This window comes from Desulfovibrionales bacterium, from assembly GCA_028715605.1.
Taxonomy (GTDB): Bacteria; Desulfobacterota; QYQD01; order QYQD01; family QYQD01; genus QYQD01.
Map to the genome: position 1 here is coordinate 115,343 of JAQURM010000005.1, position 48,786 is coordinate 164,128.

Sequence of the window (48,786 nt, forward strand, 5' to 3'; positions counted from 1 at the left end):
GCTATACCCCTGGAGGCAGTAGTCAACATGGGTCTGATAGAACAAACCCGAAAGGTTCTGTCCACACTCACTCCACGAGAAGAAAAGGTCTTACGTATGCGTTTTGGGATTGGAGAGCAGACCGACCACACCTTAGAGGAAGTGGGGCAGGATTTTACTGTAACCCGGGAACGTATCCGTCAGATTGAAGCCAAGGCATTGCGCAAATTACGTCACCCTAGCCGGAGCAAACAATTGAAGGGATTTATTGAAAATTAGACCATTTTTTCTTGACAAGGGGTGATTAACCTTTTAATTAGAAGACACTTTGGGGGGCCCATAGCTCAGCTGGAAGAGCCACCGGCTCATAACCGGTAGGTCCCTGGTTCGAACCCAGGTGGGCCCATTATTTTGTTTCATGCTAAAAAATCCCTATGTAACACCTGAAAAGATATCTTTATGTCCGTATGAACCTTAAAAAAGTTCATAGAAAGGGTGCATCATCGGCAGGATGCACCTTTTTTATTGATGAACTCGTAAAATAGACGGCACAGTAAAAAGCTTCCGTTGCAAGGCGCGCAACACAGCAAATGGACTTTTTACGAAGCCGTCTTTATTGAAACGTTGCCTATGGCCTTAATACAAGACATAATAAATATCATTGAGGAAATTGCTCCCTCCGCCTGGGCTGAGGAGTGGGACAATGCCGGCCTGCAGATAGGGTCATTGAGACAGACGGTCAGCGCGATCTTTACGGCGGTTGATCCGACCGCCTCGGTCCTGGAACGGGCCATCAAGGCCAATGCCCAGCTCATAATAACCCACCATCCTCTTTTCTTTCACCCGCTCCGTCAGCTATCTCTTGAAACTTCAACCGGTAAGATCATAACCCGGGCTATACGTAAAAATATCTCTATATATTCCGCTCACACCAACCTGGACATGGCCCCGGATGGGGTCAGCACCGCCTTGATAGAAAGGTTGGCCTTAAAAGATATACATATCCTTAAGGAAGAGGAAACGCCGCCCCCGGCCCATAACAAACTCGTCCCTCTAGGTTACGGCTGCATCGGCACATTTAAGACATCCATAACCTTCAAGCAATTTATTACCAAAATAAAGACCGACTTACAGTTACCATATCTACAGATGGCCGGTAAGGCCCCGGCCATGGTACGCAAGGTAGCCGTATGCGGCGGAAGTGGTTCTCAATTTATAGAAAAGGCCTACAAATCAGGCGCAGACCTGTATATAACCGCCGAACTAAAGCATAGCCATGCCCGTATGGCGGAAGAACTCGACTTCTGTGCCCTGGACATTGGCCATTTCCATTCTGAAAAATTTGGTATGATGGCCCTGGCCCGATTAATACGCAAGAGGCTGGAAAAACAGGGCCTAAAAGTTGACATAATAGAAGACCGAGCAGAAAAAAGTCCTTTACAGTTAATAAAATGATTGGAGGAAACCACATTGCAACAAGAGGTAAAATTGCTCATCAAGCTCCAGGCCGTTGATCTGGAAGTAAAACACATTCAGGACAAAAAGGAGGAAGGCCCAAAAGGGTTGCGCCATATCGAAAAAAAGGCAAAAGAACAAGAAGAAGACTTAAAAGCTGTCCTGGGAACACAAGAGGAATTAAAACAAAAGAAAAAAGGAAAGGAAACAGAGTTAGAAGACGAAATAGCTCATCTCAAAAAATGCCAGGGCAAGTTAATGGCGATAAAGACAAACAGGGAATACCAGGCCCTCTTAAAAGAAATAGAGGAAATTAAAAAGGCGAATCGCAAACGGGAAGATGAAATCGTAGCCGTCATGGAAGATATAGAACGGCTGGAAAAGGAAATCAAAGAAAAACAAGAAGAGCTAAGCAAAATCAGGGAAGAGCTAACCATCGAAAAAGGGAAATTGGATTCGCTTTTTCATAAATATGACAAAGAATTGGCTAAATTTGAAGTAAACAGGAAAACAATGGTCAAAGACATACCGGAGGAGCTCCTCAAACGCTATGATTTTTTGAGAAGCAAGAGAAACGGCCTGGCCGTAGTGGGTGTCCTAAATGCCGTGTGTCTGGGATGTCACATGAATATCCCGCCACAATTGTATAATGAGCTGCTTAAGGAAAAAAAGATGATATACTGCCCAAGCTGCCAACGCATAATTTACTACCAGGATGTCCCTAAGGCAGCAAACGAAAAAGGATAGTTTCTTCGTATCCGTTCACCGTTATCAGTTCACCGTTGTCAGTAAGAACCTGAAAAGCTTTTTTTCGGTGAATAGTCAATGGGAACCGTATGTTCCGACAACCGTCGCCCCTCAAAAAACGTGAAAAACTCCGCATGGTAACGGTGAAGTATTTTCCGTTATTCGGCCACCGTTGTCTGTGAAAAGCACGAAAACGTCTTTTTCGGTGAACGATGAACGGACAACGGTGAACGGTTACGTCTCTTCTCTCCAACTCTAACGCACATCCGGCAATGGATCTTATTGAATAAATTGGTTAACTGTGCTATTTTTATAGTGACATAGTTAGAGTAGGCAGGGTGGTCGCTCGTCCTCTCCTGCAAAGCGAGGGGATAAGAGGAAAGTCCGAGCTCCAGAGGGCAAGGTGGTCCGTAACGCGGACTGGGGGTGACCTCAAGGAAAGTGCCACAGAAAATATACCGTCCGCCTCTGGCGTGATAAGGGTGAAAAGGCGAGGTAAGAGCTCACCGTCCCGGTGGTGACACCGGGAGCTAGGCAAACCCCACCTGGAGCAAAACCAAATAGGGGGACGTTTGAGGGCGGCCCGTCCGAGGTTCCCGGGTTGGTTGCTAGAGGCGTCAAGCAATTGACGTCGTAGAGGAATGACCATCGTCCACCTCAGGTGGATAACAGAACTCGGCTTACAGCCTACTCTAACTTGTTTTTCCATAACACCTTAGCTTTTGAAAAATATGCCTAGACAAGGCACTATAAGATCCAAAATCCTCCTCAATCCCCTTTCCCAAAGGAGGAAGTGTTTCTCCTCCCTTTGTGAAAAATGAGCGCCATAGCTATAATAACTGCAGCAGGCAAAGGAGTGCGGATAGGCGCAACCGTCGCCAAACAATTTTTGCCTGTCCTTGGGAAATCTCTTCTCTGGCATACAATCAAGGTCTTTGAAAACTGTCCGGGTATTGATAATATCATCTTAGTGCTCCCCCCGGATATGGTTAAAATCGGCCGGGAACTATTCCAGACTAAGGGTGAATTTAAAAAACTATGGAAAGTGGTGGCCGGTGGAAAAACCAGACAACAGTCTGTAAGTAACGGGCTGCGGGCTATACCTGAAAAATACAAAATAGTCGTTGTGCATGACGGGGTGCGGCCGCTGGTCAATGAGGATACTATTAAAGAAGTCATAGAATTGGCCAAAGAAAAAGGGGCAGCCATTGCCGCTATGCCGGCGAATGATACGTTGAAGCAGGTTTCGGCCGACGGGCGCATTCTAAGAACGGTAGAAAGAAGTCTTATATGGCAGGCGCAGACGCCGCAGGCCTTCCGTGTTGAACTCTTAAGAAGGGCGTTTACAGAGGCCCAAAAAGATAATTTCTATGGTACGGATGAGGCCTCGCTCGTAGAAAGGCTGGAAGCGCCGGTCTATATAATCAAGGGGGCTTCCACCAATATAAAGGTAACCACGCCTGCCGATCTAAAATTAGTGGAGATATTGCTGAGATACAGATATGGAGACAGCACATAGGGTAGGTTTTGGCTACGACGTACACCGCTTGGTAGAGGGCCGAAGACTGGTGATCGGTGGTGTGGAAATACCCTTTGAAAAGGGGTTGTTGGGCCACTCTGACGCTGATGTCCTTATCCATGCCCTGTGTGATGCCTTACTGGGCGCCGCCTGCGAGGGTGATATCGGACGTCACTTTCCGGATGACGACCTGCGTTATAAAGATAGTTCCAGTATGTACTTATTAGAAGAAGTCATGCGTATTATCGAACGCAAGTGCCTTTGTGTGCTCAATGCAGACTTGACCCTCGTGGCAGAAAGGCCAAGGATTCAAAAAGTTATCCCGCAAATGGTACAGAATATCAGCTCAGTCTTGAAAATATCCCCTCTTTGCGTAAACATAAAGGCCACCACCACTGAAGGACTGGGGTTTACAGGGCAGGGAGAGGGTATGGCTGCTTTTGCCGTGGTTCTCCTTGGACAAAACCCCGCGAGCGCCTGAAAAAGAGAGATAATATGACGCTTAGATTATACAACTCATTTAGCAGTCAAAAGGAAGTCTTTAAGCCTCTGCGGGATAACCAGGTCGGTATCTACGTCTGCGGTATTACTGCTTATGATGATTGCCATTTGGGCCATGCCCGCGCGGCCGTAGTTTTTGATGTCATCATTCGCTACCTGCGCCACCGTGGATTTAAGGTGACTCACGTACAAAACATTACCGATATAGATGATAAGATCATCAACCGGGCCAGAGAAAAGGGAGTCTCCTGTAAGGAGCTTTCCGAACACTATACCGGGGAATTCCACCGGGATATGGAGAGCCTGGGCGTGGCCCGGCCGGACGTGGAACCAAAGGCCACCGAGCATATCCAGGATATCATCCGTTTGATTGAGACCCTGGTAAGCAAAGGGTATGCGTATGCGGCTGAAGGTAATGTCTTCTTCTCTGTGGAAAAGTTCCCTGGTTACGGACGGCTTTCCCATCGCAGCCCGGAAGAGATGCAGGCCGGCGCCAGAGTAGAAATTGACCCCCGAAAACACCATCCCATGGACTTTGCCCTCTGGAAAGCCGGCAAGCCGGGCGAACCCGCCTGGGAAAGCCCCTGGGGGCCGGGCCGGCCCGGATGGCACATAGAATGCTCGGCCATGAGTATCCGCTACCTGGGGGAGACCTTCGATATTCATGGAGGGGGACAGGACCTCATCTTTCCGCATCATGAAAATGAGGTAGCTCAGTCCGTGGCCGCCACTGGAAAACCATTTGTACACTATTTTGTGCACAACGGATTTGTGACCATAAATGGTGAAAAGATGTCCAAATCCCTTGGCAACTTCTTGACTATAAAAGAGATACTGTCCGGTTACCATCCTGAGGCCCTGCGCCTGTTTTTACTCTCCAAACATTACCGCAGCCCCCTGGATTACTCCGAAGACTTTATCCGGGAGAAACAGGTCAGCCTGGATCGAATATACGCTACATTAGGTGAGGCCCTGGAAATCACCGCCGCCCCTCCGGCTATACGCCCCGGCGCATCTGCGACAGGAGTTTCGCTGCCGCCTGAGGCAGAAGCCGCCTGTGCCCGGATCAAAGACCTTAAAAAACTATTTTACCAGGCCATGGACGATGACTTTAATACGGCCCAGGGCCTGGGCCATATCTTTGATGCGGCAAAAGGGATAAACACCCTCTTGCAGATCAGCAAAAAGGAGCCAGCCCGGGCCTGTCTGGACGCTATCGGGTCCGCCGCCTCGGCCATCAGGGAAGTGGGGCAGGTACTGGATCTCTTCGCTACCGAGCCCAGGGTCTATCTGGAGAAACGACGGACAGAAAAACTGAGAAAAATCCCCCTCCCGGAAAAAGAGATCAGCGATCTCATACGCCAAAGGGAAGAGGCCCGCACAAAGAAAGACTGGGCTGCCGCCGATACTATCCGCAAAAAGTTGGCCGGGGCCAATATAATTCTCAAAGACAACCCACAGGGAACAACCTGGGAGATAAAGGAGTAAGTGTCCTTATTTAATCTGGTTTCAGACTTCAAGCCGCTAGGCGACCAGCCTAAGGCCATTGAGGCCCTCACCCGTTCCCTGCAGAAAGGCCACAAGCACCAGGTACTCCTCGGTGTTACCGGTTCCGGCAAGACCTTTACCATGGCCCACGTCATTGCCCGGACAGAGCGGCCCGCCCTTGTTATAGCCCCAAATAAGACCCTGGCCGCCCAACTCTTCAATGAATTCAAACAGCTTTTTCCCGAAAACGCTGTGGAGTACTTCGTCAGCTATTATGACTATTATCAGCCGGAGGCCTATATACCGCAGACCGATACCTATATCGCCAAAGACGCCTCTATAAACGACGCCATAGACCGCCTGCGCCATTCCGCAACCAGTTCCCTCCTGCAGAGGCGGGACATAATCATCGTGGCCAGTGTATCCTGTATATATGGCCTCGGCTCTCCCGATGAATATCGCAGCATGCACCTGGCCCTCGTTGAAGGACAGGAACTTGGCCGGGAAGAACTCCTGCGGGCTCTGGTCGCCATGCTTTATGAGCGAAATGACATAGATTTTCACCGGGGGACCTTTCGTGTACGCGGCGACATCGTGGAGATATTCCCTTCCTGTGAAGAGGACCGTGCCATCCGCGTCGAATACTTTGGCGATACCATCGAGGCCATTAAGGAAATAGACCCGTTACGTGGGGTAGTCAGAAGGACTATGAAAGAGGCGCTCATATACCCTGGCAGCCACTATGTGACCACACGCCCCCGCTTGCTGCAGGCCATCGAGAGCATAAAGGCAGAATTAACGGAAAGGATCAATTTTCTCAGGGATCAAGGAAGTCTGGTAGAGGCCCAGCGCATTGAGGAGCGCGCCAATTTTGACCTGGAGATGCTGCAGGAGCTTGGTTACTGCCACGGCATAGAAAATTATTCACGCCACCTGACCGGCCGAAGACCCGGAGAATCTCCACCCACCCTCCTGTCTTATTTCCCGGAAGATTTTCTCCTATTTATCGACGAAAGTCACATCACCATCCCTCAGCTTCAGGCCATGTACCGGGGAGACCGCTCCCGCAAAGAAACCCTGGTGGGATACGGCTTTCGTCTGCCCTCGGCCCTGGATAATCGGCCACTGAACTTCGCCGAGTTTGAACAACACATAAGGCAGGTAATTTACGTCTCCGCCACACCCGGCCCCCACGAACTTAAAAAGGCGGACGGCCATATAGCCGAACAGGTCATCCGGCCTACCGGTCTGGTTGATCCCAAAGTTACAGTGAAACCGGCAGTAAGCCAGGTCGATGATCTCCTGGAGGAAATAAGAAAACGCCTTAAACGAAAGGAACGGGTCCTCGTAACTACACTTACCAAACGTATGGCCGAAGACCTGGCCGAATATTATGCAGAGCTGGGGCTCAGGGTAAAGTATCTCCATTCCGATATTGCCACCTTGGAAAGAACAAAAATTATACGGGACCTGCGCCTCGGAGTCTTTGATATCCTCATTGGCATTAACCTCCTCAGGGAGGGTCTGGATATACCGGAGGTCTCGCTGGTAGCCATCCTGGACGCGGACAAAGAAGGCTTTTTACGTTCGGAGCGTTCCCTGATTCAGACCTGTGGCCGGGCCGCCCGGAACATACACGGCGAGGTTATTTTCTACGCCGATCATATGACCACGGCTATTATGCGGGCGTTAGAAGAGACCGAACGCAGGCGGAAGCTGCAGGCCGGATATAACCGCCGGCACCATATCACCCCGACCACTATCAAGAAATCCATAAGGGATGTCCTTACCTCGGTTTATGAGGCTGACTACTACACGGTGCCCGTGGCCGCAGAAGAAACAGAGGCGTTTTTAACCGTTGAAGACATCGTCCGGCGCATAGAATCCCTGGAGAAAGAGATGAAGCACGCCGCCAGGGACCTGGAATTCGAGCGGGCTACAGAACTGCGTGACCGCGTACGCGCCCTCAGACAACAGGAATTGACATGGCGTTAAGTGAGGATATTCTTTCTACTATTTCCCACGGAACAGGCGTGTATCTGTTCAAGGATACGAAAGACCACGTCCTTTATGTGGGAAAGGCCAAAGACTTAAGAAAAAGGCTCGCTTCATATTTTCAAAAAAGACGGGAACAGGAGACCAGGACGGAGGCCCTGTTCACCCGGACCGCCTCTATCGAGATTATCCTGACGGAGAACGAGAAAGAGGCCCTCATCCTGGAATGCAACCTGATTAAAAAACACCGGCCTCGATACAATGTAGTTTTACGCGATGACAAAAACTATCTTTCGCTGCGTCTCGACCCTTGTCAGAAGTTCCCCCGCATTACCGTTGTCCGGCGCCTGGCCGATGATGGCGCTATGTACTTTGGCCCGTTTTCCTCCGCCGCGTCCGTGCGTGAGACACTGCGCTCCCTGCAGCATATCTTCCCGCTGCGCCGTTGTGGTGACATCGTATTTAAATCACGTACCCGCCCCTGTCTCAATTACCAGATCAAACGCTGCGCGGCCCCTTGCGTTGGTCTGATTTCGGGAGAAGAATATCGAAAACTGGTTGACCAGGTCGTTTTGTTCTTTCGCGGGCAACTCCAGGACCTCGTAAAAATCTTCGAAAAAGAGATGCAGGCCCTCGCCGACCGCCTGGAATATGAAAAGGCCGCCCTTTATCGGGATCGCTTATCAGCCATAAAACGGACTTTAGAAAAGCAATCCGTGACCTCCACACGCCTTGTTGACCAGGATGTCATCGGGCTATATCGGCAGGACAGGTCTGTCCAGATATCCATCCTTTTCGTCCGTAACGGGGCCGTGATTGGCCATAAAACCTTTCCTTTCCGGGAAGCGCCAGCGACAAACGAAGAGATATTATCCCATTTTCTAAGGCAGTTTTATGGTGAGGGAAAATACATACCCGGGGAAATTCTTATACCGCTGGACATGGAAGACCAAGCGGTGATCGCCTCCTGGCTCGGGGAAAAGACGGGAAAAAAGGTATCGATCCTGATACCCCAAAGAGGAGACAGGCATCGACTCTTGCTGCTGGCCATGAAAAACGCCGAGGGTTCCCTCCGCCAAAAACTAAAGGAGGAAGGGGATATCCATAATCTCCTGACACTGTTGCAGGAAAAACTGGGCCTCAGGTATTACCCCGAACGCATCGAGGGCCTCGATATATCCAATATCGGCGGAAAAATGGCCGTGGGTTCACTGGTAGCATTTGTCAATGGCTCCCCTGATCGGAACTTCTACCGCCGGTATAAAATAAAACTATCGGAACAGCCGGATGATTACGCCATGATGCGCGAGGTGGTTTCACGACGTCTGATCCGGGCCAAAGAGGAAGATTCATGGCCGAATATGCTGCTCATAGATGGCGGGAAAGGCCAGCTTAACGTGGCCAGGCAGGCATCGAAAGACTTGGGCTGTAGTGGCCGCGTGGACCTGGTCGCTCTGGCCAAGGGGAAAAAGGACGAAACAGACAAAGTATATCTCCCGGAACGTAAGAATCCCGTTCTATGGGGAAAAAGCTCCCCGCTCCTCCTTTACCTGCAACGCATTCGGGATGAGGCCCACCGGTTCGCCATAGAATACCACCACAAGTTGCGCAAAAGGGGTTTAACCCGGTCGCTTTTGGATGAGATCCCGGGGGTCGGCAGTGTGCTCAGAAAAAGATTACTTATACATTTCGGCAGCGTAGAAAAACTGAAAGGGGCTTCAGTTGAAGAAATCGCCTCGGTCAAGGGGATAAATCCCTCTTTAGCGGCTAATATAAAGGCTTTTCTGGAAAATTATAAAAGGGCTCATTCCATAACAGAATGAGCCCTCACTAACCCACCTTAAACTATATGAACTTTACCTAAAAAGTTTCTAAGCTATCTCTTTCTTGACCGAGACAGCCACCTTCCAGAGAACAGTTAATATCAGCGCGCCGGTCGCATACACCATCATAGAAACCGCCAGTTCCGGGATCGTCGGTGCATACTCTGTCACCCTTTCAAACATATTCGGAACAAACCCGGCCACCAGCAAGGCCAGTCCTTTGTCAATCCAGCTCGCGCCAACCAGCATAAGAAGAGCCGGGATCAATATATTCTCGTTGTTCCGGAAGGCAGGCGGAATCAGTAAGACCAAGGAACCAAAGGCCATCACTACAGCAGCCCACATAAAGGGGACCAAGAGATTGTGCCCTTCCAGGCCGTGGAAAAGGTATTCAAATGAATGCATATGCCCCGGGATATTGCTGTAGAAGGCAGTGAATAGTTCAAGTCCAAAAAAGAAGACGTTAACACACATGGCATAGGTGATAATCTTTGCCAATGATTGGATCGCCTCTTTCCCGGGATCGTACTTTGTCAACCTTCTCAGCAGCAGGGACAGCAGAAGAAGTATCGCAGGCCCGGAACAAAACGCCGAGGCCAGGAACCGTGCAGCCATAATAGCGGTAAGCCAGTAGTGTCTGCCTGGGATACCGGCGTAGAGGAAGGCCGTCACGGTGTGGATGCTGAAGGCCCAGATTACAGAAAGATACACAAGGGGCTTTATCCACGAGGCCGGCGCTACGCCTTTGCGTTCCGCCTGGAGTGTAGTCCAACCTATGATGATATTCAGAAAGAGATACCCATTCAAAACAACCATATCCCAGAACAGGATTGAATTGGGTGTGGGGTGCAGGATGACATTCAAAAGACGCTGCGGCTGGCCAAGGTCCACGACGATGAAAAGCATACACATGCTCACCGCGGAAATGGCCATAAACTCGCCTAAAATAATCATCTTGCTAAACGCCTTGTAGTGATGGAAGTAGTAAGGCAAAACCAACATCACTGCCGAGGCGGCCACGCCAACCAGATAGGTAAACTGGGCGATATAAAAACCCCACGAGACATCCCGGCTCATACCGGTTATCTTCAGCCCCTGCGTGAGCTGTGTGTAGTAGGCAATAGAGCCCAACCCAATGAGACCAAGCAGCAACAATATCCATACATAATAGCCTTTACTTCCGTATAGTGCCTTCTCAAGCATAGCCCTTACCTCATACTATGTAATAAACGCAAGGTTGCGTACCTAGGTTTGGTTTACGCCGGATGCTGTAATTTGAACGAAGCACCTGCCTGACCTCTGAGTTCGGGTCATCCAGATCGCCAAAGATCAGCCCCCCATTGGAGACTTCCACACAGGCCGGCATCAGCCCTTCTTCCAATCTCTCCGTGCAGAAGGTACACTTTTCCACAACTCCACGCATCCGCGTCGGATATTTTCGACTTTCCTCTTTGATATACGGCCGTGGGTCTCCGAAGTTAAAGCTCCTGGCGCCAAAGGGACAGGCGGCCATACAGAAACGGCACCCTATACATCGGTGCATATCCATCATGACGATACCGTCTGCCCTCTTATATGTGGCCTTGGTGGGGCATACCCGCACACAGGCCGGCTCATCGCAGTGGTTGCAGAGCAACAGAAACGGCTTATGCTTAACCTCATCCGAAACAAATTTGTTCATATCATCCGGGAAGGCGTGTTCATATTCCTCGGTCCAGATCCATTTCACATCTTGTTTCGTTCCGATGTCCGGGACATTGTGAATGCGATGGCAGGCCTCAATCATCCTCTTGCAATCGGCCTCCGTAAGCTTCCGCGTATCAATGACCATGGCCCATCTCTTCGCCGTTAACGCCTTTGGATTGGGTGAAACCTGCGAAGCCTCCACCGGAGCCCTTCGAAGCAACTCAACAGCGGACGTGCCCCCAAGCCCGGCTACAGCGGAGATTCCGACTATCTTTAGGAATTCTCTTCTATTGATGCCCATGCCACCTTCTCCTTCTCTTTCGGTTCGATATGGCAAGTCCAGCAGTACGGTGTTACGTCCGTGTAATTATGACATTCGTCACAGAACTGCTTTTTATTCGAATGGCAGTTCATGCATTCGTTCTGAAGGCTCATATTAAACGTCTTACCGCTGCTGCTCACATACAACCTGCTACCATCACGGACCACGGAATCACGCCAGTCGTTAAGGATCTTCATATGCTCGGCCTGCATAACGGCCTTAGGTTCTATACACTTCTTCTCCGCCAACTGCTGGATTACAGGGGTGTCAATTTTGGGGTCTGGCTTCTTAGCGGCCTTGCCCACATTGCTCCAAAGCGGGAAGGTTACCAGGCCAACGAAAACGACCAGTCCGGTTATGATCTTGCCTCCGTCATACATCAGCTTCTTCCTCCATTCCCTTCAGGGGTCGGCCACGCAAATCTGTTGTTCTCTTCTGCTCCCCATCCAAGATCAAGGCATTGCCCACCATCTCATGAACGCCAGTGACCGTCACCTGAGGAGCCCAGTAATTACACAGCGTCACCAGAGTAGCCCGGTCAATAGCACAGATACAGGCCAGATGGTTCACCCCGTGCTTCTCGTGGACATACTGTACCGCGTTTCCTCTGGGCAACCCACCCCGCAGTCTCATCTCCATCATCTCGTCCGTACCCAGTCCGGCCCCCCCTGCGCAGCAGAAGGTCTGCTCCCGGATAGTATTCTCAGGCATATCATAGAACTTATTACATACGCTCTGGATGACGTAGCGCGGCTCCTCAAAGAATCCCATAGCCCGGGCCGGATTACAGGAGTCATGGAAGGTTGCCGTTATGTGATCGTTTCGGCTCGGATCCAGTTTTAATTTATTGTGTTTGATAAGGTCGGCGGTAAATTCACAGATGTGTACCATCTTGGTGGAATTGGCATTTTCAAATTTAGTGCCGGTAATGGGAGAGACCGGTTCCTCCAGGAAATCGGCCGGGCCGTTCATGGTGTCCATGTACTGGTTAATTACCCGCCACATGTGGCCGCACTCCCCACCCAGGATCCATTTCACCCCCAGCCTTTTGGCCTCGGCATACATCTTGGCATTAAGCCTCTTTATCATCTCATGTGAGGTAAATAGGCCGAAGTTCCCGCCCTCAGAGGCATAAGTGCTCCAGGTAAGGTCCAAACCCATACTCTTAAGGTAATGAAACAGGATATGGTACCCCATGAAGGTATAAGTACCGGGATCGCCGAAGATGTCGCCCGAAGGGGTTATAAAGAGGATTTCTGCGCCCTTCCGGTTAAAGTCCGGCTCTATCTTGACACCGGTTATGGCTTCTGCATCTTCGAGGAGGAATTCGGTCATCTCCTTGTAGGCATGGGGCTGAATGCCCATATGGTTTCCCGTCCGGTAACAATTCGCCACGGGCTCGAGTATCCAGTTGACGTTAAGTCCGATCAGGTTAAGGAGTTCCCGGCCGATCATGGTGATCTCTGCCGTATCAATGCCGTAGGGGCAAAATACCGAACAGCGCCGACATTCCGTACACTGAAAAAAGTAAAAGAACCACTCTTTTACTACGTCATAGGTGAGGTCTCTGGCCCCGGCCAGCCTCCCCAGGATCTTTCCGGCAGTAGTAAAATTCTTTCTGTATACCGAACGGAGAAGCTCCGCCCTCAGAACCGGCATATTCTTGGGGTCTCCGCCGCCTATGAAGAAATGACACTTGTCCGCACAGGCGCCGCATCTTACGCAGATATCCATAAAGAGCCGGAAGGAACGATACTTTTCCAGCCGCTCGGCCATCCCTTCGAGGAGAATCTCTTTCCAATTGGGAGGCAGCTTCCAGTCCTCATCCATCGGTGCCCATTCCCGCGGGTTCGGGAGGCCGACATACTTCAGATTCTTTGGCTTTGCCGGATAGATAAAATTGCCGATCTTGAACTCCGGCTTGGTATCCATCCAGTCTTCTCGAGGCGGTTTATAATTGACCCTCGGTAACTCCTCGCGGTCGTAATAACCCATCTGATCTGGTCGGAATTTTTTCGCAGGACCTGCCATGGTTACTCCTTTTCCACTGGTAATCCAGCTTCTTTCATCTTTTCTCTGAATTCGTCTTCATATTCTTCGTAGGTATGAACCTTGACCGGGTAATTCCAGGGATTGATGTGTCTTACGGCCCGGTTGTTGTTAGCCAGATTTCTGGTAGGGCTGAGGAAGACCCCGCCCATGTGCATGAGTTTGCTGAAGGGGAAATAAGCAAACAGGATGCTGACCAGAAATAGGTGGATGTAAAAAATAACCCCGATCCCCTCCGGGATCTTGGGGCTGAAAGTGACCAAGCCCATGGTCAGCTCTTTCACGCCCACGACATTTGTCTTGAAGAAATAACGCATCAGGATGCCGCTCACAGCTATGGCCAGAATCAAAAAGAGCGGAAAGTAGTCATTCGCCAGCGAGATGTACCGTAGCTGGGGGACAAAGACCCTTCTCAAGAAAAGGTACGCCACGGCCGCCAAAATGACCATATCCGTCTGATAGAGCGTAGGAACACCTACCTGTAAAATTCCGTCCAGCGTCTCAGCCCATTTTACGAAGAAAGGTATCGGCTCAGTAAAAAATCTAAGGTGTCTAACTAAAATAGTCAGGAAGGAGTAATGAAAGGCTAAAGCGCCCAGCCAGAGCCACTTCGCCGAACCGTATCGGAGTATCGGCCCTTCTCTCAAATCAACCTTTGTGTTTCTGAACAGTGAACGGAAGAGAAAGACCTCCAACAACATCCTTATGATAACTTCACCGGTAGTAAACGGGTTATCGAACCTATTCCGTTTGACCCATGTCTGACTTTTTTGCTGGCCGCAGGTGGCGGGTATCCGAAATGGAACCGGCGAACGTCCCCACTGCACAACGCGACGAATGAACCCTATCAGAAATATAAGAAAGGCGGCATAGGGGATAAAAACACCGAAAAGGTAGTTCATTCCAGCGCCACTCACTCCCGCGTAAGCAATTAAGGTGAGCGCCAGGACTGCGATGAGGGGAAGCAAAAGTCTCATTTACCGTTACCTCACTTCGTTTAGGCTATCAATATTAGTATCTTTGGGATCCGGCTGTTCCTCCGGGATCTCGCCTATCATATTTGTTTTTTGCAACAATCTAAAGAGCCTGTTTTTCCACTCAGTTGCCCTGATTTCATAGACCTGCTCACGGCATTTCATATAGATGTCAAAAGAGAGGAGGGCCAGGTCATCTATTCTGGACTCGATAAACAACAGCTCGCCAGAAAGCTGGTGCTTTTGGATATCAGACCCCAGCTCTTCCCGAATCAGTCTCTTGAGCACGAAGACAAAGGCGACAGCCTGTGTGGGAGTAAGGTCCTGAACCGCCCTGATTCGAATAACCTTGTCGAGAAAGGGAGAAACTTTCTCAGGATTCACCCCATTGAGAAGCTCTTCGAACAGGCCGTCTATCCCTTCAGAGATCATAGCGCCTACAGGATTAGCGAACTGGTTCTTTTGTGACTTCAAGAACTTGGCCGTGTCAGCCGGGTAGGTCTCCAGGATCGCGTCGAACCACTTTCTCACAATAGCGGATTTCTTTTGTGATAAGAGACCTTCCAAGGTTATAGCTTGAACTTGTTGGGGCGAAGACATGCTGTTAAATCCACCTGAATTAGATACGGCTACCCTTGTAGCACGTTATTTCTTTCACTGTCAATAAAAAATATTCTATGAATGGCGGCTCACTCAGTTTAGAATTCTATAGACAAATTCCGTTTGCGTGTCAAGAATAAAACGCATGTCTGACTGTGACATTTTTCACTATGCCCCAAGACTTAGAGGCCTTAAATTAAGTTAGCTTAGTCAGGCCGTCAGAGTCACTGTACTAATTTTTATCAAAAAGGCTAAGTTGCGCATCTTGAATTCTTGCCAACGGTTTTCTGGAAAAAGGGGGTTCGTACTTTTTGAGCTCCTGCCCTATATCCTGCAGAAAAGGAGAGATTTTTTGTGATGACCTTGTGCCGAAAAGCAGGCGTTTCCCGGCGTAGCTCAGAAAGAGCTTTTCCTGCGTCCGAGTCAACCCCACATAAAACAGTCTCCTCTCCTCTGAAATATCCGACTGTGTCTCTTTATTATAGTGGTAGTAGGGGATCAGGCCCTCTTCGCAGCCGGTAATGAATACCACCGGGAACTCCAGGCCCTTAGCGGCATGGAGGGTCATCAGGGTTACCTTTTCTGCCCTAGGGTCATAGAGGTCTGCTTCACCCTGAAGGGCCAGCTGGGTGAGAAAATCCGAAACATTGTCTCCAAACCGTTCAGAAAAAGATAGGAGATAGCATATATCTTCCTGGAATTCTGCCTCTTTTGACAGATTACGAAAGAGATCAACGTCTTCGTAAATCCGCTTCAATTTTTCTCGAACGGTCTTTCCTTTTAATGTTATTTCCAGCGGGTTCAACCCATCTTTAAGGCCCTGTATCCGCTTTCTATTGAAAAACTCCAACCTGTCCAGACCGCACCCGAAAGGCTCCAGCGTCCTTAAACAAAAAAGGAGTTGAGCTGTCCCCTTCCGGTCCACGATCTTTTCTTTCCCCACTCTCTGGAATGGAATCCCTGAACGGATGAACGCCTCTTCCAGGGCCTTTCCCTGCTCGTTAATCCGGTAAAGTACGGCAAAATCGGAAAAACTCCGTTCGCCGCCCTCTTCTGAAGTATCGATTTTTCTGCTTTCCATAGAAAAGTGGCTGATCCCTCTGACCTCTGTCTCGATGCTCTTAACCACAAACTCGGCCTCAGCCTTCTCCGTAGGCAACTGCGCAATAGTTAGCCAGCGTGTCCCCTGGATACCGGACCAGAGGCCTTCCCGGACATCACCTCCCCCGATCACCTGCCTCGACGCCCGCAGTATCGTCTCTGTAGAGCGATAATTCTGCTCCAGGCGGAGGAACTTGGCCGTTGGATAATCCTCCTGAAACTTATGAAAATATCGAACTGATGATCCTCTGAAACCATAAATCGCCTGATCCGGGTCGCCGATAACACAAAGGTCGTGGGTTGAAGGGGCCATGAGCCGGATGAGCCGGTACTGGGCATAATTGATGTCCTGATACTCGTCCACGGAAATAAAACGAAATCTCTTCTGATACTTCGCCCGGGTAGCCTCGTGACCCTCAAGGAGTCGCACCACCTTAAAAATCAGATCCTCAAAATCGAGGAGATGGGCCTCATCGAGCGCCCGCTGATAAGCCTCATAAATCCGGCCAAACAAATCCCGTGGGATATCTACAGCTATGTCCTCCCAGTCGTCTCCTGGAGAGAGGAGATTCTGTTTCGCTTTAGAAATGGCCTCGCCTACCTTTCTCAGGCTGCAATCAGAAGGCAAAAGACCCTTGATCAGATAGTCTTGATCCGCCCCGGTCAGGATGGTAAAAGGTTTATTTACCCCGACCGGCCCGCCATCCCTCCTTAGGATATCAAGGCATAAGGCGTGAAAGGTCTTGATGGTTAACTCTTTTAGGACATTTGAATCCTTAATGAGTGAGGTCAGGCGATCCCTCATCTCTTCCGCGGCCTTGTTGGTAAAGGTAACCGCCAGTATCTGTTCCGGCTGCGCGATATGGTGTGAGAGTAAATAGGCTATGCGATGGGTGATGGTACGCGTCTTTCCTGTCCCGGGTCCGGCCACAATCAAAAGAGGTCTGCCTGCATGCCGTACCGCTTCGCGCTGAATTGAATTTAGGATGTTCAAAAAGGGGCCTTCAGTCCGCGAGGTATCTTGAGTAGAAAATAATACGTTTTCTTGTGTTGGTGGCAGTGATGGAAGAGGGGGAGGAGGCGGTTCAGATAAAAAGTATTTATCATTATCCCTTACCTCTTTTTGAGACATGGGCGTCTCCCCAGGCGCTTGAAACAGAGACTGCTGCCGGGATAGCCGGGTCAGTTCTTCATCCGTAAATAGACGAACCTTACCGTACTCGCCATCATACCCGGGATCGATATGCACCTCCCGGCCCCTCATCTTCCGGATCGCTTCAGCCAAGGTTGGCGAGCCTTCACTCTCAATATCGCTCAGAGGACACTTCCTGAGGATGTCAAGCTCCGGCCCAAGCGTCCTTAAAAGTTGATGGTAGGACGTTTGCACTTTTTTGCTTTTTGGCCCGCATCTCAATACCTCCGACAGAATGTCTGTCAATGGAATCAGACTGGTGAATGGATGCGTTTTCTCCGGCTTTTGCCCTGCATTGCGGTCGGCCAGCTCCTCCACGCGATACATTACCCCTATGGTTACCGGCTTACCGCAGACCGGGCAGAGTCCCTTGCAGCCCATGGTTTCTCGTGGAGAAAGCCGGGTTGCACATTTTCGGTGGCCGTCAAAATGGTACTTCCCTTCTTCAGGAAAGAACTCAATGGTCCCCAAAAACCGGCCGGGGTCGCCGGTCTTTAAGGCATCCCTCATAGCAAAGTAAGAAAGTCCCGTGTCAAAAAGGTTCGCTTCACGTCCCAGATTTGCCGGAGAATGGGCGTCAGAATTGGATACCAGGGTCACCCCGTCCAGTTTAGATACCCTCCAGTTCATGGCCGGGTCAGAGGAAAGGCCGGTTTCCGCCGCAAAGATATGGGGCGTAAGCTCTTCAAAGCACTCTTCAAGGGAATCAAACCCGGATTTGGAACCGAGCGCCGAAAACCAGGGGGTCCAGATATGGGCCGGAATTACAAAGGCATCTTCTGAGATATCCAGGACCGTCTCCAGAAGCGCCTTGGAGTCAAGCCCCAGGATGGGCCTTCCGTCAGAACGGATATTCCCAATCCGGGCCAGGCGGGCATTAATCTTCTCGGCGACGGAGAGATCCGGGGAAAAGACGATATTATGAACCTTTCGTACCTTGCCGTTCTTCTTATAAATATTGCTGATCTCGACACTCAGGAGAAAGCGCACCGGCATCTTGCAGGTCGAGGGAACCTGTTCTTCCGCCTTACTCGCCAGTTCACGCTTTAGTTTTAAAAGCCCCGGCTCCGCCGGTTCCAGTTTTTCCCGGATCTCAGAGAACCATTGAGGATGTGTAAAATCCCCCGTCCCGACCACGGTAATCCCCTTAAGCTGCGCCCAAAGGTGTAAGTTCTCCAAGTTAAGATTCCTGGCCGTAGCGCGGGAAAGGTAAGAATGGATATGAAGGTCGGCAATAAATTCCATGTCTGTCTTTCCAATCATCTTTCTCCGTCTGTATATACGCCAGAATAGGGTAAGATGTAAATTACTAAGGTAAGATAAACGTGTCCTCCCCCCATATTGTTATGGAAGCCGTTGTTCCTGAGCGAAACTTGCTGGAGCAGTGGGGCGCCCTTCGAGGACGAGCAGGAAGGGGAAAGCCAGCCCTTTAGTGGCTGGAAGGGGCAAGCCTTCCCCACCTGCGAGACCCGAAAGGGTCACTGCGCAAGCCGTGAAGCAAAGGAATGATGGCTTCCATTTCTAGTATGTGAAGATTGGATAAAGATTAACACGTTGACATAATCTCCTGAGATTTTTTTGGGGGGGGAACCCTAGAAATAAATTCGTTGACTATAAGAAAGGCTGGTAGTATACAAAAAAAGAGTTATGTCTCAGGCGTAAGCCACCCAGACTCGGGTGACTTTTTCTTTTTGGAGATAGTAGTGAAACTGGTCCTTATCGATAATTACGACTCCTTCACTTACAACTTAGTCCAGCTCTTCAGCCAATTCCCGGTAGAGATTGTCGTGTGGCGCAATGATGTCATAAGCCTATCCGACATCGAGAAGGCAACCCCAGACGGCGTTATTATCTCTCCAGGGCCAAAGACCCCGACTGAATCCGGGATCTGCAAGGATTTGGTCCGGCGATTTAAAGATACTTGCCCTATCTTGGGTGTCTGCCTGGGTATGCAGATTATAAATGAGGTCTTTGGAGGTCAGACAATTCTATCGCCTCGCCCGGTACATGGAGAAAAGGACAGAATTTTTCACAATGGAGAAGGCATCTTTGCTGCTCTGCCTAATCCCTTTTGGGCGGCACGCTACCATTCGCTAACAATCAGAAAGGGATCAGATGACATACGGGTAACCGCCTGGAATGAGGAAAACCTGATCATGGGTGTTGAGCATCGATATTTTCCTGTCTTTGGAGTCCAATTTCATCCGGAATCTTTTATGACAGAGCATGGCCATAAAATGGCCGGGAATTTTGTGCGGTTAGTTAAACAATCACATGCGTAAGCTAAAACAGGCCATAGGAAAAATTATAAGTGTAGAATCTCAACCGGTTGACTTCATCCGGGGAGATGAAAAAATAGAGGACATTTACGCCCCTCTAAGCAGCGATGCAAATGCCTTCCTCCTTCTAAGCAGCGGCCAGGGAGATTGTTCAAGGTATTCGTTTCTTGCCTGTGACCCATTCCTGGTAGTACGGGCCTGGGGCAACAAATTAGAGATAAACAACGGGCGCACCGCTATCGAACTTGTTGGCAACCCGTTTGACATATTGCAAGGGGTCCTGGACGGTCTCGAGATGCCTCCTGTTGACATCCAACTCCCATTTTATGCCGGCGCCGTAGGCTATTTTGGTTATGATCTCCGCTATCACCTGGAAAAGCTGCCGGACATAGCAGAAAATGATCTTCCCCTCCCTGATCTGTATCTGATATTTCCGGGCATTATCCTTGTCCATGACCGTATAGAACAAAATTACCGGCTCGTCATTATTGAGCATCAGTTGCATAGGGAGGAATCGGAAAAAGGCCATCAAAAGATAGAAAAACTTCGGACTAAAATCCGCACGGCGCGCCCGGATCCCCCCCCACCCCCCTTTGAAAAAGGGGGGCAAGGGGGGATTTTGAAGACTTCCAATTTCACCCATGATGCCTACGTCTCCGCTATCAAACGGGTGCGTGAATACATTCGCCAGGGAGACATATATCAGGTCAACTTATCCCAGCGCTTTACTTTTGAATTTGGCGGGTCTCCTTACGCACTTTTCCGCTCCCTTTTTAATGATAATCCGGCTCCGTTCTATGCCTACCTTACCTGTGGGGATTTCTGCGTGCTTTCTACCTCTCCGGAACGCTTTATCCGGCGGGAAGGGAGTTATATCGAGACCCGGCCCATCAAAGGGACAAGGCCCCGAGGCAAAGACCCGGCAGAAGATGAAAAGATGAAAAATGACCTCCTTGAGAGTCCCAAAGAAGATGCGGAACTCTCCATGATCGTGGACCTTTTACGAAATGACCTGGGAAAGGAGTGTCTCCCCGGAACCGTTAAGGTAAAAGAACACAGGCGGGTAGAAGCCTATCAGAACGTCTTTCACCTTGTCTCCATTGTCACCGGTATGCTAAGAAGAGGTTGTACCCAGAAGGACATCCTAATGGCCGTTTTTCCGGGCGGCTCTATCACCGGGTGTCCCAAGATACGGGCTATGGAGATTATTGAGGAACTGGAACCGGTAAAAAGAGGCATCTATACGGGCTCTATAGGCTATGTAAGTCTCCATGATACCATGAACCTCAGCGTAGCTATACGCACCGCTGTGTATAAAGACCGGCGAATCTACCTGTCCGTCGGAGGAGGAATCGTGTACAATTCCGATCCCGAGACGGAATATCAGGAGACACTACACAAAGGGGAGACATTTTTTAAGCTGCTGCATCACGCAGCACGGTGACGCTAAAATCCCTCCTGACCTCCCTTTTCCAAAGGGAGGATTTGAAAGGTCCCCCTTTAGCAAAGGGGGATGTAGGGGGATTTTCACTACTACGCTGCGATTTACTTTAACGTGGCCCTAGACCATGCAGTTAAAACGAGTGAAGAATATGACCAAGGAATACGTACTTCTCAACGGTGACATTATAGACGGCCGTAAGGCCTGTTTATCGGCCTTTGATAGAGGCTTTCTATACGGAGACGGTTTTTTTGAAACCATGCGCGCCGAAAAGGGACGTGTGCTTTCCCTGGAAGCCCATCTGGAAAGGCTCTATCAGTCGTGCAAGTTTTTCAACATCGGTCTTCAAGCTATGGAACAAAGCGAGTGGACAGATAAGATCAACCTGCTGATCGAGAAAAACAATCTCAGGGAAACCGTTGCCGCCGTAAAAATCGTGGTGACGCGTGGACCTGATAAGCCTCAGCTTGGGCTTCCAAAAGAAAAGGCGTCCACAGTCATCATCTATGCCCGCGAGTATGTGCCACCGGCCCCCGAAAAGTATAACAAGGGGCTATTAGTCAATGTCTTCCCCTGTCCTCGCCATTATTTTCTGGCCGATCATAAGAGTCTAAATTACTTGTTTTACCTGGCCGCGAGGGAGTGGGCGCAAAAAAAGGGCGCAGATGAAGCCATCGTCTTAAACGTCGATGGCACGGTCTCGGAAGGAGCGACAACTAACATCTTCTATGTCAAAGAAGGTTCTATTATCCGGCCCGAATCCCCGCATTACCTGCGTGGGGTAATGGAAGGCCAGGTAATAAACTTTTTAAAGAAACGGCGTCGGGAGATAATCACCATGCCGACCACGGTTTCCATGTTGCTGGAGGCCGAGGAAGTCTTCTTAACTAATTCGCTTATAGGGATAATCCCTGTAGCCAAAATTGGGGAAACCGCCCTTCCACTAGAAAAACCTTTATCTGTTCTCTTACAAGGTGTAAAATAGCTTTAATAAGCAGTCCACAGCAGCCGGGAGCCAGAAATGAAGGTTAAAAGCTGATAGTCATCAGTAGTAAACCGGACACAGAGAAAAAATGGATTAAAAAGACAAAATATACTCTCTGCGTGCTTTGCGTCCTTTGCGGTGAAAACACACATGGCCGCTGATAACTTGCGCACCGGAATAACTAACCTACCGCTACATTACGGAAAGGCCCCGCGGTGGCTCTTTTCCCGGATGGTCAAACTGGCCCGTGAGATCACCATCGTCATCGTGAGTGAATTCGGGCCGGAAGAGATGTTAAAAAAGCTCTCTGATCCCTTCTGGTTTCAGGCCTTCGGCTGTGTGTTAGGCTTTGACTGGCATAGCTCCGGCCTTACGACCACGGTCTGCGGGGCCTTGAAAGAAGGCATCAAAGATATCTCTCTTGATCTGGAACTGATGGTTGCCGGCGGCAAGGGGGCTGCCTCCCGAAAGACCCCGGACGAAATCTTGAAGACCGGGGATACCTTTAAAATCGAACCATCGCCGCTCATATACGCCAGCCGCATGGCGGCCAAGGTGGATAACAACGCCCTCCAGGATGGTTATCAACTCTATCATCACTGTTTTATATTTACGAATAGCGGTTCATGGGCCGTCATACAGCAGGGCATGAACGAAAGCACTCATTATGCGCGTAGATATCACTGGCTCGGTGAAGGAGTAAAGGACTTCGTCTGTGAACCGCATGCCGCTATTTGCTGCGATCAGAAGAAGCCTGTCCTTAATATGGTAGCCGGGGAAAGTCAGACCACAAGAGAAACCGTCACGGCCCTGTCCAGAGAAAGGCCTGATACCCTGGTTCGGGAATTAAAAAAGATTCAGACGCTCTCTCTTCCTCCCCGCCATGATATACAGGGAGGGGATATAAATCCGGACCGGGTGGGCCAGGTCCTCCTCAAAACCCATGATCGCCAGCCGGAAGAATTTTCCGTACTTTTAGGGATGCCCGGAGTCGGCGCCAAAACTATCCGGGCCCTCAGCCTCATAGCCGAACTGGTCTATGGGGTAAAGCCAAGTTTCCGTGACCCGGCCCGTTACAGCTTCGCCCACGGCGGCAAAGATGGCCATCCCTATCCGGTAGACAGAGAAATATACGATGGGTCTATTAAAATACTCCAGAAGGCAATCGAGCAATCAAAAGCAGGAAGAACGGAGAAAATGGAAGCGATAAAGAGGCTTAGCACCGCTACCCATACGCCAAACAAATGGTACTCGCCAGAGTAAAAAACTTACTCTTTGCCCATCACGGTCTTTATTAAATTTCGTTGATTTTATTCTAATTGTTTTTGTAATATACCGTATAAATTACGAGATTGTTGGCCTATGAATGGCAGCGTTCATACATTGGAGGTCTAACAAAATGAAGCTAACGGTCATACTCGACCTGAGTGAAAGGGGTGATTCTACTGGGTACTTGCCTGGTCTAGCAGGATGTATTAGCGAGGGAAACACCAAAAATAGGCCCAAAAGAATATCAAAGAGGTCATCGAACTTCATCTTGAACCGGTTAAGGACCCTCAATTTTGACCTTTTTCTACATACTCGAAGGGGCGTTTATCAGGGAGAGTAACTATGTCAGGAATTATAGTATTTATTCTTGGTGTTATTGGTGGATTCTTTGCCCACAGCCTTACGACGAAAGTCAGCTTTAAGCAGCGAACTATAGATAACAAAATTAAAGTATATAATGCATTAATTACCCAGTGGGTGCGAATGAGGAATTTTATATACGCACACTTTCCTGACCATCCTGCCGATAATATCTCTCCCGAAATAATACGTGATTTCGATCAAATGTATGGGAATTTCCAAGCCCTTATAGCCAAAGCGATCTTGGTATGTGAAGCTGCAAAATTAACGGATGATATAAACACCTTGAATGAGCGAATGTATAGGACTGAATGGCACATGCTAACCTTAGATGAGGCCAATGAAGAAATGGAAGATATTAAGCGTGATGCATTAGAGATCGTGGCGCGTATGCGAGAAGACATTAAGAAGAGCGCTAGATTCGAGTTTAGCGATTTTAGTCACATGCTTTCTGGGTTTAGAAAAACAGGCGAAAATCAATAAACGGACTTAACAATTCGCTACCTTTAGTTGTAAATTTGTAAATAAGCATAATGCGCAGCTATGAAGAAGGGGAAAACAGAGAGACGTTATATACCTCTACGCCTGCCTAGGTTTATAAAGTACTTCCAGCACTTCTCGCGTATCGTTTATTATTTTCAGCGGATCGAACCTAAAAGGTCCCTCATGCATTACTTCATTTCCGCGGTTCCTGATGTTGTGGGCGACAGTGCGATGGCTTGCCGGAAGGTATCCTTTCTTCAAGGCTTCTTTGATCAAATCTGCCAACTGCGTACGATCATTATCTCGTTTATGCAGTTGGGCTTTCAAGGCAAAATCAAGGGTAGCTCTACAAAGAGCAATCGCGGCTTGGTCAAAACCATACAGGTAACAATATGTAGCCTCGATAAGGTGCGATTGGACTGTTTCTGAAACGATGCCTTTTGTAAATGTTTGTTTTATCTTCTTAAATCTTTTTACTAGTGTATCCTTTTTATTCGACAGTTCACTTTCACAAAAATTGTCTATAAGATCGTCATCTTCGAGGATACTTTTCAGGACCGATTCCTTAATGAAATGCTCATTCCATAAGCAATGGATTAAGCCCATATTGCATTTTATTACCTTACGCATAAGGTCATGGTATAGTTTGTATTTGTCTTCAATAGAATGGCAGGATTCTAAGGCATCAAAGAACTCGTTCACGGTTTCATCTATAATGTTTGTACATTTGCCCAGCATCGATGATTTCTTAACCATAAATACCCCCACTCGCAGCCAATACATTAAATTTCTTGCCGATTAATAAGGCTCCTCACAAGAATTTGTGGGCTGATTATAGCCTATAAAACTTGAGAGCATGGAGTATGCATCAAATCCAATACTTCCTTTTGGTGACTAAACCGACAGGAAGGAGGATAAGGTTCATTGAAAGTATAGTCCGAAAGACTCTGGGACTCAATGGTCACTGGGTAAAAAGGTCGGAATCGATAACGATGCCGTAGAGGATATCAACAGCAAAGCAAAAGCCATCAGCCATAAATCATACGGTTACCGCACTGCGAGACATTCACTCTCGCATTGTTGCATGGATTGGGCAAGCTTCCCATGCCCAAATTGACCCATAAGTTCTTGTGAGGAGCCTTTTTTGTTTTACTGCTAAATAGCACGCATGCTACGGAAGGCATGCCCTGATTCCTGATGGTGATTTATAGGAAAGCTACTCTACTTCCCTTTTTCTGGGCTCCCCTTATTACTGCAAGCACCGCTTAGTGCCACAACGAACAAGGCACCCTTGAACAGTAAACTCGCAATGAGGAACAGCCCGAAGATCGAGATGAGTACTCCCAACACCGGAACTTGGCTCAACCAGAGAACGAGACACATAACGCTCCACGTTGCAGGATTCACCGCCAAAGGATGAACCCAAAGCATCACGCAGTAGAGAGCGATCGCACCGATGACAAACAGGCTGTCGTAGCGCGTCCTCGCTAGGCCCTCACGGTCCCGCGCCGCAGCAAACCGCTTTCGGGTACTGTAGAACATGCTGGCCACCTGCGCGTATACAACCAGTCCGCCGATAACCCCGTAGAACACTGACAATTCTGGGTTGTTCTGGAATCCTAAAATCACCGGCGTTGCGATAACTGCGGGAACCAGGTAGGCAACTAATAATCGTGTCAGGTAGAACGACGCCCATGACTCTCTGCCAGCTACCAAGCCAGCAGCACCGGCCAGAAGCACCGACAGCACCGGCACGAGAATCTCAAGAACGAGGGCAACGAACCCCAGCCTAAGGATAAATCTTCCCATTTCTCATTCCGTTGCGTGGCCTATTCGCAAATCTCACCTCTGATTCCAAGGAGGTGCAGATGACCCCGACGAGGATCTCATGTATGCATCTAACATTATTGTTGTACGAAATATAAGGATATTAAAAAATACTATGTGAAAGTAAGGCCATTTGTCAATTATTTCTGTTTACTCAAACCCGCCTACTTTACATGTTCTGGTTTATGGCCTCTTACAGTAGAAGGGTTGCCAAGGAGGCGGATGTCCCAGGAGCGCCGTTTTGTTCCACTTACTGTGCCCGGATATCCTCTGCCAACTTTTGCAGGCGGCAGAGAATAAAAATCTTACTTTCAAAGGGTAACTTTGCCAGTTCCTGCCGCCGCCTTTGTTTGGCGCGGAATAATTCCTCGGCCTCCTCTTGTATCCGGTGCTTATTTTTCGTGACTTGTTTCTGAAGGTTTTTTAATTTTTTCATAGCCTATAGGGGTGGGATATATAAGGCACCATATTAGAAAAGCAGAGAAATTTCAAGAAATTTGCGTAGTAGAGGAGTGATGACCGCCTTATCTTCTAAAAGCGTTAACTTGAGTTTTGGGCCGGACTTTATCTTAAGTTTTCCTAATCTCTGCCGTTCTCCTTTTTCTTCGATGCCCTCATCGTATGTCTCTGTTGGGCAAAATTCCTACTCTATGAAAACATTTTTTGAAAAGTCGCGGGAGGAATGCCGGTCACCCAGCATTAGATTCATCCAACCCCTTCAAAAAATCTTCACCTGTTATACTTTTTATGGTTCTTCTTATGTTCTTGCCTTCTTGAGAAATAGGTGGGTTCGCTAAAAGAATACCCTTAATTTCCGCAACAGCCCTTTGTCTTATAAAATCCTCTCTGCTTTGGACGGCCGCAAAAGCTATATCCGGGACGATTTCCAGTTCGCGGCGCGATACTCCCCACCACATTCCAAAGGTCTTCAACACAGCCATACGCACATTCGGTGATTCGTCGTGCTTCAAGGCTTTCTTAAGCATTTCAACAACCCCAGGTGAGTCAATTGAATGCCAAAGGACCTTAACCGCAGCCTCTCTAACAGCGTCATCAGGATCATTAACCAGCATAGGAGAGGCCATTTCTACAGCACTTTCTGTATCTATCAGGTTCATTTCACGAGCCCGTGCCAGCTCGTCAAGTGCATGGGCTCTTTGGAATCCATATTTATCTTTCAATGCCGTCTTTAAACCTCCTAAATCAAGATACGCAGCTTTGGAACCGGCTTCCTCTCGACTAATAGCGTTAGCTGCCCGTTCCTTGATTACTATCGACATGGAGGGATTTGCATCGATCATCTGTTGAAGCGAAAGTCTTGCACTAGAGCGAACCGACTTGTCTTCGTCTTTGAGAAGATAACTGATATAATCAACGGCCTTTTCGTCTCCGAGGTCTCTTAGTCCCCAAATTGCATGTTGCCTTACACTCGCATCATCATCCCTTAAAGTTTGCAGCAGTGGGGCAAATGATCGAGGATCCTTTAGCTTACCAACAGAAGAGGCGGCTTCGGCTCGAACTATTTTGTCCTCCGCCTCATCATTCAATACTGATAAAAGCGCCGCCACGGCATCGCCGTCGTCAAAATAACTAAGCGTTGATATTGCTTGCTTACGGACATAACGATCGGCATCTTTTCTTAGGCACTCAATTAGAGGCTCTATGGCCCTTTTATCTTTTAAAATTCTTAGCGTCATTATGGCAGTGTTCCGGACCGTGCTATCGGAATTTTTCAAACACTCAATTAGAGGACCAACTGCCCGCTCAAATAGATGTGTATCTTCCAAACGATTATCCTTTCCCAATTTCTCAATTATCCGTAAGATAGTATTAATGACAAGTGCTCTAAAACTGAACTCTCTTCTGTCTTCGTCAGTGCAAATTATCCGTTCCCCTCTTGTATCCAATAAAGTGTTTATAAGAGGGTAAACAGCTTCTTCGCCAAGACGGACGAGCGCATCAAAAGTATCGCTCCTGACACTATGTTTTACATTTTTGAGAAAATTTATCAGACAGTACGGGTCCTTAATCTCAAAAAGTTCTTCCCTGCTTGGGCTACTTAGCCTATATTTCATGTCTTCTAAAAAATTACGAATCCCCATAGTTAAGCTGATGCTGTGTTATGCCCTTCACCTCCATGATAAGCCATTATTTAGTCAGGTTATCTTATGACACCCAAGGGCTGGCTGCCCATGTGCCCCTTCATAGTATCTATCCCTTATTAGAATTGCAATCCTAAAAAACCTGTGATATGCATCCCACATCAGTAACGAACACATCAAAACGGCACTCAGTAAAACTTCAAGGCAAAAAGGGGGATGTTATGAAAACTAACGGGGGTTTTGCAAGGTATTGTTCGCATAGATTAATCACACTATCAATTCTTCTTGCTGCATGCTTTTTTTACACAATAGGGTGTTCTACGGTGCGGAACACAGCGCTGAACCCCGGAACAGACAGCTTGAAGCTTGCGAATGGGTCGGTATGCTTGTTGTCCTTGAGAACTGATAACAAATATAAACCGGGGTGGCCTCCTGAGGTCTATAGAATAACCGTAATCGATGATAGTACAAAAAAGGAATATTTAATTAATCTCATTGAAGAATCTCTTCTGAAAAAAGCTATAAAGGATACATTTTCTACCAAAAAAGAGGGGCCGTGGGAGTCATTTATCAGTTTTCAATTGCCCCCGGGGTCATATCGTTTGTCAGCTATAGCAGGAGGATGCACAAAAGGAGTCGGTGTTGCGGCTGCTATGGGCAGTTTCGATTTTCCATTTGATATTCTTTTTCAGGTCGAGAATGGGGAATGCGTCTATCTGGGAAGATTGGAAATGACGAACCGTAAACGCGTATCGGAAGATGAAAGACCATCCGGCGGGAAATTAGGCCTATTAGGACAGGAACTTTCCGGTTTCGCAGATGGTACTTTCGACGTTAAAATCTATGATAATTTCGACCAGGACATCCAAAATTTCAAAGAAAAATATCCCGTTCTTTCCAATCAGGTCATCAAAAAAAGAATACTTCCTCAATGGAAAAAGCCGGAAAATCGTTCATAGGAAAATAAACATGGCACAGCCGAGTTTTTAATGGATACCCCCAATATATTGTGTTCAACCTGTTTTGAAACCTAGAGTCGGTTTGATTGGTGGCCGGAAAAACAGATCCAGGCTGCCTCTCAGAAAAGCTGATAAAAAAGGATATGTAAAATGCTCAAGAATATATGTTCGATAATATTCTGCGTCACGATTATCATTGTTATTGGATGCGCACCAACAAAGTTCAATACCAAGGGCGGTATCAAATCTTTGAATGTGTTAGACGCCGATCCTAATACCTATGCGATAGTTTTAGTAAAATTACCGTTTGAACAAATTGACTACTTACAGCCTCCTGCCTTAGTTGAACGTATTTCGGATAGTTGGTATATCCAAAGAAAAGGAGATCAGGAAAAAGCCTGGTTTTGCACCGGCGGAGGGGTCTACGTCAACGATTATCTTCATCCAAGTAGAACGATAGGAATATATCCTTTAGAGAAATTCGAGAGATTACGTTATAGCTACTTCGCTTTCCTGGTTCCTGCGGGAGAATACGTGATAACATATCATTTTCCCAGTAATACATTTAGACACATGCTTAGTGTGGACTTTCAGAATGTTTTTTCAAAGGCATTTTATGCGACACCCGGAAAAGTTATCTACTTGGGGAGATACAAACCCGTTGTTGAGGAGGAGGAAGACGGATACGTAAACACATATACAATCTATTATAAACAAATGGATATAATTAGTAATTATGAAGACGACATCAGCAACCTGAGGAAAAACTTTCCTGAACTTTTTACCAAACTCAAATTCACCGCCGAGGACTTTTCTATAGGACGACCACAGGCACACCCTGTAGTCTCCTTCACAATCCAAGGGTATAGATATCGTTAGACACAAAAGGAGGTCGTTACATGTGGTGGACAAAAGTAAAAGAGTTTTCTGTAGTTAATTATCTATTGAAGAACTATTTTGAGTTTGTGCTGTCAATTTCTCTTTCTCTCCTAGTACTAGGGTGTGCTCCGACGACATACAGACTTTATGAAGGGCCTCCACGACTGCCAAGCGAAGTAGCCTTTCTAACTGGTGATGATAATGATGAAATAATACTCTACAAAGTAGATGGGCAACAGTTGCCCGCCGAGCATGGTCCATACGGGAGGAATTTTCTCATAGAGCTACTTCCCGGAAAGTATTCAATAACTGTGAGGTGGGATAGTGGTTTGCTTTATTCTGAAAAAATAGATTTGGTATTTAATGCAGAAGCTGGTCAAACCTATGCTGTAATGGGGCCACTTGACAAGAGAAGAGCAAAAGTCAAAGTCATAGGACTTATCGTAGTAGTTCCACAGAGTATGTGGATAGACAACAAAAAAGGGGAATAACCCCCTTAGTCACTAAGCCATAAGATTGACGACAATTTTGGCAAGATATTTTTCACTGTGGCCGTAAGGCCTTGACAGCAAAGCGTTTACTGAGATTCTTGTTTGATCCAACTTTGGCAAGAACATGTGAAAGTTGTTTGGTTCCGGCTGAGCCGGGTTAGGATAGGGATAATGCCATTGCTATAATTTGCAGGTCGTCCAAGAAGCTGGAAATGAGGGACCCCAGGCCTTGCAACACAATCGCCAGGTCTTATATGGCACTGACAAAACTGCATATCCATTTCCCAGAAGCAGTTATAATAATCCACCAGAACCCATCAGTACCTCAGAAGTTGACCGCTTGGAGAAGAAGTATTCCGATATGTATGAGAGGTGTCAAAAAATTTCAGATGAATGCCGTAAGATTATCGATGGAAAGAAGCCTGAGACCCCGGAATAGCATGTCTTTGCCTGTTTGAGCTTAACCGAGAGGTTGGGGATTTATACTGTTTTAACGGAAGGGAGTCTTTGCGGAGAGAGAAACTGGTTTGATGGGCGATTATATTTTTGCCATCGTCTTTGCGTTGATATTTATAGCTCTAGCCATTATTGGAGGGATTTCTCTTGTAACTGAAGTTCATTCAAAATTAATAAGATTAATACGGCGGCCTCAGTGCCAACCAATCCAATCTAGGAAGGCAGCGACAGCGACCTGGCGCGAATTATCCACGAGCAGATCTTTGACTTATGAAGAATTCAATGGCCCTTCTAAAGAAATTCAAAGGGGCAGATTTGGCAGATGCGACAGTTGTTTTGCAGTGTTTGAGTTAGTTAATACTAAAGCTGTACTGGACTACTATGTATGGAGTCTGGGATTATACATACTACTGCCCTAAATGCTACAAGGAAGAAAACCCGTATAGGGGCAAAATTATCGGTGCCGATGGGAAAGCCATCATGGATCAGTACGGTACGATATCCTACTCATAGACCCCATAGTAGGGTATCTTTCGCATAATAATGGTGGGAACCCCACATTATTGTATGCGTGCCAGTATACTAAAGGATTAAGGAATCTGTAAGTGTAACTAAGTATGACTTAGATGTAGCCGCACGGGAGACATCTTCAAAAACCGTCCCTTATTGCCTACTTTTTTCACCCTTTCTGTCAGACTTTTCCGGCCATCCACTGTCACATTTTGTAAGGGTACGGAGAGAGATAAGAGAACGGCGTTAACTCCTCTATCTGCCGTTCTCCTTTTTCTTTGATGCCCTCATCATGTGCCTCTGTTGTGCGGGGAGCACGGCCTTCCGCAGCCGTATGGATAGAGGGGTAACTTCGACCAGTTCATCTTCGCCGATAAAATGTATCGCGCTTTCGAGCGTCATCGGTCTGGCCGGTGTGAGGATTACATTTTCGTCTCTCCCTGACGCGCGCATGTTGGACAGCTTCTTTTCCTTGCAGGGATTTACGTCGATGTCATTCTCCCGGTTATGCTCGCCGATCACCATGCCCTCATAAACGGCCTCGCCGGGTGAAATAAAAAGCTGCCCCCGCGGCTCAAGGTTAAAAAGTGCGTAAGCCACGGACTTTCCCTCCCGGTCGGCCACCATGGAACCGGTAGAGCGCGCGGGGAAGTCGCCCCGGTACTCCTCATAGCCTGTAAAATAGGAGTTCATGATGCCCGTGCCTTTGGTGTCGGTAAGGAATTCGTCCCGGTAGCCTATGAGCGCCCGTGAAGGGATGCTGAATTCTATCCTTACCCTGCCCCGGCCGTTATTGACAAGATTTGTCATCTTGCCTTTCCGTATAGAAAGTTTTTCCGTCACAATTCCCAGGAAATTCTCACTGCAATCAATAGAAAGTTGTTCTATCGGCTCACGCTTTTTTCCATCCTTGTATCTGTAAATGACCTCGGGACGGCCTACGCAAAGCTCAAATCCTTCTCTTCGCATGGTCTCAATGAGAATAGCCATCTGAAACTCGCCTCTGCCCTTGACAATAAAACTCTCTTTGTCCGCGGCTTCTTCTACCTTTATAGCCACGTTTTTCTGCATCTCCTTCCCGAGGCGCTCCCATATCTTGCTGGATTGTACGAACTTGCCTTCTTTCCCTCCAAATGGCGCGTTGTTTATGGTGAATTTCATGGAAACGGTAGGCTCGTCAACCGTTATCCGTTTCAGCGGCTTTGGGGAATCTTTCGTGCAGATGGTGTCGCCTATATTGACGGAGTCCAGGCCGGAGAGGACAACAATATCGCCGGGCTCCACAACATCAACCTCTCTGAGGTTCATTCCTTCGTAGATCTGCAGTTTTGAAATCTTGAGCGGGAGCTGCTCGCCTTGCTCATCAATACAAACCAGGCTGTCGTTGTATTTTGCCTTGCCGTTGAAAACCTTGCCTATAGCCAACCGGCCGAGATAATCGGAATAACCCAGGTCCGCGACCAGCATCTGGAACGCTTCTTCCGGGTCATACGAAGGCGCGGGAATCTCCTCGACGATGGTATCAAAAAGTACATGGAGATTTTCGCCTCTTTCCTCCAGCGCCTTTTGTGCAATACCGTCACGGCCTATGGCATAGAGTAAAGGGAAATCAAGCTGTTCTTCCGTAGCGCCAAGGTCTATAAACAGGTCGTATATCTCATTCAAGACTTCGTCAGGACGCGCATCTTTGCGGTCGATCTTGTTTATCATCACGATAATCTTCAGACCTGCCTCGAACGTTTTTTTCAGGACGAAACGCGTCTGGGGTAGAGGGCCTTCCGAAGCGTCCACCAGGAGAAGCGCACCGTCGGCCATGCTGAGCGCCCGTTCTACTTCACCCCCGAAATCCGCATGTCCAGGGGTGTCTATGATGTTTATTTTTATGCCTTTCCAGACTACGGCACAGTTTTTCGCAGCAATGGTGATGCCTCTTTCCCGCTCCAGGTCCATGCTGTCCATTATTCTGTCGTCCACTTCCTGCCCTACCCTGAACAATCCGCTCTGTCTGAACATAGTGTCAACAAGCGTGGTCTTTCCGTGGTCAACATGGGCGATGATGGCAATATTTCTTAGCTTTTCATTCTTTGCATATCTCTTCATCTGTTTACTTTCCTCTTTCCTTCCTCAAGATCAAAGCACGGCGAAATTAAAAACTGATAGTATACCCTTTAAAAGATCCATTGCAAAGGTTAAAATTAAACAAAGTTTCCCTGAGTCTTAGGGAACCCCTATGTTTCTGAGCGAAACTTGCTGGAGCAGGGGGGGACCCATCGAGGGCGAGCAGAAAGGGGAAAACCCGCCCTTTAGAGGCGGGAAGTGGCAGGTATTCCCCGCCTGCGAACCCCGAAAGGATCGCTTGCGCAAGCCGTGAAGCGAAGAGACCAGGGGTTCCTAATGCAGGGAGAGAGAGCCGGCAGGCCGGGGCTGAATCCTGGGACGTAATCTTCCCTATCCCAGTTTCTGCTTAAACCGTAAGGCGCTTATGCCGATCGCAGATATGCCTATCACGGCCATGGCCAGCAGTTGCGGCCAGAGGATGTCAAGTCCAACGCCTTTTAGATATACCCCACGGATAACCGCCACAAAGTAACGCAGCGGATTCAGATAGGTCAGGTATTGCACCCACTGAGGCATATTCTCAATGGGGAAGCCGAAGCCGGAGAGCATGACGGCCGGGTTAATGAATAAGAAACTGGCCATAAGGGCCTGCTGCTGGGTACGCGACACCGTGGAAAGGAAAAGTCCAAATCCTAAGGAACTTAAGAGAAACATTATAGCGCCGAGAAAGAGCACCAGCGGGTTGCCGGCTATGTGAACCTGGAATAATAAGAGGCCTACTATGCTGATCAAAATGACATCGACAATGCCGACAACCGCAAATGGGCATAGTTTTCCCAGGATAAGCTCAATCGGCCGTATCGGCGTCACGAGAATCTGTTCTATAGTGCCGATCTCGTATTCTTTCACAATAGCCATGGCGGTAAGTATCATGGTGACCATAAAGACCACCAGGGCAATGACTCCGGGGACGAAAAAGACCCGGCTTTCCAGGTTCGGATTATACCAGGTACGCGGCTCAACCGTGACCTCGCCATATTCTGCGACTAATTTGGCAGAAAGCGCACGGTTATAGTCGCCCAATATCCGGTTCAGATAGCCGACAATGACCATTGTGCTATTTGAATCCGTACCATCTAAGAGCACCTGGATATTAACAGGCTTTCCACCGCGCACGTCATTGGCATACCCGGCCGGAATGACTATCCCTAGAATAACCCTGCTTCGATCTATAAGCCCTTTAAGCTCCGGCATAGTCCTCACCCTATGTTTTATGTCAAAATAGGCCGTGCTATCAAATCGGGAGAGTATCTCCCGGCTCTCCACGCTCTGATCATAATCTATTATTGCGGTGGGAATATGCTTTAAATCGAAGTTGGCCGCGTAACCAAAAACTATCAATTGCATGATAGGCGGGACCAGGAGGGTGAAACGCATACGTTTGTCCCGTAAAAATTGGATGAACTCTTTTATAATGATGGTGCGTATGCGGTTGAACAAGGTGTGCTTACTCCAGGAATTTTTTGAACTTCATATATGCCGCGGCTATGCCGACCAGGCCGATTATGGCCAGGATTACGGTCTGCATCCATAACAAGTCTAACCCAAGCCCCTTGAGATAGATGGCCCTCAGGGCCGCAACAAAGTGCCGGGCCGGAACCACCTGGGTGATAATCTGTAATAAAGCAGGCATATTCGCGATGGGGAAGAGAAAGCCTGATAAAAGGAAGGCGGGCAGAAACGTGGTAAATATGGCTAATTGATTGGCCATGTGTTGATTTTTGGCGATGACCGACAAGAAAAAGCCAAAGGCTATGGAACCGATCATGAATATACCGGAGATGAACACCAGCGCCGCGAAACTGCCGCGCAGGGGCACATCAAAAATCAATCGGCTTGCGGCTACGGCAATAAACATATCCACCATGCCCAGAACGAAGTACGGGATGAGTTTTCCCAGGATAAGCTCCAGCTTTTTTACCGGAGTCGAGATAAGGCCTTCCATGGTGCCCCTCTCCCACTCACGGGCCACCGTGAGAGAAGTCAGGAGCGCCCCAATCACCGTCATAATGACCGCGATCAGGCCCGGAACTATGGAATTCTTGCTCTCCATCTCTTCGTTAAACCAGACGCGCACCCGGGCCGTGACGGGAATTTTGTCTCCCCGGATTGTAGCATTGAATATCTCGGTAATCCCGTTGACGTAGCTCAGGACGATGTTGGCCGTGTTGGGATCGCTCCCGTCCAGGAGTACCTGAACCGGGACCTCCTGGCCGGAAGATAATGACCGGGAAAACCTGGCCGGGATGACAAGGCCGAATTTGATGCGACCGGCATCTATATCGTCGATTATTTCCTGATAGTTATCTCGATAACTATGTACGGAAAAGTACTGAGAATTGGCAAAGAATTGCATGAAGTCGCGGCTCCTCTGGGTTCGATCCTGATCAAAAACAGCCATAGAAACGTGTTTAATGTCAAAGGTCACCGCATACCCGAAGAGGACGATGAGCAGAACAGGCAGCAATATAACCATAGCCAGGCTGCGGGGGTCACGGTATATCTGGATAAATTCCTTCAGGGTAACGGCGTAAAGACGTTTAGGCCTGAACACGGCTGGATTCCTTTGCGTCTTCCTGTTCGATAAGGGTAACAAAGACATCTTCCAGAGAAGGGACTATGGCCCGTATGTTCTGGACCTCTATTGCACTACCAGCCAGCCTTTCCCGGATGGCATCCTGCCCGGAGACCGGCTCTTGTACTTTAACGTGAAGCGTGTTTCCAAATATGGCGGTATCAAGTCCGCCCTGAAGCGCCTCCAGGGCCTCCACCAGAGGATGACAGGCGACCTCCAGAATCGTTTCCTGCATATACCGACTTTTGAGCTCCTGTGGACTGCCGAGGGCAATAAGCCGGCCGCGATATATCAAGGCCAGTTGATCGCAGTACTCTGCCTCATCCATGTAATGGGTAGTGACAAAGACCGTGACCCCTTGGGAGGCCATGAGATAGATAAGGTCCCAGAAACGGCGTCGGGAGAGGGGATCGACGCCGGATGTGGGTTCGTCCAAAAACACGATAGCCGGCTCATGGAGTATGGCGCAACCCAGGGCCAACCGCTGCTTCCATCCGGTGGCGAGCGTAGCGGTGACGCTCTCTCTTTTTTCTGATAGCGCGGTAAAATCCAAGACAAACCCGGTGCGTTTTTCCAATTTTTGACCGGAAAGTCCATATACCCCGCCGAAAAATGCGAGATTCTCTCCTACCTTAAGGTCATCATATAGAGAAAACTTCTGCGACATATAGCCGATATGCTCTTTAATCTTTTGGGATTCCCTGACGATATCAAATCCTCCCACCGTTCCATTTCCGCCTGTGGGGCTGATCAGGCCGCAGAGCATGCGTATGGTAGTCGATTTCCCTGCGCCGTTTGGCCCCAGAAAGCCGAATATCTCACCCTTTCCTACATTAAAACTCACCCGATCGACGGCAGTAAAATCCCCAAATCGCTTTACGAGTTCACTTACGCTTACCGAGTATTCCGAAGTCATCCTGTCTCGCCCTTCTTCTGTTCCCGTTGCACCAGGGACATGAAAACGTCCTCTAAAGAAGGTGACACAGGGGCAAAACACTCTGCCTGTATGTCAGCCCCTTTTAATCTTTCTCTCACAGCAGATTCCCGTCTTTTAAAGTCGTCAAGGTGGACGTGTATGCGATCGCCGCTCACGATAACGTCCTGAACGCCCTCCAGGTCCCGGAGTAGAGATTTGACCCGCTCGCGTTCCCCACAGACAATCTCAGCTACCTGTCCGGGAAACCGGTTCTTTACGGCGGCCGGATCCCCCTCCAGGAGCATCCGCCCATGGTGGAGAAGTCCTATGCGGTTACATCGTTCCGCCTCATCCAGGTAGGCAGTAGAGACCAGGATCGTCACCCTCTCCTTGAGCAAGCCATAAAGGATACCCCAGAAGTCGCGCCGTGACACCGGATCCACGCCATTGGTTGGCTCATCCAGAAGGAGCATTTTGGGCGTATGGATGAGCGCACAGATGAGGGCCACCTTCTGTTTCATACCGCCCGAAAGGTTCTGCACGAGGCGATTTTTAAAATCAAAAAGGTTGGACATTTTCAGCCAGCGTTCGGCGCGCTCACGCCACAACTTGCCCGGAACCTCAAAGACATCCGCATAGAAACGGATATTCTCTTCCACGGTCAGATCAGTATAAAGGGCAAAACGCTGAGGCATGTAGGATATGTTTTCCTTGATCTTTTCCCGGTCGTGAAAAAGCCTGAAACCGGTTACTGTCCCCTCCCCTTTATCCGGCTTGAGGACACCGGAAAGGAGCCGCAGCGTGGTGGTCTTGCCGGCGCCATCAGGACCGACCAGGCCGTATATCTCTCCTTCCTTGACCTGAAGAGTGAGATTATCCACGGCCACAACGTCTCTGAAATTTTTTGTCAGATTTTGGACATCAATGGCAAACATGGTAATAACCGGTAAGTTCAAATGCCAAAGCCCAAAGTTCAAAAGAATGACAAAGCTCTATCAACTATGGACAGGTCTAGCTACAGAATAGTTTTTAGTAACACTTAAGGTGCTATAAGAGCTAAAATTCCCCTCAATACCCCTTTTCCAAAGGGGGAAGTGTTTCTCCTCCCTTTGAAAAAGGGAGGTTGGGAGGGATTTAAGAATACTCTTTCAACCAGCTAAGCTGATACAGTTTTTGTTGTTTAGTTACACATCTGTCCAAAATAAGATTTTTAAAAGGCTGGATTTGGACAGCATTTTTAAAATCTCCCCTGACCCCTCTTTCCCAAAGAGGGGGATTAACGGTATGTTCCCCCTTTTCTAAAGGGGGGTGAGGGGGGATTTAGGCTTTTTAATTGCCGTGGTAATAATTTAAGGCCCCGTCTTTACCCGGCAATCCACAATCATGCCCGGCTTTAGCTCCCGATCCTTGTTGTCCATATCTACCTTAATCCGGTAAACAAGCGTTACCCGCTCTTTCTCCGTCTGGACCGTCTTGGGAGTGAATTCAGCCTGAGATGAGATAAAAGATACCCTGCCCTTATAGACCTTACCAGGATAAGAATCTGTGGTTACTGAGGCCTCTTGCCCCCATTTCACCTTACCCAGGTCTTTTTCATCAATATAAGCCCTGAGCCAGATATGGTCTATGTCTCCGAGCGTAAGAACAGGCCTGCCTGAAGATAAGACTTCGCCTGGCTCCGCCGCCTTGGAAAGCACCACCCCTGAGATAGGAGCATACACAGCGGCATAACTTAAGTTGGTTTCGGCAAGTTTCAAAGAGGCCTCCGCTGATGCTGCCTGGGCACGGGCGGCCTCTATGTCTTCCTTGCGAGGCCCCTCTTTCACCAATGCGTAGTTTTCTCCAGCCCGTTGATAGGCCTCCTGGGCTATTTTATAAGCTGTCGCTGCGTCATCCCGTGTCTTTTTAGATGCAATCCCGGCCTCGTACAGCGGCAACACCCGGTTTAGATCCCGCTCCTTGTTTTGCATATCGGCCTCGGCCTGCTTCAATACGGCCTCGGCCTGCTTTATCTCTTGAGTTCTCGATCCGGCCAGCAGCTCCTTTAACCTGGCCTGGGCCGCGGCCCGATTGGCCCTGGCCAAACTCACCTGGTGTTTAAGGTCAGCGTCATCCAGGCGGGCCATGACCTCACCCTTTTCGACCCATTGACCCTCATCAAATCTTCTCTCTATGAGCCTTCCCGGAATCTTGAAGCTTATGGCCACCTCTGTAGCCTCTATGTTACCGGAGAGCTTGATGAAATTCCCATCTTCTTTGTTATTGGAATACAGGATAATGGCGGCCAGGGCGATAGCAATCCCGGCTGCCAGAACAAAAACAACACGGCCTTTTTTCATCTGTAAGTACCCTCTTATCTGTCATTCCGTGCTTGACACGGAATCCAGTCTTTTAGTTTCTGGATTCCTGCTCCCTGATCGGAGTCAGGGACAAGCTTCGCAGGAATACGCATCCGTTCACCGAAAAAGGCGTTTTTGTGCTTTTCACGGACAACGGTGAACCGATAACGGTGAACGAATACATTATCTTATAGCACTTTCATGTGCCTTTTGGAATAAAATTACCCCTACATGACCTCCAAAATTTATTGACTTATCTCATGGTTGCTGATAACATTTTTTAAAATAATGCCTAAAGGGGGATGGCACCATGTGTAAAACCTGTAAGGCCCACGCCAAGCCAAAACCGAAAGCAACCGCCAAGAAGGAAGAAAAGCCCGCCAAAAAGAAAGAGAAAAAATAAGGAATATATCTGATCTGAGGGTGTGGAAAGCGGCACGGCGGGAGAGGTTGTGCCGCTTTTCGCTTTTGAAAGACGTGAATTTCTCTATCCGGTACGCAACAATAAGGGGGCTCCCATGGGCAGGGCAAAATGTAATCTTGAGGATTTCAGGGAAAAGGTCGGCCTGTGGCTGGACGCGCAACACATCCGAAAAATCTCCCTGATCGGCAAAAATCGCCTATCTGTACTTTTTATGGATAATATAGCGGATGAATTTGAGCTGGAAGGATGCGGCGGCGGTGATATAGAATCTTTTTTGAAGGAAATGAAAAAGAAAGGTATAATAGTGGAAAAATAATTTAGCTGGTTTCCATCCGAAACCTAAAATTTTCGGATGAGCACTAGTTACTATGGAGCGCATAAAATGACCGATGCTGGCGATATAATGCCGGAAGGAGAAGATATCCGCAACGCAGTGAAGTGGATATCCGAATGCCGGCTGGAAAAGAAGGACATCCCGTTACACGTCTTACTGGAAGAAGCCTGTGTCAGATTCGATTTATCCCCCAAAAAGGCAGACTTTTTACGTCGTCTTATATGTGGGGAGGTACCGGAGGAAAAATAGCATCCCCCTGATTCTCACCCCTTTGTGAACACATTCCGAAGAATATCCCCATATCACCTCAGCGTCGCTATCGTCACCCCATCCCCTCCTTCAGACAACTCCCCGCCCCTGAATTGCTCCACCAGGGGGTGCCCGGTGAGATATTCGCGCACGGCCTTCCGCAGGATGCCTGTCCCCAGTCCATGAATAATGGTTACCTCCTTGCGTTCCGCCAGGGAGGCATGATTGAGAAAAGGCTCCAGTACGGATAGGGCCTCATCAACCCTCAAGCCGATCAAGTTCAACATATCTGGAACCGTCTCTAGTGTTCCTGCTTTTTTATCAGAAGCAGCCCTTACTTCCGGGACCTTCCCTTTTTCAGTGACAATATCCGAAACCGGCACTTCCCATTCCATCTTTCCGGCCCTTACCCTCACCCGTTTATGTCTTCGGTCAACCCTCATCACCGTGGCATCATAGCCCACGGACCTGATAAATACGGTGTCTCCTTCCCTTATCTCACCGATTGATAGAGAAGGTTCCTTATCGAATTCCCGCAGCTTATCTTCGACCCCCTGCTGTATCCTTACGATCCTTTTCATGGCCTCGCGACCCTTCTTCTGCTTTTTCGCCTCTTCCAGGACGGCATAGACCTGCCTCTTTGTCTCCGAAATAATATCCTTGGCCTCCCGGTATGCCTTTTCCATTATCTCTGCCTTTAGCTTTTCTGCCTCGGTCAGTTTTTCATTTAAAAACTTCTCTTTTCCTTTAACCTCTGCCTTTTGCCGCTGTAGCTCATTAAGTCCCTCTTCATGCGCGGCCCTTTTCTCCTTCAACTCTGTAAGAAGCTTGTGGAATTCCACGTTCACATTACCCAGCACATTTTTCGCGAACTCAAGGACGTGCGCGGGGAGACCATATCTCCTGGCTATCTCGAGGGCATGGGACTGACCGGGCTCTCCCACCTTCAACCTGTATAAAGGACTCAGCGTGTCGTGATCGAATTCCATAGAGGCATTTACCATCCCCGCTGTCCTATGGACAAAACCCACTATGTCCATGAGATGTGTAGTAGCGAAAACAAGGGCGCCTTTGCCTTTTAGCTCTTTTAAAACAGCACAGGAAATGGCCGCTCCCTCCACCGGGTCCGTCCCGGTGCCCATCTCATCTAACAAGATGACCGTCTTTGCATCGGCCTCTTTGAGTATCTCTGCGATATGAGAGACATGGGCGGAGAAAGTGGACAGGCTGCTTTCTATGGATTGTTCATCTCCTATATCAACGAGAAGCCGGCTGACATGGGGAAAGGTGGACGAGGAATCAGCCGGCACCGGAATGCCGGATAGGGCCATGAGGAGGAGCAACCCCAGCGTCTTGATGGCGACAGTCTTGCCCCCGGCATTGGGGCCGGTTATGACCATCACGGTATGTTCGCCGGCGAGGCTGAGATCAAGGGGCACCACCTCTCCCATGCCTCTTTCTTTCTGCGACAGCATAAGGAGCGGGTGTCTTGCCCTCACCAGTTTAATTTCAGATGAACCGGTTATCCGGGGCGCTTCCATTTGCAGGTAATCAGCAAACCGGGCGATACTATCCAGGACATCGAGATAAACGATGGTCTTGTACTGCGCCTTAATTTCGTCCGCTTCTTCTCTTATCATCTTGCAGATAACTTTTAAGATGCGAATCTCTTCTGCCTTGGCCTCGGCAACAAGGTTCTCCAGCTCGTTGGCAATTCCGATTATCTCTAATGGCTCTGTAAAGGCCGTCTCGCCTGATCTTGAGACATCATGGACCACGCCCGGCACCTGACCTTTGGCGTCCATTCTCACCGGGATAACCCACCGGCCCGCCCTCTGAGTAATAAAGTCATCTTGTAAAAAGGGGGTCACACCCCGGTCCGTTACCGTCTCCTCCAATCTCTTTCTTATCTTCGCCTCCATGCCTCTTATTCGGCTTCGCAGATGAGAAAGGGTCGGGCTCGCGCTGTCCAGGATATTTCCTTCGCTATCGATAGACCTCCCGATAGCGGCGAGTATATCGGGAAAGCCAGTTAAATGGCCGGTCAGCCTGGTCAGCCCGGGCAGGCTGTCTGCCTCTGCGATCTGCGCGGATACCTCGGAAATTATCCGCAGAACAGGCACGAAGGCTATAAGTTCGCCGGGATCAAGGACGGCGCCCTCAAGCCTTGCCTGCTCAAGGGCCTGGGATATGTCCTGAAAATGAGATAACCTGAGTGGGGTGCCAGCCTGGGCCAGCCCCTGAATCTCTTTGACCTGTCCGAATCTTTCTGCTATATCGCCCCGGTCACTTAAGGGGGAAATATCCAAAACAGCCTGTCGCGAGGCATCGCTATGGGAAAAGCCGGAAATTGTATTCAGGATTTTATCGAATTCCAGGATCTGAAGCGCTTCTCTGCTTATCATGAGGACTCAGGGTTGATGCCGTACCTACTTTTTGTTCTCTTTCTCTTCCTTGCCTTTTGCTTCCTTATTCTCTCCTGCGCAAGGCCGCGGCCGGTCACCCGGCCTGATAGCGCCGCAATCCGCTCTGCAAGCTCACGCCGGGCCAGGAACCGGTTAACAGACTGGCTCCGGTCCTTCATGCACTTTACTTCTATTCCGGTAGGCAGGTGTTTCAGATAGACGCAGGTGGAGGTCTTGTTCACATTTTGCCCGCCTTTTCCTGATGACCGGATGAATTTCTCCTCGATATCCTTTTCCTGGATGCCGAGGGCCTCCATAGTCTCCTTTAGCCATCTGTTCTTCTCTTCACTAACTGCAAAGGAAGGCATTATAAAGGCCTTTGGTTATGATTCCGGATTCCCGCTGAAGTTTATCCGCCGCAGGCGAGCGGGGATGAAGATTTATACGCGATTATTTATGACGTTGCGTATAACCGAAATTTCTGACTCTTACTTCCTGCGGTAAACGTTCAAGCCCACCTTCTTGTCCTCAGCGCCGGGGACGCTGATGTTCCCTTCCGTGGAAGCAATAATGATGGTCTTGCCCGAGGATGACGGGCCGAATTCCTTGGATAAATCCACTGTAATGGTCAGGATATTCCCTTCAACTTTCATCTCTGCATTTTTCATGTTCTCTGCTCCTGTATGTAAGGTGTAATTTGTATTTGTGCTGCCCGGTAATTCTTGTTTTAATGTGTTCTAACGGTTTATAATCTCCATAATTATCGCATTCCCTCCACAATCTCCGCCCTTACCAAAGGGCGTATGAAGGAGGGGTTTTTAGTCAGCAGCAAGGATTTGGTTAAAGAGGGTAATGAAGGTATGCTTTATATCACCTATAAGCATCCTTTCTGTGGGCGATTGACAGCACTTTAACAATTTTCATCCTATCATCAATGCGGTACAGCACTCTATAATCACCGCTTCTTATTCTATAATATTCGGTTTCTTTTAGTTTCTTATGCCCGAATGGTCTAGGATTGTCTTCAAGTGAAAGTATCCGTTTGCGAATTTTTAGTCTCACCAGTTCAGGCAGTTTCAAAAATTCCTTTGCTGCCTTTGAGATAATCTCAATAGAATATTTATCCATTTAATTGTCATGCTCTTTCAAAAAGTCTCTGAATGGTCTGCTTTGGCCTTTTACCCTACTTTCTGCTATGGCTATATCTATAAGATCCTCGCGGAGTTTTTTGTCCTTTAATATGGATGACAGAAAAATATCTTGCTCTTTTCGCGGCAAAGTTTTGAATGCTGCCAAAAAAACTTCTGCTGTTGCTCCTTTTGTTCTCATAACTCACTCCCTTAGTGAAATCGTACTTATTTTACGCCTTCCCCTCCACAATCGCAATCTCCTTCTCTGTCAATCCATACAATTGGTAAGGACCGTAGGGGAGGTGAATTGAAGCTCCCCGCAGCAAGCTGCGGGGAATCTCCGTATGCAAGGTAAAATGCATCGTATTCGCTTGCTATGCATGTTCAAATTGTAAGTGCACCGCCTGATGTCTGCCAGAACGCTTCAAGTGGAGACCGGTAGTTGAGGCGCTTTCTTGGTCTATGATTAAGCTTTTTTAATGCAAATGCAAGATATTCTTCAGTGGTCTTTCTAAAATCTGTTCTCGAAAAACAAGCCCCTATCTCACTATGGGTGACGCGTCTTTGTCAAAGGGATTGGTTCTCATGGCCAGAGAAAAGAGATAAGGGTAGTTGGTTTTTAGATGTTTCATGTAGTACACCCACTGACGGCCTAAGAGGCCATAAGCCCTCTTTATGTCACCGGCGAGATGAGCATAGTCAGTATCCGGTAACCGGCTCAGGTCCGTTCGGCTTGCCAACTCTTCTTTCAAATGGAAGACGGCCCTGAGGAGTTCGGTGAACACCTCATGTTCCAGCAGCACCGGATTTTCCAGCAATCGCAGCAGGAGAATGCTTTTTGCTTCGAGGAAACCCCGCAATTCTTCCAGTTCCGTTTTTTTGATATCAACCGCGTATTCGTATTTCTCAATGCGCTTTTCGAGGCCGAGGAAGTCCCGGTCAGACCAATCGCTCCTTATGATAAGCTCCCTTCGCAGGATTTCCAGGTTGGGATCGGACCGGGAAAAAGAAGCCAGCAGGCCGGTTCCGACCTCGCTGAAAAACAATCCGATCACCATGTTCAACTTTTCCATTCTGATCTGTTTTTCCCGCTTGTTCAGCAACAACTCCGTGGCGTTTGCCACTACTCCGAGGAATGTTCCAACACCCATTACAATGAGGAGGATGGTCAGCATCTTGCCTGTCTGCGTGGCGGGGTGGATATCTCCATAACCCACCGTGGTTATCGTGACCATTGTGAAGTAAAAGGCATCCGGCAGAGAAAGCCCCTCAATGGCCATGAAGCCGGCGGTTCCCACCAGCACAATGCCCAATAGAAGGATAAAAAATATGCGCAATCGAAATCTTATATGATCCATATCACAACGCCTTATTCACGGGATGACGGATGCCCTAGTCACCTCATCGGGGAGACCCTGTTCAGGTACTATTTATCGTATCATACATGGAATGTGGGAGTCAAACGGGTGGCAGCAGGAGGCAACGCCCTCATATAGAGCAATGCCGTTTAATCGTTCTTTGTAGGTTTTAATCCTTCGAGCAGGGGCTTCAACTCCGGCAAACGCTCTTGGGCAACCTTCCAGACGGTCTTCAGGTCAACCCCCATGTAGTCGTGGATGAGAACGTCCCGCATGCCGGCCATTTTATTCCAGGGAATATCGGGATGTTTTTTTCTAAATGATGTCGGAATGTGTTTGGCTGCTTCGCCGAGGACTTCGAGACACCTGATCACGGCGTTGACCGTCTTCTTGTCCGCTGCAAACATTTCGTAAGACATTCCATGGGTGAACTCCTCGGCGTCGGCAATAGCAGTTACAAGATCATCAAGGTAATCGGAGATCTCCCGCCCTTTAGACATATTCGACCTCGGACAGGATACGTTTACCAATGGCCGGCTTGAGAGCGGACTCCATGACCAGATCAACCTTGATACTGAGCTGGCTTTCGAGATATTCACGTAGGTCCAAAAAGTCGAAGAGGTCGATATCGCGGTTGAACGTGACGAGTATATCGATATCACTCCTCTTGCTCTGCTTCTCCCTAACATAGGAGCCAAACAAGCCGAGCCGCTGGACTCCATAATGGGATTCCAGCTCAGGCTTGCGATTTCTGATGATTTTTATTATTTCTTTTTTCTCCATAATCGCTTACCTGTAATATTGTATGTTAAGGCGTGTGGGTACACGAACCTTCACTTTCGTAGTAATCGATATGTCCGTTAATCAGCCTTGATCAATATTCCCCTCTTATGTGGCCAATATAGGAAAATCCTTGTTGCATGTCAACGTGATTTAGGATCAGATGCCAGGACTGGAACTTTTTCATCGGAGCGGCCCCACCCTGAAAATTAAAATAACCACGGCTGTTATTTTAGATAGGGCGATTCATGAATCGCCTCTACACAAGCCTCGTCTTCCCGGTCTCCACATGAAGTGTTCTGGCAGACATCAAGTGGTGCACTTACAACTTGAATTCACCTGGCCTTCTATCTGTATTTCGCCAAGAACTCCACAGCGGCATCCTTGGTCGTGAATTCAGCCGTAACCCTGTCACCGGTGTTGTAGCGGATGTGAATCTCGTACTTGTAGACTTTGCCTTGGACTCCGCTTGATTGGTAGGCGGACAGGAAGGCAATGGCTTCCGTCGCTGAAGAGTATTCTGTCTCCTTCCCGTGCAACGGAATTACAACGATCTTATCGACTCTCCGAGACACCGTCTTATCCAGCGCGCCAAAGAAGACGTCTATGTCTTGTTGATGCGTTCGCACGAGGAAATCAGCAACACCTTGCTTTGATCGTTTGCTCAATGAATTCCATCGACGAATTTTTGCGCGGAAATCCTTTTCCGCCGTGTCCTCATCGAAATCCGCGTCAACCCCAACAGATTTGAATGCCTGAACAATTGAGTCATAGGGGAAGTAGAGCACGTGGAACCCGAGGGATTTAAGCTGGGTCAATGCTCCGTTGGTGAAGACACCTGCGAGAATCACGCCAGTGAACGGGCAACTGTACTTGTGGGTTAAAGCCAGAACTTGGATTGCCCCCTGGATTTCCTGTGCTTTGTTTCGCGAGTGCTTTGTGTAACGACGCCACGCTGTCTCAATGAAAGCAACAGGGATTCCGATTATTTCGTCCGTTCCGCCTCGTTCGAGAACGAAGTCCAAGTCATGGGCATTGCCATAGAGATCTGTCCACGTGACCTTTTTTCCCTCTCTTGCTGCTCGTGGCCCCTTCATGTCTAAGTACAATCCATGATCGTCCGCAAACTTGCGAAGTGTCGATACAATAGCATCTTCGAGGACGTTTCCGATTATCTGCCCAAAGGTGTGCGCAAGTGATACTGCCATGTCTACCCCTCAATCCAAAGAAGTCCCTCTTTCAAGGGAACTCGGTGTTTGCGATTCTTCCACTTTATGTTTCGATCCCGAAGTTTTTCGAAGTGATGCTGTTCAAACCCCGCCGCAACCGCCAACTCAGCAATCCACCTTTCGATGGGGCAGTAAACGCCGTAAGGCGCCGAATCTCCGATGACCCAGCACATACGCGCTCCCTGCTTGCAGACGCGCCGAAGTTCTTGAAGCACAAGTCCGATGTCTCGGCAGTAAGCCGCAATCATCGTATGATAGTGCTTCTTGCCACCGTGACTCTCCCTGACAATGGCCAACTTATGGACAACCTGCCGCAACTCATCCCTGATTGGTGCGACTGATTCTGTTTCCAGAAGGTCCTCCAGCTTCAGTCGTTCACGAGAGGAATGTTGGGAGGAAGACACGATCAGATGTTTTCTTACCTTGTCATGAATGTCGCCCCAACCGTTTACGTCTCCCCAGAAAGTCATTTCAAACCGCAATGCGTCAGCGTAGTCGTAATTGTTCGCATAAGGGGGTGATGTGATAACGGCATCGACTTGCTTGGGCATGATAACCGCCATACTCCGAGCATCTCCCGCGATGATTTGCCCTCTTGATTGTTCCGCGCGAGATTGCATCCATCTCATGTCGGATTTCATAAGTTCAATCTGCTGCTGAAATGCCAATAGTGGGGGGGCCACCTTTTTTTTGGTCTTGTTGGGAAGAATATATTGCCACTGAGCGGTTCCCGCCTTAGATGTGGGGCGAAGGATTGCTGTGAGAGCGAGCCAGACCAGTTCGGATTCTGGAGACTGATCCTGTAAAGACGACCACGCCGTTTTCAGACTTTCCAAGACGGCGAGTGAATCTTCGTCAAAACTGCGCCGAATCAGCGACGCATAATCACTCGTTCTCGCCTTCTGGGTCCGTGCGCTTTTCAAGACTTGTGCCGCAAAGTCAGCGAAAGGGTCGACTGGAGTTTTCCACAGGAGTTTCGCTTTACAAATACGGGCCACAATTGGATGGGCTTCGACTCCGATGCTCTTAATTCTGAGCGCATCACAGACAACGCAAACCGTGCCCGATCCGGCAAATGGATCGAGGACAATACTATCATGCCCAATTCCCCATTCCTGCAAGACCTGCTCCACCCATTGAGCAGCAAAGCCAGCCGAGTAGCGGAACCATCGGTGAACAGGTAACGCTATGTTGTCAACGAAAGTTCCCGATCTGGAGACTTTCAAATCCGGCATAGTTACTGATGGCTTTTCAAATAATGTTAGTTGTGTCTGCATTTTTCTCTTTCCGCCTGCAGGGCCTTATGTACGCCTAGCATGGGCGTGAACTTAGTCGGATAAGCGAGCAGCATTACTACTACTCGCTCTCCTAAGAACCGAGCGTGAAAGTTTCCCTTCACTCGGCTCAAGCCTTTCAAAGGCCAGATTGTAAGACCCAGCTATGCGCAATTCACAGCT

At 48.6% G+C, this 48,786-nt stretch carries 45 protein-coding genes, 1 tRNA gene and 1 other RNA gene (1 of these 47 running past the window's edge); 20 read left to right on the forward strand and 27 right to left on the reverse strand.

Going from position 1 to position 48,786, the window contains the following annotated elements; genetic code table 11:
* From rpoD to uvrC, 10 genes are all read left to right on the forward strand, one after another.
* A protein-coding gene (rpoD, locus tag PHT49_07285) for an RNA polymerase sigma factor RpoD (GenBank protein ID MDD5451681.1) crosses the window boundary here: on the forward strand, window positions 1-258 show its 3' end. Its footprint begins 1,482 nt before the window's first position; only the last 258 of its 1,740 coding nucleotides appear in the window; its start codon lies beyond the left edge, outside the window; it ends in the stop codon at window positions 256-258.
* Between the two features lie 54 nt (window positions 259-312).
* Window positions 313-385: transfer RNA gene (locus PHT49_07290), tRNA-Ile, on the forward strand.
* Between the two features lie 224 nt (window positions 386-609).
* Window positions 610-1,434, forward strand: coding sequence for a Nif3-like dinuclear metal center hexameric protein (locus PHT49_07295; GenBank protein MDD5451682.1), 825 nt, complete (start codon window positions 610-612; stop codon window positions 1,432-1,434).
* 15 nt (window positions 1,435-1,449) lie between these two features.
* Window positions 1,450-2,181, forward strand: a complete 732-nt coding sequence (locus PHT49_07300) for a C4-type zinc ribbon domain-containing protein (protein ID MDD5451683.1) — start codon at window positions 1,450-1,452, stop codon at window positions 2,179-2,181.
* 326 nt (window positions 2,182-2,507) lie between these two features.
* Window positions 2,508-2,879: RNase P RNA component class A (gene rnpB / locus PHT49_07305), an RNA gene on the forward strand.
* 119 nt (window positions 2,880-2,998) lie between these two features.
* Entirely contained in the window at window positions 2,999-3,700 is a 702-nt protein-coding gene (ispD, locus tag PHT49_07310) for a 2-C-methyl-D-erythritol 4-phosphate cytidylyltransferase (protein MDD5451684.1), read from the forward strand.
* Complete coding sequence (gene ispF / locus PHT49_07315; GenBank protein ID MDD5451685.1) at window positions 3,684-4,181, forward strand: 2-C-methyl-D-erythritol 2,4-cyclodiphosphate synthase; 498 nt, start codon at window positions 3,684-3,686, stop codon at window positions 4,179-4,181. The genes ispD and ispF overlap by 17 nt, the downstream gene beginning before the upstream one ends.
* Before the next feature lie 14 nt (window positions 4,182-4,195).
* Entirely contained in the window at window positions 4,196-5,689 is a 1,494-nt protein-coding gene (gene cysS / locus PHT49_07320) for a cysteine--tRNA ligase (GenBank protein MDD5451686.1), read from the forward strand.
* Entirely contained in the window at window positions 5,690-7,684 is a 1,995-nt protein-coding gene (gene uvrB / locus PHT49_07325) for an excinuclease ABC subunit UvrB (protein ID MDD5451687.1), read from the forward strand. It abuts the gene before it with no gap.
* Window positions 7,675-9,507, forward strand: coding sequence for an excinuclease ABC subunit UvrC (gene uvrC, locus PHT49_07330; GenBank protein ID MDD5451688.1), 1,833 nt, complete (start codon window positions 7,675-7,677; stop codon window positions 9,505-9,507). The genes uvrB and uvrC overlap by 10 nt, the downstream gene beginning before the upstream one ends.
* A gap of 48 nt (window positions 9,508-9,555) precedes the next feature.
* Here the strand turns inward: uvrC and nrfD are convergent, their stop codons facing one another.
* The 7 genes from nrfD to PHT49_07365 form a co-directional block, all read right to left on the reverse strand.
* Window positions 9,556-10,710 carry a polysulfide reductase NrfD gene (nrfD, locus tag PHT49_07335; GenBank protein MDD5451689.1) on the reverse strand — a complete coding sequence of 385 codons (1,155 nt, stop codon included), beginning with the start codon at window positions 10,708-10,710 and terminating at the stop codon, window positions 9,556-9,558.
* A gap of 10 nt (window positions 10,711-10,720) precedes the next feature.
* Window positions 10,721-11,494 carry a 4Fe-4S dicluster domain-containing protein gene (locus PHT49_07340; GenBank protein MDD5451690.1) on the reverse strand — a complete coding sequence of 258 codons (774 nt, stop codon included), beginning with the start codon at window positions 11,492-11,494 and terminating at the stop codon, window positions 10,721-10,723.
* Window positions 11,467-11,895: a sulfate reduction electron transfer complex DsrMKJOP subunit DsrJ gene (gene dsrJ, locus PHT49_07345; GenBank protein MDD5451691.1), complete on the reverse strand. Its 429-nt coding sequence runs from the start codon at window positions 11,893-11,895 to the stop codon at window positions 11,467-11,469. The genes PHT49_07340 and dsrJ overlap by 28 nt, the downstream gene beginning before the upstream one ends.
* A complete protein-coding gene (locus PHT49_07350; GenBank protein ID MDD5451692.1) occupies window positions 11,888-13,510 on the reverse strand; it encodes a (Fe-S)-binding protein in 1,623 nt (540 codons plus the stop codon). Before PHT49_07350 ends, dsrJ begins: the two co-directional genes overlap by 8 nt.
* Window positions 13,511-13,548: 38 nt before the next feature.
* Window positions 13,549-14,541, reverse strand: a complete 993-nt coding sequence (gene dsrM, locus PHT49_07355; GenBank protein ID MDD5451693.1) for a sulfate reduction electron transfer complex DsrMKJOP subunit DsrM — start codon at window positions 14,539-14,541, stop codon at window positions 13,549-13,551.
* A 6-nt stretch (window positions 14,542-14,547) separates the two neighbouring features.
* On the reverse strand, window positions 14,548-15,138 hold the full coding sequence (locus PHT49_07360) for an RsbRD N-terminal domain-containing protein (protein MDD5451694.1): 591 nt from the start codon (window positions 15,136-15,138) through the stop codon (window positions 14,548-14,550).
* A 232-nt stretch (window positions 15,139-15,370) separates the two neighbouring features.
* Window positions 15,371-18,694 (reverse strand): UvrD-helicase domain-containing protein, encoded by a 3,324-nt coding sequence (locus tag PHT49_07365; GenBank protein MDD5451695.1) that lies wholly within the window; start codon window positions 18,692-18,694, stop codon window positions 15,371-15,373.
* A 440-nt stretch (window positions 18,695-19,134) separates the two neighbouring features.
* Here PHT49_07365 and PHT49_07370 point away from each other — a divergent pair, with 440 nt between their 5' ends.
* The 5 genes from PHT49_07370 to PHT49_07390 all read left to right on the forward strand — a co-directional run bounded on the left by PHT49_07370 (window position 19,135) and on the right by PHT49_07390 (window position 24,248).
* A complete protein-coding gene (locus PHT49_07370) occupies window positions 19,135-19,713 on the forward strand; it encodes an aminodeoxychorismate/anthranilate synthase component II (protein ID MDD5451696.1) in 579 nt (192 codons plus the stop codon).
* Window positions 19,706-21,154, forward strand: coding sequence for an aminodeoxychorismate synthase component I (gene pabB / locus PHT49_07375; protein ID MDD5451697.1), 1,449 nt, complete (start codon window positions 19,706-19,708; stop codon window positions 21,152-21,154). The genes PHT49_07370 and pabB overlap by 8 nt, the downstream gene beginning before the upstream one ends.
* Window positions 21,155-21,302: 148 nt before the next feature.
* Window positions 21,303-22,136 (forward strand): aminotransferase class IV, encoded by an 834-nt coding sequence (locus PHT49_07380; GenBank protein MDD5451698.1) that lies wholly within the window; start codon window positions 21,303-21,305, stop codon window positions 22,134-22,136.
* A gap of 150 nt (window positions 22,137-22,286) precedes the next feature.
* On the forward strand, window positions 22,287-23,399 hold the full coding sequence (locus PHT49_07385) for a DUF763 domain-containing protein (GenBank protein ID MDD5451699.1): 1,113 nt from the start codon (window positions 22,287-22,289) through the stop codon (window positions 23,397-23,399).
* 348 nt (window positions 23,400-23,747) lie between these two features.
* Window positions 23,748-24,248 carry a hypothetical protein gene (locus PHT49_07390; GenBank protein MDD5451700.1) on the forward strand — a complete coding sequence of 167 codons (501 nt, stop codon included), beginning with the start codon at window positions 23,748-23,750 and terminating at the stop codon, window positions 24,246-24,248.
* 96 nt (window positions 24,249-24,344) lie between these two features.
* Here the strand turns inward: PHT49_07390 and PHT49_07395 are convergent, their stop codons facing one another.
* The 4 genes from PHT49_07395 to PHT49_07410 all read right to left on the reverse strand — a co-directional run bounded on the left by PHT49_07395 (window position 24,345) and on the right by PHT49_07410 (window position 28,177).
* A complete protein-coding gene (locus PHT49_07395) occupies window positions 24,345-25,004 on the reverse strand; it encodes a DUF4145 domain-containing protein (GenBank protein ID MDD5451701.1) in 660 nt (219 codons plus the stop codon).
* Between the two features lie 465 nt (window positions 25,005-25,469).
* The gene (locus PHT49_07400; protein ID MDD5451702.1) at window positions 25,470-26,057 is read right to left on the reverse strand and encodes a hypothetical protein; all 588 of its coding nucleotides are present in this window, start codon (window positions 26,055-26,057) and stop codon (window positions 25,470-25,472) included.
* Window positions 26,058-26,325: 268 nt separating this feature from the next.
* Window positions 26,326-26,511, reverse strand: a complete 186-nt coding sequence (locus PHT49_07405; GenBank protein MDD5451703.1) for a hypothetical protein — start codon at window positions 26,509-26,511, stop codon at window positions 26,326-26,328.
* Window positions 26,512-26,764: 253 nt separating this feature from the next.
* Window positions 26,765-28,177, reverse strand: a complete 1,413-nt coding sequence (locus PHT49_07410) for a HEAT repeat domain-containing protein (GenBank protein MDD5451704.1) — start codon at window positions 28,175-28,177, stop codon at window positions 26,765-26,767.
* A gap of 395 nt (window positions 28,178-28,572) precedes the next feature.
* On the opposite strand from PHT49_07410, the gene PHT49_07415 reads away from it, so the two are divergent.
* The 3 genes from PHT49_07415 (at window position 28,573) to PHT49_07425 (ending at window position 30,506) form a co-directional block, all read left to right on the forward strand.
* Complete coding sequence (locus PHT49_07415) at window positions 28,573-29,136, forward strand: hypothetical protein (protein ID MDD5451705.1); 564 nt, start codon at window positions 28,573-28,575, stop codon at window positions 29,134-29,136.
* 150 nt (window positions 29,137-29,286) lie between these two features.
* A complete protein-coding gene (locus PHT49_07420) occupies window positions 29,287-30,015 on the forward strand; it encodes a hypothetical protein (GenBank protein MDD5451706.1) in 729 nt (242 codons plus the stop codon).
* A 20-nt stretch (window positions 30,016-30,035) separates the two neighbouring features.
* The gene (locus PHT49_07425) at window positions 30,036-30,506 is read left to right on the forward strand and encodes a hypothetical protein (protein ID MDD5451707.1); all 471 of its coding nucleotides are present in this window, start codon (window positions 30,036-30,038) and stop codon (window positions 30,504-30,506) included.
* 1,221 nt (window positions 30,507-31,727) lie between these two features.
* Here PHT49_07425 and typA read toward each other — a convergent pair.
* From typA to PHT49_07455, 6 genes are all read right to left on the reverse strand, one after another.
* Complete coding sequence (gene typA, locus PHT49_07430; GenBank protein MDD5451708.1) at window positions 31,728-33,572, reverse strand: translational GTPase TypA; 1,845 nt, start codon at window positions 33,570-33,572, stop codon at window positions 31,728-31,730.
* A 348-nt stretch (window positions 33,573-33,920) separates the two neighbouring features.
* Complete coding sequence (locus PHT49_07435) at window positions 33,921-35,030, reverse strand: ABC transporter permease (protein MDD5451709.1); 1,110 nt, start codon at window positions 35,028-35,030, stop codon at window positions 33,921-33,923.
* A 7-nt stretch (window positions 35,031-35,037) separates the two neighbouring features.
* Window positions 35,038-36,144 (reverse strand): ABC transporter permease, encoded by a 1,107-nt coding sequence (locus PHT49_07440; protein MDD5451710.1) that lies wholly within the window; start codon window positions 36,142-36,144, stop codon window positions 35,038-35,040.
* Window positions 36,131-37,081: an ABC transporter ATP-binding protein gene (locus PHT49_07445; protein MDD5451711.1), complete on the reverse strand. Its 951-nt coding sequence runs from the start codon at window positions 37,079-37,081 to the stop codon at window positions 36,131-36,133. The genes PHT49_07440 and PHT49_07445 overlap by 14 nt, the downstream gene beginning before the upstream one ends.
* A complete protein-coding gene (locus PHT49_07450) occupies window positions 37,078-38,037 on the reverse strand; it encodes an ABC transporter ATP-binding protein (protein MDD5451712.1) in 960 nt (319 codons plus the stop codon). Before PHT49_07450 ends, PHT49_07445 begins: the two co-directional genes overlap by 4 nt.
* Before the next feature lie 393 nt (window positions 38,038-38,430).
* The gene (locus PHT49_07455; protein ID MDD5451713.1) at window positions 38,431-39,420 is read right to left on the reverse strand and encodes an efflux RND transporter periplasmic adaptor subunit; all 990 of its coding nucleotides are present in this window, start codon (window positions 39,418-39,420) and stop codon (window positions 38,431-38,433) included.
* Between the two features lie 518 nt (window positions 39,421-39,938).
* On the opposite strand from PHT49_07455, the gene PHT49_07460 reads away from it, so the two are divergent.
* Complete coding sequence (locus tag PHT49_07460; protein MDD5451714.1) at window positions 39,939-40,160, forward strand: hypothetical protein; 222 nt, start codon at window positions 39,939-39,941, stop codon at window positions 40,158-40,160.
* 66 nt (window positions 40,161-40,226) lie between these two features.
* Window positions 40,227-40,427, forward strand: a complete 201-nt coding sequence (locus PHT49_07465; protein MDD5451715.1) for a hypothetical protein — start codon at window positions 40,227-40,229, stop codon at window positions 40,425-40,427.
* 53 nt (window positions 40,428-40,480) lie between these two features.
* On the opposite strand, the gene PHT49_07470 is transcribed toward PHT49_07465, so the two are convergent.
* From PHT49_07470 to PHT49_07515, 10 genes are all read right to left on the reverse strand, one after another.
* Complete coding sequence (locus PHT49_07470) at window positions 40,481-42,832, reverse strand: endonuclease MutS2 (protein ID MDD5451716.1); 2,352 nt, start codon at window positions 42,830-42,832, stop codon at window positions 40,481-40,483.
* A complete protein-coding gene (locus PHT49_07475; GenBank protein ID MDD5451717.1) occupies window positions 42,829-43,200 on the reverse strand; it encodes a peptide chain release factor-like protein in 372 nt (123 codons plus the stop codon). Before PHT49_07475 ends, PHT49_07470 begins: the two co-directional genes overlap by 4 nt.
* Window positions 43,201-43,320: 120 nt before the next feature.
* A complete protein-coding gene (locus PHT49_07480; protein ID MDD5451718.1) occupies window positions 43,321-43,500 on the reverse strand; it encodes a hypothetical protein in 180 nt (59 codons plus the stop codon).
* 202 nt (window positions 43,501-43,702) lie between these two features.
* Window positions 43,703-43,960 (reverse strand): type II toxin-antitoxin system RelE/ParE family toxin, encoded by a 258-nt coding sequence (locus PHT49_07485; GenBank protein MDD5451719.1) that lies wholly within the window; start codon window positions 43,958-43,960, stop codon window positions 43,703-43,705.
* Window positions 43,961-44,161, reverse strand: a complete 201-nt coding sequence (locus PHT49_07490) for a hypothetical protein (protein MDD5451720.1) — start codon at window positions 44,159-44,161, stop codon at window positions 43,961-43,963.
* 340 nt (window positions 44,162-44,501) lie between these two features.
* Window positions 44,502-45,320, reverse strand: a complete 819-nt coding sequence (locus PHT49_07495) for a potassium channel family protein (GenBank protein MDD5451721.1) — start codon at window positions 45,318-45,320, stop codon at window positions 44,502-44,504.
* Between the two features lie 149 nt (window positions 45,321-45,469).
* Complete coding sequence (locus PHT49_07500; protein ID MDD5451722.1) at window positions 45,470-45,820, reverse strand: DUF86 domain-containing protein; 351 nt, start codon at window positions 45,818-45,820, stop codon at window positions 45,470-45,472.
* Window positions 45,813-46,103: a nucleotidyltransferase family protein gene (locus tag PHT49_07505; GenBank protein ID MDD5451723.1), complete on the reverse strand. Its 291-nt coding sequence runs from the start codon at window positions 46,101-46,103 to the stop codon at window positions 45,813-45,815. Before PHT49_07505 ends, PHT49_07500 begins: the two co-directional genes overlap by 8 nt.
* 344 nt (window positions 46,104-46,447) lie before the next feature.
* Window positions 46,448-47,308 carry a hypothetical protein gene (locus PHT49_07510; protein MDD5451724.1) on the reverse strand — a complete coding sequence of 287 codons (861 nt, stop codon included), beginning with the start codon at window positions 47,306-47,308 and terminating at the stop codon, window positions 46,448-46,450.
* A gap of 2 nt (window positions 47,309-47,310) precedes the next feature.
* Entirely contained in the window at window positions 47,311-48,606 is a 1,296-nt protein-coding gene (locus PHT49_07515) for a DNA methyltransferase (protein ID MDD5451725.1), read from the reverse strand.
* Window positions 48,607-48,786 lie beyond the last annotated feature (180 nt).

Excerpts from the sequence above, each read along its gene's own strand:
- PHT49_07295 (MDD5451682.1), top strand. The coding sequence starts at position 610 with ATGGCCTTAATACAAGACATAATAAATATCATTGAGGAAATTGCTCCC.
- ispD (MDD5451684.1), top strand. The coding sequence starts at position 2,999 with ATGAGCGCCATAGCTATAATAACTGCAGCAGGCAAAGGAGTGCGGATA.
- ispF (MDD5451685.1), top strand. The coding sequence starts at position 3,684 with ATGGAGACAGCACATAGGGTAGGTTTTGGCTACGACGTACACCGCTTG.
- cysS (MDD5451686.1), top strand. The coding sequence starts at position 4,196 with ATGACGCTTAGATTATACAACTCATTTAGCAGTCAAAAGGAAGTCTTT.
- uvrC (MDD5451688.1), top strand. The coding sequence starts at position 7,675 with ATGGCGTTAAGTGAGGATATTCTTTCTACTATTTCCCACGGAACAGGC.
- nrfD (MDD5451689.1), bottom strand. The coding sequence starts at position 10,710 with ATGCTTGAGAAGGCACTATACGGAAGTAAAGGCTATTATGTATGGATA.
- PHT49_07340 (MDD5451690.1), bottom strand. The coding sequence starts at position 11,494 with ATGGGCATCAATAGAAGAGAATTCCTAAAGATAGTCGGAATCTCCGCT.
- dsrJ (MDD5451691.1), bottom strand. The coding sequence starts at position 11,895 with ATGTATGACGGAGGCAAGATCATAACCGGACTGGTCGTTTTCGTTGGC.
- PHT49_07350 (MDD5451692.1), bottom strand. The coding sequence starts at position 13,510 with ATGGGTTATTACGACCGCGAGGAGTTACCGAGGGTCAATTATAAACCG.
- dsrM (MDD5451693.1), bottom strand. The coding sequence starts at position 14,541 with ATGAGACTTTTGCTTCCCCTCATCGCAGTCCTGGCGCTCACCTTAATT.
- PHT49_07360 (MDD5451694.1), bottom strand. The coding sequence starts at position 15,138 with ATGTCTTCGCCCCAACAAGTTCAAGCTATAACCTTGGAAGGTCTCTTA.
- PHT49_07365 (MDD5451695.1), bottom strand. The coding sequence starts at position 18,694 with ATGATTGGAAAGACAGACATGGAATTTATTGCCGACCTTCATATCCAT.
- pabB (MDD5451697.1), top strand. The coding sequence starts at position 19,706 with ATGCGTAAGCTAAAACAGGCCATAGGAAAAATTATAAGTGTAGAATCT.
- PHT49_07380 (MDD5451698.1), top strand. The coding sequence starts at position 21,303 with ATGACCAAGGAATACGTACTTCTCAACGGTGACATTATAGACGGCCGT.
- PHT49_07385 (MDD5451699.1), top strand. The coding sequence starts at position 22,287 with ATGGCCGCTGATAACTTGCGCACCGGAATAACTAACCTACCGCTACAT.
- PHT49_07390 (MDD5451700.1), top strand. The coding sequence starts at position 23,748 with ATGTCAGGAATTATAGTATTTATTCTTGGTGTTATTGGTGGATTCTTT.
- PHT49_07395 (MDD5451701.1), bottom strand. The coding sequence starts at position 25,004 with ATGGTTAAGAAATCATCGATGCTGGGCAAATGTACAAACATTATAGAT.
- PHT49_07400 (MDD5451702.1), bottom strand. The coding sequence starts at position 26,057 with ATGGGAAGATTTATCCTTAGGCTGGGGTTCGTTGCCCTCGTTCTTGAG.
- PHT49_07405 (MDD5451703.1), bottom strand. The coding sequence starts at position 26,511 with ATGAAAAAATTAAAAAACCTTCAGAAACAAGTCACGAAAAATAAGCAC.
- PHT49_07410 (MDD5451704.1), bottom strand. The coding sequence starts at position 28,177 with ATGGGGATTCGTAATTTTTTAGAAGACATGAAATATAGGCTAAGTAGC.
- PHT49_07420 (MDD5451706.1), top strand. The coding sequence starts at position 29,287 with ATGCTCAAGAATATATGTTCGATAATATTCTGCGTCACGATTATCATT.
- PHT49_07425 (MDD5451707.1), top strand. The coding sequence starts at position 30,036 with ATGTGGTGGACAAAAGTAAAAGAGTTTTCTGTAGTTAATTATCTATTG.
- typA (MDD5451708.1), bottom strand. The coding sequence starts at position 33,572 with ATGAAGAGATATGCAAAGAATGAAAAGCTAAGAAATATTGCCATCATC.
- PHT49_07445 (MDD5451711.1), bottom strand. The coding sequence starts at position 37,081 with ATGACTTCGGAATACTCGGTAAGCGTAAGTGAACTCGTAAAGCGATTT.
- PHT49_07455 (MDD5451713.1), bottom strand. The coding sequence starts at position 39,420 with ATGAAAAAAGGCCGTGTTGTTTTTGTTCTGGCAGCCGGGATTGCTATC.
- PHT49_07460 (MDD5451714.1), top strand. The coding sequence starts at position 39,939 with ATGGGCAGGGCAAAATGTAATCTTGAGGATTTCAGGGAAAAGGTCGGC.
- PHT49_07465 (MDD5451715.1), top strand. The coding sequence starts at position 40,227 with ATGACCGATGCTGGCGATATAATGCCGGAAGGAGAAGATATCCGCAAC.
- PHT49_07470 (MDD5451716.1), bottom strand. The coding sequence starts at position 42,832 with ATGATAAGCAGAGAAGCGCTTCAGATCCTGGAATTCGATAAAATCCTG.
- PHT49_07475 (MDD5451717.1), bottom strand. The coding sequence starts at position 43,200 with ATGCCTTCCTTTGCAGTTAGTGAAGAGAAGAACAGATGGCTAAAGGAG.
- PHT49_07480 (MDD5451718.1), bottom strand. The coding sequence starts at position 43,500 with ATGAAAAATGCAGAGATGAAAGTTGAAGGGAATATCCTGACCATTACA.
- PHT49_07485 (MDD5451719.1), bottom strand. The coding sequence starts at position 43,960 with ATGGATAAATATTCTATTGAGATTATCTCAAAGGCAGCAAAGGAATTT.
- PHT49_07490 (MDD5451720.1), bottom strand. The coding sequence starts at position 44,161 with ATGAGAACAAAAGGAGCAACAGCAGAAGTTTTTTTGGCAGCATTCAAA.
- PHT49_07495 (MDD5451721.1), bottom strand. The coding sequence starts at position 45,320 with ATGGATCATATAAGATTTCGATTGCGCATATTTTTTATCCTTCTATTG.
- PHT49_07500 (MDD5451722.1), bottom strand. The coding sequence starts at position 45,820 with ATGTCTAAAGGGCGGGAGATCTCCGATTACCTTGATGATCTTGTAACT.
- PHT49_07505 (MDD5451723.1), bottom strand. The coding sequence starts at position 46,103 with ATGGAGAAAAAAGAAATAATAAAAATCATCAGAAATCGCAAGCCTGAG.
- PHT49_07510 (MDD5451724.1), bottom strand. The coding sequence starts at position 47,308 with ATGGCAGTATCACTTGCGCACACCTTTGGGCAGATAATCGGAAACGTC.
- PHT49_07515 (MDD5451725.1), bottom strand. The coding sequence starts at position 48,606 with ATGCAGACACAACTAACATTATTTGAAAAGCCATCAGTAACTATGCCG.